General features: G+C 61.5%; 58 protein-coding genes and 1 other RNA gene (2 of these 59 running past the window's edge). 37 read left to right on the forward strand and 22 right to left on the reverse strand.

Annotated features, from left to right (window positions below):
• Positions 1–388, reverse strand: partial view of a histone deacetylase family protein gene (locus IGS55_RS05745; RefSeq protein ID WP_070303957.1) — the 5' portion only. It extends 539 nt beyond the left edge of the window; 388 of the gene's 927 nt are visible here — the first part of the coding sequence; its start codon is at positions 386–388; its stop codon lies off the left edge, out of view.
• A 211-nt stretch (positions 389–599) separates the two neighbouring features.
• On the opposite strand from IGS55_RS05745, the gene IGS55_RS05750 reads away from it, so the two are divergent.
• From IGS55_RS05750 to IGS55_RS05770, 5 genes are all read left to right on the forward strand, one after another.
• On the forward strand, positions 600–1508 hold the full coding sequence (locus IGS55_RS05750; protein WP_230515444.1) for an AAA family ATPase: 909 nt from the start codon (positions 600–602) through the stop codon (positions 1506–1508).
• A 5-nt stretch (positions 1509–1513) separates the two neighbouring features.
• On the forward strand, positions 1514–2533 hold the full coding sequence (locus tag IGS55_RS05755) for a DUF58 domain-containing protein (protein WP_230515445.1): 1020 nt from the start codon (positions 1514–1516) through the stop codon (positions 2531–2533).
• A complete protein-coding gene (locus tag IGS55_RS05760; RefSeq protein ID WP_230515446.1) occupies positions 2530–4551 on the forward strand; it encodes a transglutaminase TgpA family protein in 2022 nt (673 codons plus the stop codon). The genes IGS55_RS05755 and IGS55_RS05760 overlap by 4 nt, the downstream gene beginning before the upstream one ends.
• Positions 4542–5705 (forward strand): lytic murein transglycosylase B, encoded by a 1164-nt coding sequence (gene mltB / locus IGS55_RS05765; protein WP_442908145.1) that lies wholly within the window; start codon positions 4542–4544, stop codon positions 5703–5705. The genes IGS55_RS05760 and mltB overlap by 10 nt, the downstream gene beginning before the upstream one ends.
• Before the next feature lie 438 nt (positions 5706–6143).
• On the forward strand, positions 6144–6476 hold the full coding sequence (locus IGS55_RS05770; RefSeq protein ID WP_034751784.1) for a hypothetical protein: 333 nt from the start codon (positions 6144–6146) through the stop codon (positions 6474–6476).
• An 88-nt stretch (positions 6477–6564) separates the two neighbouring features.
• Here the strand turns inward: IGS55_RS05770 and cysM are convergent, their stop codons facing one another.
• On the reverse strand, positions 6565–7467 hold the full coding sequence (cysM, locus tag IGS55_RS05775) for a cysteine synthase CysM (RefSeq protein ID WP_128140242.1): 903 nt from the start codon (positions 7465–7467) through the stop codon (positions 6565–6567).
• A gap of 252 nt (positions 7468–7719) precedes the next feature.
• On the opposite strand from cysM, the gene IGS55_RS05780 reads away from it, so the two are divergent.
• Positions 7720–9474 (forward strand): FAD-dependent oxidoreductase, encoded by a 1755-nt coding sequence (locus IGS55_RS05780; protein ID WP_230515448.1) that lies wholly within the window; start codon positions 7720–7722, stop codon positions 9472–9474.
• Here IGS55_RS05780 and IGS55_RS05785 read toward each other — a convergent pair whose 3' ends face one another.
• On the reverse strand, positions 9475–10830 hold the full coding sequence (locus tag IGS55_RS05785; protein ID WP_230537164.1) for a M20/M25/M40 family metallo-hydrolase: 1356 nt from the start codon (positions 10828–10830) through the stop codon (positions 9475–9477).
• A 200-nt stretch (positions 10831–11030) separates the two neighbouring features.
• Here IGS55_RS05785 and IGS55_RS05790 point away from each other — a divergent pair, with 200 nt between their 5' ends.
• Entirely contained in the window at positions 11031–12596 is a 1566-nt protein-coding gene (locus IGS55_RS05790) for a phospholipase D family protein (RefSeq protein ID WP_230515450.1), read from the forward strand.
• A 94-nt stretch (positions 12597–12690) separates the two neighbouring features.
• On the opposite strand, the gene IGS55_RS05795 is transcribed toward IGS55_RS05790, so the two are convergent.
• The 15 genes from IGS55_RS05795 to gyrA form a co-directional block, all read right to left on the reverse strand.
• Positions 12691–13374, reverse strand: a complete 684-nt coding sequence (locus tag IGS55_RS05795) for a ComEA family DNA-binding protein (RefSeq protein WP_230515451.1) — start codon at positions 13372–13374, stop codon at positions 12691–12693.
• A 166-nt stretch (positions 13375–13540) separates the two neighbouring features.
• Entirely contained in the window at positions 13541–14494 is a 954-nt protein-coding gene (gene rfaE1, locus IGS55_RS05800) for a D-glycero-beta-D-manno-heptose-7-phosphate kinase (protein ID WP_230515452.1), read from the reverse strand.
• Positions 14491–15858 (reverse strand): UDP-glucose dehydrogenase family protein, encoded by a 1368-nt coding sequence (locus tag IGS55_RS05805; RefSeq protein ID WP_230515453.1) that lies wholly within the window; start codon positions 15856–15858, stop codon positions 14491–14493. Before IGS55_RS05805 ends, rfaE1 begins: the two co-directional genes overlap by 4 nt.
• A gap of 79 nt (positions 15859–15937) precedes the next feature.
• Positions 15938–17113 carry a lipopolysaccharide assembly protein LapB gene (lapB, locus tag IGS55_RS05810; RefSeq protein ID WP_034751794.1) on the reverse strand — a complete coding sequence of 392 codons (1176 nt, stop codon included), beginning with the start codon at positions 17111–17113 and terminating at the stop codon, positions 15938–15940.
• A 46-nt stretch (positions 17114–17159) separates the two neighbouring features.
• A complete protein-coding gene (locus tag IGS55_RS05815) occupies positions 17160–17462 on the reverse strand; it encodes a LapA family protein (protein ID WP_034751796.1) in 303 nt (100 codons plus the stop codon).
• Between the two features lie 234 nt (positions 17463–17696).
• Positions 17697–18002 carry an integration host factor subunit beta gene (locus tag IGS55_RS05820; RefSeq protein WP_008446215.1) on the reverse strand — a complete coding sequence of 102 codons (306 nt, stop codon included), beginning with the start codon at positions 18000–18002 and terminating at the stop codon, positions 17697–17699.
• Positions 18003–18019: 17 nt separating this feature from the next.
• Positions 18020–19732: a 30S ribosomal protein S1 gene (gene rpsA, locus IGS55_RS05825; RefSeq protein WP_071650172.1), complete on the reverse strand. Its 1713-nt coding sequence runs from the start codon at positions 19730–19732 to the stop codon at positions 18020–18022.
• Between the two features lie 142 nt (positions 19733–19874).
• Positions 19875–20543: a (d)CMP kinase gene (cmk, locus tag IGS55_RS05830; protein ID WP_230515454.1), complete on the reverse strand. Its 669-nt coding sequence runs from the start codon at positions 20541–20543 to the stop codon at positions 19875–19877.
• A gap of 84 nt (positions 20544–20627) precedes the next feature.
• Entirely contained in the window at positions 20628–21983 is a 1356-nt protein-coding gene (gene aroA, locus IGS55_RS05835; protein ID WP_230515455.1) for a 3-phosphoshikimate 1-carboxyvinyltransferase, read from the reverse strand.
• Between the two features lie 18 nt (positions 21984–22001).
• Positions 22002–22910: a prephenate dehydrogenase gene (locus IGS55_RS05840; RefSeq protein WP_230515456.1), complete on the reverse strand. Its 909-nt coding sequence runs from the start codon at positions 22908–22910 to the stop codon at positions 22002–22004.
• Positions 22911–22914: 4 nt separating this feature from the next.
• Entirely contained in the window at positions 22915–24021 is a 1107-nt protein-coding gene (gene hisC, locus IGS55_RS05845; RefSeq protein WP_230515457.1) for a histidinol-phosphate transaminase, read from the reverse strand.
• Between the two features lie 182 nt (positions 24022–24203).
• Positions 24204–25274 carry a prephenate dehydratase gene (gene pheA, locus IGS55_RS05850; protein WP_139090502.1) on the reverse strand — a complete coding sequence of 357 codons (1071 nt, stop codon included), beginning with the start codon at positions 25272–25274 and terminating at the stop codon, positions 24204–24206.
• An 82-nt stretch (positions 25275–25356) separates the two neighbouring features.
• Complete coding sequence (gene serC, locus IGS55_RS05855; protein ID WP_230515458.1) at positions 25357–26448, reverse strand: 3-phosphoserine/phosphohydroxythreonine transaminase; 1092 nt, start codon at positions 26446–26448, stop codon at positions 25357–25359.
• A 24-nt stretch (positions 26449–26472) separates the two neighbouring features.
• Positions 26473–27057, reverse strand: coding sequence for a DUF2059 domain-containing protein (locus IGS55_RS05860; protein ID WP_230515459.1), 585 nt, complete (start codon positions 27055–27057; stop codon positions 26473–26475).
• Positions 27058–27209: 152 nt separating this feature from the next.
• Positions 27210–29888: a DNA gyrase subunit A gene (gyrA, locus tag IGS55_RS05865; protein ID WP_128140252.1), complete on the reverse strand. Its 2679-nt coding sequence runs from the start codon at positions 29886–29888 to the stop codon at positions 27210–27212.
• A 138-nt stretch (positions 29889–30026) separates the two neighbouring features.
• Between gyrA and IGS55_RS05870 the strand changes: the two genes are divergently transcribed.
• The 8 genes from IGS55_RS05870 (at position 30027) to IGS55_RS05905 (ending at position 36781) form a co-directional block, all read left to right on the forward strand.
• On the forward strand, positions 30027–30380 hold the full coding sequence (locus tag IGS55_RS05870) for a hypothetical protein (protein ID WP_230515460.1): 354 nt from the start codon (positions 30027–30029) through the stop codon (positions 30378–30380).
• Positions 30381–30544: 164 nt separating this feature from the next.
• A complete protein-coding gene (gene ompA, locus IGS55_RS05875) occupies positions 30545–31255 on the forward strand; it encodes an outer membrane protein OmpA (RefSeq protein WP_035825645.1) in 711 nt (236 codons plus the stop codon).
• A gap of 127 nt (positions 31256–31382) precedes the next feature.
• Positions 31383–32078 carry a bifunctional 2-polyprenyl-6-hydroxyphenol methylase/3-demethylubiquinol 3-O-methyltransferase UbiG gene (ubiG, locus tag IGS55_RS05880; RefSeq protein WP_034751812.1) on the forward strand — a complete coding sequence of 232 codons (696 nt, stop codon included), beginning with the start codon at positions 31383–31385 and terminating at the stop codon, positions 32076–32078.
• A gap of 67 nt (positions 32079–32145) precedes the next feature.
• Positions 32146–32850, forward strand: a complete 705-nt coding sequence (locus tag IGS55_RS05885; protein WP_230515461.1) for an HAD family hydrolase — start codon at positions 32146–32148, stop codon at positions 32848–32850.
• A gap of 94 nt (positions 32851–32944) precedes the next feature.
• Positions 32945–33305, forward strand: a transfer-messenger RNA (tmRNA) gene (gene ssrA / locus IGS55_RS05890).
• A gap of 873 nt (positions 33306–34178) precedes the next feature.
• Positions 34179–34856, forward strand: a complete 678-nt coding sequence (locus tag IGS55_RS05895; protein WP_230515462.1) for a GNAT family N-acetyltransferase — start codon at positions 34179–34181, stop codon at positions 34854–34856.
• Positions 34857–34860: 4 nt separating this feature from the next.
• The gene (locus IGS55_RS05900) at positions 34861–35715 is read left to right on the forward strand and encodes an ImmA/IrrE family metallo-endopeptidase (RefSeq protein WP_230515463.1); all 855 of its coding nucleotides are present in this window, start codon (positions 34861–34863) and stop codon (positions 35713–35715) included.
• Complete coding sequence (locus IGS55_RS05905; RefSeq protein WP_230515464.1) at positions 35705–36781, forward strand: beta family protein; 1077 nt, start codon at positions 35705–35707, stop codon at positions 36779–36781. The genes IGS55_RS05900 and IGS55_RS05905 overlap by 11 nt, the downstream gene beginning before the upstream one ends.
• Here the strand turns inward: IGS55_RS05905 and IGS55_RS05910 are convergent.
• From IGS55_RS05910 to IGS55_RS05925, 4 genes are all read right to left on the reverse strand, one after another.
• Complete coding sequence (locus tag IGS55_RS05910; RefSeq protein ID WP_230515465.1) at positions 36708–37340, reverse strand: sce7726 family protein; 633 nt, start codon at positions 37338–37340, stop codon at positions 36708–36710. The genes IGS55_RS05905 and IGS55_RS05910 overlap by 74 nt on opposite strands.
• Before the next feature lie 637 nt (positions 37341–37977).
• Positions 37978–38193: a hypothetical protein gene (locus IGS55_RS05915; protein WP_230515466.1), complete on the reverse strand. Its 216-nt coding sequence runs from the start codon at positions 38191–38193 to the stop codon at positions 37978–37980.
• Complete coding sequence (locus IGS55_RS05920; protein ID WP_230515467.1) at positions 38190–39254, reverse strand: phage portal protein; 1065 nt, start codon at positions 39252–39254, stop codon at positions 38190–38192. The genes IGS55_RS05915 and IGS55_RS05920 overlap by 4 nt, the downstream gene beginning before the upstream one ends.
• Positions 39251–41050 (reverse strand): terminase ATPase subunit family protein, encoded by a 1800-nt coding sequence (locus IGS55_RS05925; protein ID WP_230515468.1) that lies wholly within the window; start codon positions 41048–41050, stop codon positions 39251–39253. Before IGS55_RS05925 ends, IGS55_RS05920 begins: the two co-directional genes overlap by 4 nt.
• A 136-nt stretch (positions 41051–41186) precedes the next feature.
• On the opposite strand from IGS55_RS05925, the gene IGS55_RS05930 reads away from it, so the two are divergent.
• The 22 genes from IGS55_RS05930 to IGS55_RS06035 all read left to right on the forward strand — a co-directional run.
• Positions 41187–41972, forward strand: coding sequence for a GPO family capsid scaffolding protein (locus tag IGS55_RS05930; RefSeq protein ID WP_230515469.1), 786 nt, complete (start codon positions 41187–41189; stop codon positions 41970–41972).
• Between the two features lie 47 nt (positions 41973–42019).
• A complete protein-coding gene (locus tag IGS55_RS05935) occupies positions 42020–43039 on the forward strand; it encodes a phage major capsid protein, P2 family (RefSeq protein WP_230515470.1) in 1020 nt (339 codons plus the stop codon).
• On the forward strand, positions 43039–43755 hold the full coding sequence (gene gpM, locus IGS55_RS05940; protein WP_230515471.1) for a phage terminase small subunit: 717 nt from the start codon (positions 43039–43041) through the stop codon (positions 43753–43755). The genes IGS55_RS05935 and gpM overlap by 1 nt, the downstream gene beginning before the upstream one ends.
• 107 nt (positions 43756–43862) lie before the next feature.
• Positions 43863–44366: a head completion/stabilization protein gene (locus IGS55_RS05945; protein ID WP_230515472.1), complete on the forward strand. Its 504-nt coding sequence runs from the start codon at positions 43863–43865 to the stop codon at positions 44364–44366.
• Positions 44366–44575: a tail protein X gene (locus tag IGS55_RS05950; RefSeq protein WP_230515473.1), complete on the forward strand. Its 210-nt coding sequence runs from the start codon at positions 44366–44368 to the stop codon at positions 44573–44575. Before IGS55_RS05945 ends, IGS55_RS05950 begins: the two co-directional genes overlap by 1 nt.
• Positions 44576–44639: 64 nt before the next feature.
• On the forward strand, positions 44640–45011 hold the full coding sequence (locus IGS55_RS05955) for a hypothetical protein (RefSeq protein ID WP_230515474.1): 372 nt from the start codon (positions 44640–44642) through the stop codon (positions 45009–45011).
• Complete coding sequence (locus IGS55_RS05960; RefSeq protein ID WP_230515475.1) at positions 45011–45568, forward strand: glycoside hydrolase family 108 protein; 558 nt, start codon at positions 45011–45013, stop codon at positions 45566–45568. Before IGS55_RS05955 ends, IGS55_RS05960 begins: the two co-directional genes overlap by 1 nt.
• The gene (locus tag IGS55_RS05965) at positions 45565–46077 is read left to right on the forward strand and encodes a lysis system i-spanin subunit Rz (protein ID WP_230515476.1); all 513 of its coding nucleotides are present in this window, start codon (positions 45565–45567) and stop codon (positions 46075–46077) included. Before IGS55_RS05960 ends, IGS55_RS05965 begins: the two co-directional genes overlap by 4 nt.
• Entirely contained in the window at positions 46061–46549 is a 489-nt protein-coding gene (locus tag IGS55_RS05970) for a phage tail protein (RefSeq protein ID WP_230515477.1), read from the forward strand. Before IGS55_RS05965 ends, IGS55_RS05970 begins: the two co-directional genes overlap by 17 nt.
• Complete coding sequence (locus IGS55_RS05975) at positions 46546–47019, forward strand: phage virion morphogenesis protein (RefSeq protein ID WP_230515478.1); 474 nt, start codon at positions 46546–46548, stop codon at positions 47017–47019. Before IGS55_RS05970 ends, IGS55_RS05975 begins: the two co-directional genes overlap by 4 nt.
• An 85-nt stretch (positions 47020–47104) precedes the next feature.
• Positions 47105–47773, forward strand: a complete 669-nt coding sequence (locus tag IGS55_RS05980) for a hypothetical protein (RefSeq protein WP_230515479.1) — start codon at positions 47105–47107, stop codon at positions 47771–47773.
• Positions 47774–47924: 151 nt separating this feature from the next.
• Positions 47925–48587 (forward strand): phage baseplate assembly protein V, encoded by a 663-nt coding sequence (locus tag IGS55_RS05985; protein WP_230515480.1) that lies wholly within the window; start codon positions 47925–47927, stop codon positions 48585–48587.
• Positions 48584–48928 carry a GPW/gp25 family protein gene (locus IGS55_RS05990; RefSeq protein WP_230515481.1) on the forward strand — a complete coding sequence of 115 codons (345 nt, stop codon included), beginning with the start codon at positions 48584–48586 and terminating at the stop codon, positions 48926–48928. The genes IGS55_RS05985 and IGS55_RS05990 overlap by 4 nt, the downstream gene beginning before the upstream one ends.
• Positions 48925–49836 carry a baseplate assembly protein gene (locus IGS55_RS05995; protein WP_230515482.1) on the forward strand — a complete coding sequence of 304 codons (912 nt, stop codon included), beginning with the start codon at positions 48925–48927 and terminating at the stop codon, positions 49834–49836. Before IGS55_RS05990 ends, IGS55_RS05995 begins: the two co-directional genes overlap by 4 nt.
• The gene (locus tag IGS55_RS06000) at positions 49829–50449 is read left to right on the forward strand and encodes a phage tail protein I (protein WP_230515483.1); all 621 of its coding nucleotides are present in this window, start codon (positions 49829–49831) and stop codon (positions 50447–50449) included. The genes IGS55_RS05995 and IGS55_RS06000 overlap by 8 nt, the downstream gene beginning before the upstream one ends.
• Entirely contained in the window at positions 50446–51342 is an 897-nt protein-coding gene (locus tag IGS55_RS06005; protein WP_230515484.1) for a phage tail protein, read from the forward strand. Before IGS55_RS06000 ends, IGS55_RS06005 begins: the two co-directional genes overlap by 4 nt.
• The gene (locus IGS55_RS06010; RefSeq protein ID WP_230515485.1) at positions 51342–51821 is read left to right on the forward strand and encodes a hypothetical protein; all 480 of its coding nucleotides are present in this window, start codon (positions 51342–51344) and stop codon (positions 51819–51821) included. The genes IGS55_RS06005 and IGS55_RS06010 overlap by 1 nt, the downstream gene beginning before the upstream one ends.
• 71 nt (positions 51822–51892) lie before the next feature.
• Entirely contained in the window at positions 51893–53068 is a 1176-nt protein-coding gene (locus IGS55_RS06015) for a phage tail sheath protein (protein WP_230515486.1), read from the forward strand.
• Positions 53069–53128: 60 nt separating this feature from the next.
• A complete protein-coding gene (locus tag IGS55_RS06020; RefSeq protein WP_230515487.1) occupies positions 53129–53638 on the forward strand; it encodes a phage major tail tube protein in 510 nt (169 codons plus the stop codon).
• A gap of 36 nt (positions 53639–53674) precedes the next feature.
• Positions 53675–53983: a phage tail assembly protein gene (locus tag IGS55_RS06025; protein ID WP_230515488.1), complete on the forward strand. Its 309-nt coding sequence runs from the start codon at positions 53675–53677 to the stop codon at positions 53981–53983.
• Positions 53984–53991: 8 nt separating this feature from the next.
• Positions 53992–54105: a GpE family phage tail protein gene (locus IGS55_RS06030; RefSeq protein ID WP_071650284.1), complete on the forward strand. Its 114-nt coding sequence runs from the start codon at positions 53992–53994 to the stop codon at positions 54103–54105.
• Positions 54106–56271, forward strand: partial view of a phage tail tape measure protein gene (locus tag IGS55_RS06035; protein ID WP_230515489.1) — the 5' portion only. Its footprint extends 705 nt past the window's final position; only the first 2166 of its 2871 coding nucleotides appear in the window; it begins with the start codon at positions 54106–54108; the stop codon falls past the right edge of the window.

Raw genomic sequence — 56271 nt, forward strand, 5'->3', positions numbered from 1 at the left:
GCCGCGCGTGGTGGCCGGGCGGGCGGATCGCGCAGAACGCGTTGCTGATCTCGCCATCGATGACGGCGTCCGTGGCCGCCACGGCCGAGCCGGCGGCGGCCAGCGCCGCCTCGTAGCTGTGCGCGTTGAGCAGGGTGTCGCCGTCAAGCGGATAATAGTCACCCTCCTGCGGCACATTGTCGCGCACAAGGCCGATGGCCGTGGCGCTGTGGTTGCGCTCGATATCGGACAATTGCGCACGCACGCCGTCGCGGTGCTCGACCAGGTCGCTGATGTGCGCGAGTATCAATTGGTCATTGATGGCCTGCAAGCGGGCCGGCGATTCTGGGTGCCAGTCGCCCATTTCATGGCGCTGGCAATCGGGATGGGTATAAATGGCTGTGCTCATGCGCTGTACTGGTTACCTCTGTCTCTGTCCATTCTCCGGGAACACTGCATGGCATTCCTGTTCGCCCTGCGCGTTCTCGCATAAAATCACTGGCCGGTCTGTGCCGCTACTGCACTAATCTACCACGTGCACGGCACGGGCGGGCGGCACGGCTTGACCTGGCCAAAGCGATTGTAAATTAAATAATCCGTCTTACTGTGATAGAAATAGCATGTTTTCGAAAATACACCAGGCCGCACAGCAGATCGGCGAAGTTCTCGTCGGCAAACACTTGCAGATCCGCCAGACCCTCGCCTGCGTGCTGGCCGGCGGCCATCTGCTGATCGAAGATGTGCCCGGCGTAGGCAAGACGACTTTGGCCCACGCGCTGGCCATCTCGCTGGGACTGCAATGGAAGCGCCAGCAATTCACGAGCGACCTGCTGCCCGCCGACGTGGCCGGCATGAGCGTGTATGACCGGGGCAGTGGCAGCTTCATCTTTCATCCTGGTCCCCTGTTCACGCAAGTGCTGCTGGCCGACGAGATCAACCGCGCCACGCCGAAGACGCAATCGGGCTTGCTCGAAGCGATGGAAGAGCGGCAAGTGACGCTCGATGGCGTCACGCACGCGCTGCCGCAGCCGTTTTTCGTCATCGCCACGCAGAACTGCGCGCACCAGCTGGGCACCTTCCCCTTGCCGGAATCGCAGCTCGACCGCTTTCTCATGTGCGTGACCCTGGGCTACCCCGATGCGGCCGCGGAACGGGCGCTGCTGATGGGCGCCGACCGCCGCGCCATGCTGCAAACCTTGCCGGCAGTCATGAACGCGGAAGAATTGCTGCAGGCGCAAGCGGGCCTGCGCGCCATCCACGCGTCACCTGCCGTCGTCGACTACGTGCTGGCCCTCGTGCATGCCACGCGCGCGCCGGGCGTGTTTGCAGATGGCCTGAGCCCGCGCGCCGCGCTGGCCCTGCTGCGGGCGGCGCGCGCCTGGGCAGCGTTGGCCGGACGCGACCACGTCACGCCCGACGATGTGCAAGCCGTGCTGTTGCCCGTCTGCGCCCACCGTCTGCATGCGGCGCAAGGGTCCGCCGATAGCCGCGCGCTGCTGCAGCACATGCTGTTGAGTATTCCCGTCTGACCGGCATGCGCTGGCGCACTATCCAATGGCTGCCGCCGCGCCCTTGGCTGGGCGCGCAGCGCGTGCACATCCGTCCCTCGGGCGCGGGCCTGGCGTTTGCCGCGCTGCTGCTGGCGCTGTGGATCGCCGCCGTCAATTACCGCCTGGGCCTGGGCTATGCGCTCACGTATTTCGCGGCCGCCTGCGCCATCGCCGATATGCTATTTGCCAGCCGCAACCTGGCGGGCCTGGCGCTGGCCGCCACGCCGGGCAAGCCCGCGTTCGCGGGCAGTCACGCCACGTTCACCTTGCGCCTGATCAACCGCAGCGCGCGCCCGCGCCATGCGATCCACGTGGCCATCAGCGGATCGGCGGCAGCGCCCGGCCTGGTCGACATCGCCGCCCACGGTGAAACGGCCGTCAACATCGTCGTGGCCGCGCCGCAGCGGGGATGGCTGATTGCCCCGGCCGTGCGCCTGTCCGGCAGTTTTCCGCTCGGCCTGTTCCTTGCCTGGTGCCACTGGCAACCCGAAGCGCGCGTGCTCGTGTATCCGCAGCCCGAACACAATGCGCCGCCGCTGCCCTTGCCTGCCGGCACGGTACGGCAAGCACAGAGGCCAAGCTCGCCAGATTCGCCAGACTTGCCCGATGGCGCGCTGGAACTGGCCGGCGTGCGCGCCTACCAGCCAGGCGATCCCTTGCACCGCCTGGCCTGGCGCCAGATCGCCCGCCACGACGGCGAGCATGTATTCAGCAAGCAGTTCCAGCCTGCCGCCGACACGCCAAAGGACGCAGCCCATGGCAGCGTCATGCTCGAGCATGCCGCCCTGCACGCGCTGGCGCCGGAAGCGCGTTTGTCGCGCCTGGCCGCCTGGGTGCTGCAGGCGGAACACTCAGGCTTGCCGTACGGCCTGCGCCTGGGCCCGCTGACTGTCGCGCCGGCCCTGGGCGCCAGCCACCGCGACACCTGCCTGCGCGCATTGGCCCTGCACGGTTCGCCACACGGTTCACCGCACGATTTGCCGCCAGCGCAGGCAACGCCATGAAGGCCTGGCTGAGCAGCTTGCCGCGTGACAAGGCCGACATCGTGCTGCTGTTGCTGGCCGCCGCCATGGTGCTCGCGCCGCACGCGCTGCACCTGCCCCCGTGGCTGTCGGCCGCCGCTGCCGCGCTCCTGCTGTGGCGCGCCGTCATCACCATGCGGGGCAACCGCCAGCCGCAGCTGATCCTGCTCGCGCCGCTGGCCTTGCTGGGCATCGCCGGCGTCTACGCCAGCTATGGCACCGTGCTGGGACGCGATCCCGGCGTGGCCATGCTGGCCCTGCTGCTGTCCTTGAAATCGCTGGAAATGCATGGCCGGCGCGACATTTTCGTCTTTGTCTTCCTCAGTTTTTTCCTCCTGCTGGCGAACTTCTTTCATGCGCAAGACATCCTCAGCGCCGCCTGGATGCTGGCCACCGTTATCGTCCTGCTGGCCGCCCTGCTGTCGGCCCAGTACGGCGCCGTGCAGCCGCGCCTGGCACAAAGGCTGGGCTTGCTGGGACGCATGCTGGCGCTGGCCATCCCCCTGTCGGCCCTGATGTTTCTTGCCCTGCCACGCGTGGACGGCCCCTTGTGGGGCGCCGCATCGGACGGCGCGCAGGCGCGCACGGGCTTGTCCGACAGCATGCAACCGGGCGCCATCGCCTCGCTGGCCCTGTCAAGCGAACCCGTCTTCACGGCGCGATTTTCCACACCGCTCCCGCCGCAAGACCAGCTGTATTGGCGCGGCGTCGTGCTGGGCGACTTCGACGGCACCACCTGGACGCGGCGGGGCGCGAAGGGGCGCGCGCCTGCCAGCGACAGCCGGATAGACATCGCGCTGGAAGGCCAGCCCAGCCGCTACGAAGTCAGTTTGCAAGCGAGCGGCCAGCGGCGCATCTTCGCGCTCGACGTGCCGCGCAGCATCGAACGCCTGCCCGGCAACCCGTACGTCGTGTCGTCCGCGCTGGAAGTGCTGACCATACAGCCTATTACTTCGACCGTGCGTTACCGCGTCAGTTCCCAGCTCCGCTACCGGCTGCAGGCAAACCTGTCGCCAGAACAGCAGCAGCCATGGCTGGCCTTGCCCGCTGGCAGCAACCCGCGCAGCGTGGCCTGGGTCCGTGCCCTGCGCGGCCATGGCGCGCAGGCGCTGGCGCCGGCCAACGCCATTGCCGTCGTGCTTGAGCACTTTCGCCGCGCACCGTTCCGCTACACCCTGCAGCCACCGCTGCTGGGCAAGCATGGCGTCGACGACTTCCTGTTTGGCACGCAGGCGGGGTTTTGCGAACATTACGCGGGCAGCTTTGTCGTGCTGATGCGCGCCATGGGGATACCCGCGCGCGTCGTCACCGGTTACCAGGGCGGTCTGCGCAACGGTACGGACAACAGCCTGGCCGTGCGCCAGTCCGACGCCCATGCCTGGAGCGAAGTGTGGCTGGCCGGCCGGGGCTGGGTGCGCATCGATCCCACCAGCGCCATCGCGCCCCTGCGCACGCAGCGCAACCTCGATGCCGCCTTGCCGCCAGCCCCGTCGCCGCTGACGGCGTGGCGCGCCCTGGCCGGTCTCGATGGCGGCGCGCCGGGGGCGGTTGCCGCGTGGCGCCAGCAATGGCAACAGGCCGAGCACGCCTGGAGCAGCTGGGTGCTCGACACCACGCCGCAGCGTCAGCGCGCCATGCTCGATGGCTTGAAAAACGTGCCGGCGAAAAAGCTGGCACTCGCGTGCGCCGTGCTGGCCCTGCTGTCCGCCGTGGCAGGCGCACTGGTCTGGTGGCGGCAGGCGCGGCAAGGCGATCCGCTTGACGCTCTGTATGCGCAGTTTTGCCATTTACAGGCGCGGCGCGGCTACAGCCGTGCGCCGCACGAAGGCCCGCACGGTTATGCTGCCCGGTTGGCATCGGGCAAGACTACGCCCGAGATGCATGCCGCCATCGCACAGTTTCTGGCAATCTATGCCGCGATGAAGTATGGTAATGCCAGCCCAGACGAACAACTCCGCGCGCGGCGCCACTTGCGCCGCCTGTTAACCCAATGCCGATGAGACGCTCCTTGTTACCGATCAAATACCCCGCCCTGTCCCTGCTCCTCTCCCTTCCCCTGTGCCTGGCCACCGCGCACGCCGGCGAAAACAGCAATATTTCCGCTGCCGACCGCGCCCGCGCCGTGCGCGCGGCCAAGGCGCCGCCCGCCAAGGCAGCAGCAAAAAAGGCACCGGCGAAATTCGACTTCGAAGGCGAATTTGTCGACTATGCCAACTGGAAAGAAGTCCGCGCCTTCCTCGACGACATGTCCGCCAAACACGGCTTTGACCGCGCCGAACTCAACACCCTGATCGGCAAGGTCCGCTATGTCGAGTCGACCGTGCAACTGATGAAGCCCGCGCCGCCAGGCAAGCCGAAGAACTGGCAAGCGTACAGCGCCCGCTTCATCGAACCGGTGCGCATCAATGCGGGCGTGAAATTCTGGGAAGAGAACGCGGAAGCGCTGGCACGCGCCGAACGCGAATATGGCGTGCCGGCCGAGATCATCGTCGGCATCATCGGCGTGGAAACCGTGTACGGACGCAACACGGGCCGTTTCCGCGTGCTCGACGCGCTGACGACCCTCGCGTTTTCCTATCCGGAAAGCCCGACCCGCGCCGCGCGCATGGAATTTTTCAAGGGAGAGCTGGAAAACGCGCTGCTGTACGCGCGCAAGGATGGCATCGATCCCTTGACCCTGCTCGGCTCGTATGCGGGCGCCATCGGCCTGCCACAGTTCATGCCGAGCAGCATCATGAAATATGCGGTGGATTTCGATGGCGATAGCCATATCGACCTGCGCAACTCCACATCCGACGCCATCGGCAGCGTCGCGCACTTCCTCGTCGAGCACGGCTGGCGCCGCGATGACCCGGCCGTCAGCACCTATCCCGTCACCGTCTCGGCCAGCCGCGCGTGGGAAAAATTCATCGGCCAGGGCTTGCAAGCCAAGTACCGGCTGGGAGAATTACAGGAAGCCGGCGTGACAGCCGCCCCGTTCACGCCTCAGAACATGTTGTTCGGCCTGATCGACTTGCAAAATGGTTCCGAAGCAACTGAGTATCACTTGGCAACCAATAACTTCTTTGCTATAACTCAGTACAACAGAAGTTATTTTTATGCCATGTCCGTGATTGATTTGGGCAAAGCCATCAGTCAAGTGCGCGCACGCTAACCGAAAGTCAGTGTAAAGTTATAATATTACTTGTAAGAAAGCGTAAGGGATATTGAATCGACCAGCAAACAGGTCTATGGTAGGGCCGATAACATGTGCCAGCCTCGCTCGCCAGCCTTTGTGCGGCACGGAATGCAGTAATGGTTTTATACTTAACTTTTGTCAAAGTACAATTTTTGTTCTATCATAGAGCATAATAAAGAATAAATAGGTGTTGCAGCTAGACAACACCCATTCTGTACCACGCAAGATTACCGGGCTTTCCAGCCTGAAACTGAATCCTGTTGTACAATTGTGTATATATCATGAAAAACTGTATCCCGGATCGTACCGTGTGTGAATTCGTTCCTTTTAGTAAAGAATGAACATGAACGCAGCAAGAGCGAGCTCCGAGTGTTTTTTACTTTGCAGTGCAACTACAGAAGGAACAATAACATCATGACAAACCAAGTCGGCATTGATATGAACAGCGATTCGGACTCCGACGATCTGCTTCAGTACAACCCAAACAGACTGCTCGATACCCTGATCGAAAACCTGCGCCTGAAAAACGACGCAGCCTTGTCCCGCGCGCTGGAAGTGGCGCCACCGGTCATCAGCAAAATCCGCCATCACCGCCTGCCGGTCGGCGCATCGCTGCTGATCCGCATGCACGAAGTCAGCGACCTGAGCATCCGCGACCTGCGTTACCTGATGGGTGACCGTCGTAACAAATTCCGTATCAGCGACAAGCAATTCAAGCCAAAAGAAGGCGAAACGCCACAAGGCTGATCCTGCCAGTTTTGCAGGTTTTCCCTCCCCGCCATGGGGAGGGGGTATTTCCAGCAGTTCTCAGGCCGTTCTGGCCGACATTAAACTATCAAGCAGGAAACACGCCGGTCGAGAGATAGCGGTCGCCGCGGTCGCACACGACGAACACGATCGTCGCGTTTTCCACCGTTTGCGAGATGCGCAGCGCGATTTCGCACGCGCCGGCTGCCGAGATGCCGCAGAACAAGCCCTCTTCCGCCGCCAGGCTGCGCGCCATGCGCTCGGCCACGCCCTGGCTCACGTATTCCACCTGGTCCACGCGCGACTTGTCGTAGATTTTCGGCAAGTACGCTTCCGGCCATTTGCGGATACCGGGAATCTGCGAACCTTCCTCGGGCTGGGCGCCGATGATCTGGATGGCGGGATTCTGTTCCTTCAAGTAGCGCGACACACCCATGATGGTGCCCGTCGTGCCCATGGCGCTGACGAAATGCGTGACCCGGCCTTCCGTGTCGCGCCAGATTTCCGGGCCCGTGCTTTCATAGTGGGCGCGCGAATTGTCTTCGTTGGCGAACTGGTCAAGGATCACGCCGCGGCCATCCTTCTGCATCTGTTCGGCCAGGTCGCGCGCATATTCCATGCCGCCCGTCCTCGGCGTCAATAAGATATCGGCGCCGTAGGCGGCCATGCTCTGGCGGCGCTCCACACTCAGGTTGTCGGGCATCAAGAGCAGCATCTTGTAGCCGCGCAAGGCAGCGGCCATGGCCAGCGCGATGCCCGTATTGCCGCTGGTCGCCTCGATCAGGGTATCGCCAGGCTTGATGACGCCGCGCTCTTCAGCGCGCTTGAGCATGGACATGGCCGCGCGGTCCTTCACGGAACCTGCCGGATTATTACCCTCCAGCTTGCCCAGGATGACGTTGTTGCGCGCAAGCGCATCGGCGCCCGGCAAGCGCGTCAGCTGCACCAGCGGGGTATTGCCTATCGTATCTTCAAGTGTCTTGTAAGCCATCGTGTCTGTTTGAGTGGAGTCAACAAAGACCCATTCTAATATGAGATGCTGGCCCGCGTATCGCTGATCGGTGGCCGTAGCCGGGCCCGTTTGCGCGTCCGGCTGCGCCGCCACCGGCCGCATGGCGCCCGCCGCGCTGCCATTTCCGGGCGTGCACAAGGGATATTGCGGCAGGCGCGCGCAGCATGCGCTAGACTCGTCACTGTTAGTTATTTTTGTTATTTGCTTATTCAGTCTCCGAACGGACTCGCCATGGCCAGCAGCACACCCGAATTCATTCCCGAAACGACGCAGGACGATCCCGTCCAGTTCCCCACGCTCGACTTGCACGGCCGCAGCCACCAGATTTCACCCGTCTTCAATGGGCTCGAACTGCAGCGCTTGCAGCGTTATGGCACGCGCCATCACTTTGCCGATGGCGAGACGCTGTTCGAGGCAGGCAGCAGCAGCTTCGGCATGCTGGTCATACTGTCCGGACGGGTCAGCATCAAGCGCCATGAAGTGCTGGGACAGGCGTCCGTGCTGCGCGAAGTGGGCGTTGGTCACTTCATTGCCGAGGTGGCGCAATTGTCGGGCCGCCCCACCCTCGTCAACGGCAGCGCCGTCGGTGACGTGGAATTGCTCGACATCAGTTCGGAATCTCTGCGCGCACTGATCGTCGCGGAAGCGGAAATGGGCGAACGCATCGTGCGCGCCCTGATCCTGCGCCGCGTGGCGCTGATCGAATCGAATTCAGGCGGCCCCGTACTGGTGGGACCGCGCGGCAATGGTAATCTGTTCCACCTGCAAAGTTTTCTGTCGAGCAATGGCCACCCGCACACGGTGCTCGATCCAGCCACGGATGCGGCCGCCGCCGCGCTGGCCGAGCGCTACCAGCCCACGCCGCAGGAATGGCCGCTGGTCATCTGCCCTGACGGCAAGATCATGAAAAATCCCGGCAATGCGGAACTGGGACGCTGTCTGGGCATGCTGCCCGATTTGTCCGGCGACAAGATCTTCGACGTGCTGGTGGTGGGCGCCGGACCGGCCGGCCTGGCCACGGCCGTGTATGCGGCCTCCGAAGGTTTATCGGTCCTGACGCTCGAGCAGCGCGCGTACGGCGGCCAGGCGGGCGCCAGCGCGCGCATCGAAAATTACCTGGGGTTTCCCACCGGCATCTCCGGCCGCGCGCTGGCGGGACGCGCCTATGTGCAGGCGCAAAAGTTCGGCGTCGAGATCGCCACGCCGGCCAGCGCCGCCAACTTGCTGTGCGACACCTGGCCCCTGCGCGTCAATCTGTGCGACGGCACGCAGGTGCGCGCCCGCACCGTGGTGCTGTCGTGCGGCGCGCGCTATCGCCGCCCCTCGCTGGCCAACCTGAAAACGTATGAAGGACGGGGCGTGTATTACTGGGCCTCGCCCATCGAAGCCAAGCTATGCCGGCAGGAAGAGATCATCCTCGTCGGCGGCGGCAATTCGGCCGGCCAGGCGGCCGTGTTTCTATCCGGCCACGCAGCAAAGGTCCATATGGTGATCCGCGGCGAAGGTCTGGCGGCCAGCATGTCGAGCTACCTGATCGAGCGCATCGCCGCCACGCCCAACATCATCTTGCACACGCACACGGAAATCATCGCCCTCGAAGGCGACGACGATGGTTTGACGGAAGTGCGCTGGCGCAACAACCAGACGGGCAAGGAGTGCGATTGCGCCGTGCGCCGCGTCTTCCTGTTTGTTGGCGCGGATCCGAACACGGACTGGCTGCACGACTGCGCCGTGGCTGTCGACGAACAGGGCTTTATCCGCACGGGCTTCGACGTCACGCGCGCAGAATGCCGCGCCCATGGCCATACTGTGTATCCACCTGACTTGCCCGACCGGGCCGCGCTGGAAACGAGCGTACCGGGCGTGTTTGCCATCGGCGACGTGCGGGCCGGTTCCACCAAGCGCGTGGCCGCCGCCGTCGGTGAAGGCGCGGCCGTCGTTTCCCAGATTCACGGCTTTCTTGCGCGCCAGCCCGTCGGTTCCTGATCAGCGCAAGGGCATGGGATACGTTGCCACGCTGACATTGCCGTCGCGGTCGATGGCCTGGACGCCAAAGAAATAGTTGTCTTTCGACAGCTTCACCTTGGACTCGGTGACATTGCCCACGTCCTGCGCGCCCTGCCACTGCTCGGCCGTCGTGGCGCGCCAGACGATGCGGTAGCCGGCCAGGTCCGGTTCCGTATTCGGCTGCCAGACCAGTGAGGTGGCGTTTTCCAGCTGGGCAGTGCGCACCTGCACGCCGGCGGGCGCGGCCGGCGCCAGGGCCAGTGACGCGAGCGCCGCCGCATTCACGCGCGCCACTTTCGCCACGTAGTCATAGTCGACGAATTGCGGCAAGTCGCCGTACTGCACGCCGTTCTCCACGCGCACATCCTGATGCTGATGGGCAAAATCCTCGTGCGGTTCCGTGAAACGCAGCGCCGCATAGCCTTGCGCGAGGAAGGGCATATGGTCGCCGCCGCGCAGGTAGCGGTCGGCGCGCTGGATGACGTTGACCGTAAAGCCGGGCACATAGCGCTCGCCCACCTGTTTCACATGGCGCGCCAGCTGGCGCGAAATCGAATCGTTTTCGCCGCCCGTCGCCACCAGGGCGCGCACGCCGTCGCTCATCTCCTTCACGGCCGGGATGCCCTCGGCAAACAGGCGCACCTGGCCGCCATCGACGGTGCCGTCTTCCGCGCGCGAACTGCCGATGATGTCGTTGTTGAGCATGCCGGCGATGTTGAGCTTGTTCAACTTCGCCTGCTGCGCCCAATGGCCGGAACCCAGCAACCCCTGTTCCTCGGCCGCCACGGCCATGAAGACGATGCTGGCGTCGAAGCGGTAGCGCGCCATCGCGCAAGCCATCTCGATCACGGCCGCCGTACCGGATGCGTCATCGTTGGCACCGGGCGCGTCGCTCTGCGCATCCATCACGTCGGTGGCGCGCGAGTCGTAATGACCGCTGACGACATAGATGCGTCCGGCCGACTGCGGCTGGCTGCCGGGCAAGGTCGCGACCACGTTGACAATTTCCGTCGGCCGCGCAATGCGTTTCGACACGGGCGCGATATGACTGTCGAACGCCACCTGCAGCCGTCCGCCCGCCTGCGCGCCACAGCGCTCGAGCTCGGCCTTGATCCAGCGCCTGGCCGCGCCGATGCCGCGCGTGTCGGACACGGTATCGGACATCGTGTGGCGCGTCTGGAAGCCCACGAGCTTGCGCACATGCGCCTCGATGCGCTGCGGCGAAATATCGGCCACCACCTGCCGTATCTGCTGCTGGGCCGGTTCGGCGCCCGGCGCCGCCGCCGCGCCCGCCGACAGCAGGGCTGCCGTCATTGCCGTCAAAATCCGTCCCATGCGTGCTTCCCCCGATGATTGATTGAGCTGGCCATTCTCGCATTTTTGACGGCAGGCAAGGATGTTCCTGGATGAAAATCGTGCGTTATAGAAACTGCTACAATCGGCTGTTGCCCCGCTCACGAAAGACACCGCATGCGCCTGACCACCCTTCACTCCGCACGCCGCAGCCTGCGCGCGGTCCGCTGACGGTGCGCCGCATGCTCGTCAAATTGCTGCTGCTGGCCACCTTGTTTGCCGTGCTCAGCATCGCCGCCCTGTACAGCTACGGGCGCTTCGCCGAACGTTCGCTGGGCGCGCCGGGCACAGCCTTGCCCGTGGCGATCGATGCCACCCTGCTCGACCGCGTGCTGGCGCCGCAGCTGGCGCAGCGCCCGGGCCACAGCGGCACGGCCCTGATCGACGACAATCTGGAAGCGTTCGCCCTGCGCGCCCTGAGCGCGCGCGAAGCGGGCCGCAGCCTCGATCTGCAATATTACATCTGGCATAACGACGTCACGGGACGCCTGCTGGTGCGCGAACTGCTGCGCGCGGCCGACCGCGGCGTGCGCGTGCGCGTATTGCTCGACGATATCAACGCACGGGGCCAGGACGCGGCCATCCTCGCGCTCGACAGCCATCCGCTGATCGACGTGCGCATCTTCAATCCAGGCCGCAACCGCGACGGCATCTGGATGCGTGCCGTGGAAATGGCCTTGCGCGCCGTCAGCCTGAACCGGCGCATGCACAACAAGGCCTGGATCGTCGACGGCAGGGTGGCCCTCGTCGGCGGGCGCAATATCGGCGATGAATACTTCGATGCCGCCGAACAAGTCAATTTCCAGGATGCCGACTTGCTGCTGGTGGGGCCCGCCGTGCGGCAGACGAGCGACATCTTCGACCGCTTCTGGAACAGCCGCACCGTCATCCCCATCGGCGCCTTGCACGAGAGCAAGGACGCGGGTGCGGCTGAACTGCAGGCTGTGCGCGCCCGCCTCGACGCGCTCACGGGCGAACTGGGCGCTTCTCCCTACCTGCGCCAGCTGACCGATGCGGGCCAGCTGCAGGCCCACCTCGATGGCCGCGTGCGCCTGCACTGGAGTACCCAAGTGCAAGTATTGTCGGACCCGCCGGAAAAAGCCGCTCCCGTGGCCAGTTTGCAGCGCAGCGAGCACTGGCTCATGCACAGCTTGCTGCCCCTGCTGACGGACGCGCGCGAGGAAGCACTGCTGACCTCACCCTATTTCGTGCCCGGCGCGGAGCTGAGCACGATGCTGGCCGGCAAGGTCGCGGCCGGCGTCAAGGTCCAGGTACTGACCAACTCGCTGGCCGCCACCGACGTGGCCCTCGTGCATGCGGGCTATGCGCGCTACCGCCAGATGCTGCTGGGCGGCGGCGTCGGCCTGTTTGAATTGAAGACCCAGCACCGCAAGCGCATCAGCCTGATGGGCTCAAGCCGCGCCAGCCTGCATACCAAGGCCGTGGTGGTCGACGGCCAGCGGGGCTTCGTCGGCTCCTTCAATCTCGACCCGCGCTCGGCCCAGCTCAACACGGAAATGGGCGTGCTGTTCGACGATGCCGCGCTGGCGGCCGACATGCGCACGCTGTTCCTGCATTCGACGGCGAGCGACACCAGCTATCGATTGTTCCTCGACAACGGCGCCCTGCGCTGGTCCGACGCCACCGAAGAGCCCGCCAAAGTGTGGACGCACGATCCGGAGTCAGGCTTCTGGCGCCGCCTGCTGGTGTCCGTGATGCGCTGGCTGCCGATCGAGTCGCAGCTGTAGGTGTATAAAAAAAACCCCGCGCGGCCGGTACCACGCGGGGTTTTCTTCTCGTGCTGCGCGGCACCACCACGCAACACGCTTTACGACAAAACGCTTATTTTTTCTCGGCTTCCGCTTTCTTCGCCTCGGCGGCAGCCAGCTTGGCTTCCTTCTTCGCGGCAGCGGCAGCAGCCTTGGCTTCTTTCTTGGCAGCAGCAGCTTCCTTCTTCGCTTCGGCAGCCGTTTTCACGGGAGCGGCATCGGCGGCGGCTGGCGCAGTGGCGGCGGCAGGGACGACCTTGGCGGCGGCGGCTTCTTTTTTCGCGGCGGCGGCGGCGGCCTTGGCTTCTTTCTTCGCAGCAGCAGCTTCTTTCTTCGTTTCAGCGGCTGTCTTGGCTGGCGCCGCAGCGGTGTCGGTCGCAGCAGCTGGCTTCGGTGCGGCTTCTTTCGCTGCAACTTCCTTCACAGCAGCGTCCTTTTTTGCCGGGGCAGCTTTCGCCGCCGGAGCGGGCGCCGCTGGCGCGCCGGACATGTACTGGCCATTCACCTGCAGGCCCGCTTCCGACAGCTTCACGGAACTTTTCGGGCCGATGCCCTTCACGCGGCTTTCGAAATCGGCCCAATCCTTGAAGGCGCCGCCCTTGGCACGTTCATCGATGATGGCTTTCGACGTGACGGGGCCGATGCCCTTGACGCTGTCGAGTGCCGCCTGGTCCGCCTTGTTGACATCAACCTGGGCAAAGGCAAAGCCCATCGTCGCAATCAAGGTGGCAATGGCCAGCAGTATTTTTTTGAACATGGGTATCTCTCCGTGGTGTGGTTTCAAGATGACTCGAACGCAAGGGAAGAGCAGCGCCTTAACGGCTTTAACGGCTGTGGCGTGATACGGTTGACAAGACTGGACAGCGGAAGGAGGGGAAAACCTGCGCCAGATCAAACGGCCTGGCGCAGGTGATACAACATAGTTACTGCGGGAACAGCTCGTCGCGGGTGACGGTGGCCGTGCCCAGCTTGCCGACGACGATGCCGCCGGCCCGGTTGGCCGTGCGCACGGCCTCGCCCAGGCCCATGCCGGCGCCCAGCATGGCCGCCATGGTGGCGATCACCGTGTCGCCGGCGCCCGAGACGTCGAACACTTCGCGCGCATCGGTCGGCATGTGCAGCACCTCATCGGCCGTGTACAAGCTCATGCCTTCTTCGGAGCGGGTCAGCAGCAAGGCATCGAGGCCCAGCTGCGCGCGCATCTGCTGCGCGCGTTCCGTGAGTTGCTCTTCCGTATTCCAGTTGCCGATCACGCGGCGCAGTTCGGACTTGTTCGGAGTGAGCACTGACGCTCCCGTATAGCGGCTGAAATCATCGCCCTTAGGGTCGACCATGACGATCTTGCCGGCGGCACGGGCCGCCTTGATCATCTCGGCCACGTTCACCAGGCTGCCCTTGGCGTAGTCCGACAGGATCACCACATCGTAGTGCGGCAAGAGCGCATTGAACTGCGCCAGCTTGTCGCGCAGCACCGTATCGCTGGGCGCATCCTCAAAATCGATGCGCAGCATCTGCTGCTGGCGGCCGATCACGCGCAGCTTGATGATGGTGGAAATGGCCGCATCGCGCTGCAGATAGCTGTGGATGCCGCCCCCCTCGAGCAGGCGCTCGACCTGGCTGCCCGCCTCGTCGTCGCCGACCACGCCCAGCAAGCTCGTCTTCGCTCCCAGCGCGGCCGCGTTGCGCGCCACGTTGGCCGCCCCGCCCAGGCGCTCTTCGCGCTTCTCGATGCGCACGATGGGCACGGGCGCTTCCGGCGATATACGGCTGACGTCGCCGAACCAGTAGCGGTCCAGCATCACATCGCCCACCACCAGCAGGCGTACCTGGGCCAATGCGGCCGGCGCCGTCAAGGCGACCACCTCTTGGGCGCTCATGCGCGCGTCAGGATCGAGCGACCGATCCCGTGGTATTCGATGCCGTTCTCGGCCATGACGGCCGGCTCGAACAGGTTGCGCCCGTCAAAGATCACGGCCTGCTTCAGGCGCGCCTTGACCTGCTCGAAGTCGGGGCTGCGGAAGGCTTTCCATTCGGTCACGATGACCAGCGCATCGGCGTCCTGCAGCGCATCTTTCGAACTGTCGGCAAAACGCACCTTCGCCAATTGCTCCGGCGTCAAGTCCAGCTGCAGCACGCGGCGCGCCTCGGCCATGGCCACGGGGTCGTACACGGCCACGGTGGCGCCGCGCGCCAGCAAGTCGGCCAGCAGCACGCGGGCCGACGCTTCGCGCATGTCGTCCGTATTCGGCTTGAAGGCCAGGCCCCACACGGCGAAATGCCGGCCCGTCAGATCTTCGCCGAAGCGAGTGACCACTTTGCGTCCCAGCACCTGCTTCTGCTGGTCGTTGACGGCTTCGACGGCGCGCAGGATCAGCAATTCCTGGCCTTGGCCGCGCGCCGTGCGCTCGAGCGCCTGCACGTCTTTCGGGAAGCACGAGCCGCCATAGCCGCAACCGGCGTACAGGAAGCTGTAGCCGATGCGCGGGTCGGAGCCGATGCCGTGGCGCACGGCTTCGATGTCGACGCCCACCTTGTCGGCCAGGTTCGCCAGTTCATTCATGAACGAGATGCGCGTGGCCAGCATGGCGTTCGCCGCATACTTCGTGAATTCGGCCGAGCGCACGTCCATCCAGTAAGTGCGTTCGTGGTTGCGGTTGAACGGCGCGTACAGGCTTTTCAGCAGTTCGCGCGCGCGTTCGCCGTCCGGCGTGGCGTCGACGCCGATGACGATGCGGTCGGGGCGCATGAAGTCTTCGACGGCCGCGCCTTCCTTGAGGAATTCCGGGTTCGACGCGACCGAGAACGTGGCGGTCACGCCGCGCGCATCGAGTTCGCCCTGGATGGCGGCGCGCACTTTTTCGGCCGTACCGACGGGCACGGTCGACTTGTCGACGATGACCTTGAAGTCCGTCATGTACTTGCCGATGCCGCGCGCGGCGGCCAGCACGTATTGCAGGTCGGCCGAGCCGTCTTCATCGGGCGGCGTGCCGACGGCGATGAATTGCATCACGCCGTGCGCGGCCGCCGCTTCAATGTCGGTGGAAAAGGTCATGCGCCCGGCGGCGCGGTTGCGTGCCACGACTTCTTCCAGGCCCGGTTCATGGATGGGAATGCCGCCGCTGTTGAGCAAGGCGACCTTCTGTGCGTCCAGGTCGAGGCAAAAGACGTCGTTGCCCAGCTCCGCCAGGCAGGCGCCGGTCACGAGGCCAACATAGCCGGTGCCGATAATAGTGATTTTCATGGATGTACCGTATGGATAAAAAGCAGGTCTTACATAGAAGTACACGCCACATTGCTCAGGGCAAGGTGACGTGTACGAATCAGTTCATGACATTGAGTTCTTCTGTGCGGCGTGGTGGGTAAGTCTCCCACTTGTTGCAGCCAGGGCAGTGCCAGTAGAACTGGCGCGCCTTGAAGCCGCAGTGGCTGCACTGGTAGCGGGCCAGCTTCTGCGTGTAGCCGTGCACGAGGTTTTTCACCATCGACAGCTCGGACCAGATCGCGGCCGGCGCGTCCATCATGCGCGCTTCCAGCAGTTTATCGAGGCCCAGCAGGGTCGGCGTGCGGCGCAGCTCGGCACTGACCAGCTGCTTCGCCGCTTCCACGCCGTCGAGCTCGATGACGGCCTTGAAGACGACTTCGATCAGGTCGATCGACGATGCCTCTTCCAGGTAGGAACGCAGCAGGTTGACGCCTTCCTGGGGACGGCCCAGCTTGGTGTAGCCATCCATCAGGCGCTGCGCCACCAGGGCCACGTGCGGCACGCTTTGCTGCTCCACGCGGCGCCAGGTGGTCAGCGCGCCTTCCACGTCGCCGCGCGCCAGCAGCACGTCGCCCGTCAGGATGGTGGCGCGCACGCTCTTGCGGTCCGTCTGCAGGGCTTTTTCCAGCAGCGGCATGGCGTCGTCCGGCTTCATGTGCACGAGCGCGTCGTGCGCCAGTTCGCAATAGAACTGGGCGATTTCTTTCTGGCGCGCACCGGCGCCCGATTCCTGCAAGCCCACGGCCGCTTCGATGGCGCGTGGCCATTCCTTTTCGCGCTGATAGATTTCCAGCAGCGCACGGCGCGCCTGGGCCGCATATTGCGTATCGATCAGGCTGTTGAAGGTTTCTTCGGCGCGGTCCAGCAAGCCTGCCTTCAGGTAATCCATGCCCAGCTCATAGGCGGCATGGCCCTGCTGTTCCAGCGGCAGGTCCGGGCGCGCCAGCAAGTTCTGGTGCACGCGAATCGCGCGCTCCGTTTCGCCGCGGCGCCGGAACAGGTTGCCCAGCGCAAAGTGCATATCGGCCGATTCCGGGTCCAGCTTGACGACTTCGATGAAGGCGTCGATGGCCTTGTCATGCTGCTCGTTGAGCAGGAAATTCAAGCCCTTGAAATAATTGCGCGGCAGGCTGCGCGATTCGGACACCAGTTGATGAATGTCCACACGCGCGGCAATCCAGCCCAGCGCGAAAAACATCGGGATACCCAAGAGCCACCAGAGTTCAAAATCCATGCGATTGTTTTTATTCGAGTAAGAGAGATAGGAGCGACGGCGGCGCTTACTGCGCGCTCACGCTGTCCGGTTGCGGCTGGACATTGCTGGCCACGCCAACGGTCTGCAGCGCGGCAATGGTGGTTTTTTGCTTGGTCGCTTCGCGGCGGTGACGGAACACGGTCGGCGTCAGGGCCAGTACGCCCAGGCTCGCGCCAGCGACAAAAAAGCCCAGCAGCATCAGGACCAGGGGGCCGCGAATTTCATAATTGAGGAAAACATGCAGGTCGACAACCTGCGCATTCTTCAGCGCAAAACTGAAGAACAGGACGAAAAGAACACAGCCAACGATGGTGGAGATGATTTTCATCGATACGCCCAGAAAGTACAAAAAATGCCGTATGGCACAACCTCGGAATGCCTGGCAGAAGCGTAGCGAGCGTCAGTGATTTGTGGCCGAGAAGCGCAACCGTACTGAAGTACGGTGAGCATCGCAGGCCGCAAAGCGCGACGCGCAGTAGCTTATGTCAGGTATTCTCAGCATATTAACAAAAAAAAGCGGCATCCAAGGACGCCGCTCTTTATGTCGCCTTCCAGCAGACGATTAATCCTCGATGATCGGTTGCCCGACCATCGCGTCCACGCGCTCGCGCAACTGTTTGCCCGGTTTGAAGTGCGGTACCCGTTTTTCGGGAACCATCACCTTGTCGCCGGATTTCGGGTTGCGGCCGATGCGCGGGGGCCTGCTGTTCAGGGCAAAACTGCCAAAACCGCGGATCTCGATACGCTGACCGGTCGCCAGGGCGTTGGTCATCGCATCGAGAATGGTCTTGACGGCATACTCCGCATCTTTCGCCACCAGCTGAGAATAACGCTCAGCGAGGCGGTTGATCAGCTCGGACTTTGTCATCTGCCGTATCCGCAGTCTTAGTTCTTGTTATCGAACTTAGCTTTCAACAAGGCGCCCAGGCTGGTGGTGCCCGAAGCTGCGTTGTTGTCGGTAGCTGCCATCTTCTGCATTGCTTCCTGGGTTTCAACGTTGTCTTTCGCTTTGATCGACAGTTGAATACCACGGGCTTTGCGGTCGATGTTCAACACCATAGCTTCGACGGTATCGCCGACTTTCAGGTGCGTGCCAGCATCTTCAACGCGGTCGCGCGAGATTTCGGAAGCGCGCAGGTAGCCTTCAACTTCTTCGGACAGTTGGATCACGGCGCCTTTAGGCTCAACCGATTTAACGGTACCGGTTACCAGCGAGCCTTTGTCGTTCATGGCTGCGAAGTTGTTGAATGGGTCACCTTCCAGTTGCTTGACGCCCAGGGAAACGCGCTCGCGCTCAACGTCGATGGCCAGAACGATGGCTTCCAGTTCGTCACCTTTCTTGAAGCGACGCACGGCTTCTTCGCCGGTTTCGGTCCAGGACAGGTCGGACAGGTGCACCAGACCGTCGATGTTGCCGGCCAGGCCGATGAACACGCCGAAGTCGGTGATCGATTTGATCGCGCCGCGGACTTTATCGCCCTTCTTGTGGGTCACGCCAAAGTCATCCCAAGGGTTGGCTTTGCACTGTTTCATACCCAGCGAGATACGACGACGCTCTTCGTCGATTTCCAGAACCATCACTTCTACTTCGTCGCCCAGTTGGACAACTTTGTTAGGAGCAACGTTTTTGTTCGTCCAGTCCATTTCGGAAACGTGTACCAGACCTTCGATACCCTGTTCCACTTCAACGAACGCGCCGTAGTCGGTCAGGTTCGTTACTTTACCGAACAGACGGGTGCTTTGTGGGTAACGACGGGACAGACCGGTCCAAGGATCGTCGCCCAGTTGTTTCACGCCCAGCGAAACACGGTTTTTCTCTTGATCGTATTTCAGGACTTTGGCGGTGATTTCCTGACCAACCGTCAATACTTCCGACGGATGACGTACACGGCGCCATGCCAGGTCGGTGATGTGCAGCAGGCCATCGATACCGCCCAGATCCACGAACGCGCCGTAGTCGGTGATATTTTTGACGACGCCGGTCACGACCGTGCCTTCTTTCAGCGTTTCCATCAGTTTCTGACGCTCTTCGCCCATCGAAGCTTCGATGACGGCGCGGCGGGACAGAACCACGTTGTTACGCTTGCGATCCAGCTTGATCACTTTGAATTCGAGGGTTTTGCCTTCGAATGGGGTGGTGTCTTTGACAGGACGGGTATCAACCAGCGAGCCCGGCAGGAATGCGCGGATGCCGTTGGTCAACACGGTCAGACCGCCTTTGACTTTACCATTGACGGTACCGACGACGATTTCGCCCGATTCCATCGCTTTTTCCAGAGCCAGCCACGAAGCCAGACGCTTGGCTTTATCGCGCGACAGGATGGTATCGCCGAAACCGTTTTCCAGCGATTCGATCGCCACGGAAACGAAGTCACCAACTTTGACTTCCAGTTCGCCGTGGTCGTTCTTGAATTCTTCGACAGGGATGAATGCTTCGGATTTGAGGCCAGCGTTCACGATCACGAAATTGTGGTCGAGGCGCACGACTTCAGCGGAAATAACTTCGCCGGAGCGCATATCTTGACGCGACAACGATTCCTCGAAGAGCGCAGCAAAACTTTCCATACCGGTAGATTCGTTAGTTGTAACAGTAGACATAGGGTTCACACAGGTTATCCAGCAGAGATCGCACGATGCGACTTAAACTGGGTTAGGTTTTTGACACACCCGGACAGGCCAGGAGCCGTCAACGGGCACCACATAGCACGCACTACAGACATAACACACGCTATTTTGCTGCTTATTTTGCAACTACCGCATACCATTTCAACACGGTTTCAACGGCAACATCTGCCGTCATTGCCGACGTATCGAGGACATGCGCCCCTTCCGCGGGGACCAGCGGCGCAATCGCACGGTGAGTATCACGTTCGTCCCGCGCCTGCAAATCCATCAGAAGGTCTTCCATATTAGCAGAAAAACCCTTGTCTATCAATTGCTTGTAGCGCCGTTGCGCGCGCGCCTCGACGCTGGCCGTCAGGAACACCTTCAATTGGGCGTGCGGGAAGATCACCGTGCCCATGTCGCGTCCGTCGGCCACCAGGCCCGGCGTCTTGCGAAAGCCCAGCTGCAAGCTGACCAGGGCCTGGCGCACCGTTGGCAACACGGCAATCTTCGACGCCGTATTGCCCACTTCTTCGGCACGGATCTGCTCGGTGACGTTTTCCTGCGCCAGCAGGATCTCGCCATTGGCAAAGTGGCAAGGCAAGTGCTCGGCCAGCTTGGCCAGCGCGTGCTCGTCGCGCAAGTCCGTGCCGCGGCGCAGCGCGCTCAAGGCAGTCAGGCGGTACAGCGCACCCGAGTCCAGGTAATGAAAGCCCAGCTTGTCGGCCACGCGGTGCGCCACCGTGCCCTTGCCGGAAGCGGTGGGGCCGTCGATGGCGATAACTGGGATGGTGGATGTCGGCATTATTTTGTCACTTTAAAAAGAACTGAACCCCAAGACAAGAGCTGGGGTCAGACCCGGCGGGTCTGACCCCAAATTTGCCTTCGTTTAAATAAGAGTATCTTTGGCAATCCCCGCGAAGGCGGTGAAATACTCGGGGAAGGTCTTGGCCACGCATTTCGGGTCGTTGATGCGCATTTCGTTGCCGCGGCGCGCGGCGCCGTCCAGCGAGGCCAGCGAGAAGCACATGGCCATGCGGTGGTCGTCATACGTGTCGATGGCGGCGGCGGCGATCTCCGCCGGCGGCGTCACGCGCAGGTAGTCCGCGCCCTCTTCCACTTCGGCGCCGAGTTTGCGCAATTCCGTGGCCATGGCGGCCAGGCGGTCCGTTTCCTTCACCCGCCAGCTGGCGATATTGCGCAAGGTCGAGGTGCCGTCCGCGTACAGGGCCGCCACGGCGATCGTCATGGCCGCGTCGGGAATGTGATTGAAGTCCATGTCGACGGCTTTCAGCACGCCGTTCGAGCAGGCTTCGATCCAGTTCTCGCCCATGGTAATGGTCGCGCCCATCTGCTGCAGGGCTTCGACGAAGCGCACGTCGCCCTGGATGCTGTCGCGTCCCACGCCTTCCACGCGCACGGGACCGCCGCCGATGGCGCCGGCCGCCAGGAAATACGAGGCCGACGAGGCGTCGCCTTCCACGTGGATCGTGCCCGGGCTTTGATACTGCTGGCCCGGCTGCACGGTGAACGACTGCCAGCCGTCATGCTCGACGGTCACGCCGAAGCGGCGCATCAGGTTCAGGGTGATCTCGATGTACGGCTTCGAAATCAGCTCGCCCGTGACATCGATGGTGACCGCATGGTCGCGCGCCATCAGCGGCGCCACCATCAGCAGGGCCGTCAGGAACTGGCTCGACACGTTGCCGCGCACGGCGATGCGTTGCGCGTGGATGTGGCCGCGGCGGATGCGCAGCGGCGGGAAGCCCTGCTCGCCCGTGTATTCGATCTGCGTGCCGACGGCGTTCAACGCGTCGACCAGGTCGCCGATGGGGCGCTCGTGCATGCGCGACACGCCATGCAGGGTGTAGTCGCCGCCGATCACGGCCAGCGCCGCCGTCAGCGGGCGGATCGCCGTGCCGGCGTTCCCCATGAACAGGTCCGCCTCGTGGTGCGGGAACACGCCGCCGCAGCCTTCCACGTGGTGCACCTGGTGGGCGGTGGCCGGGTCGCCCGTCAATTCATCCTGCGTCCATTTGACGCCCAGCGACGTCAATGCCGTCAGCATGACGAAGGTGTCGTCTGAGGCGAGCAGGTCGATGATCTTGGTCGTTCCCTTGGCCAGCGCGGCCAGCAGCAGCACGCGGTTGGAAATGCTTTTCGAGCCGGGCAGGCGCACCGTGCCTTCGGCATGCATCACCGGCTTCAGATCGATATGGTGGGGGTAGTGCTTGGTCTGGGTCATGCTGGAATCCTTGTGTATTTATCGTGTGGGCGCGGCCGGCACTTCCGCCGTTTCAATCGCCTCGATCCATTGCTGCCGCGCGTGCTGAGCGTTCGCATACACGCCCTCGATGGCGGCGCCGTCGTGCGCGGCCAGGTGGGCGCGCAAAGTCGTCAACTGCGCCAGGTAGGCGTCCAGTTCGTGCAGCAGCGCCGGCTGGTTGGCCAGGCTGATGTCGCGCCACATTTCCGGCGATGAGCCGGCGATGCGCGTAAAGTCGCGAAAGCCGCTGGCCGCGTATTGGAACAGCAGGCCCGCGTGCGGTTTGTTGGCGATGTCGTCGACCAGCGCAAAAGCCAGCAAATGCGGCAGATGGCTGACGGCGGCAAACACCTTGTCATGTTCTTCGGGGCTCAAGGTGTGCAGGATGGCGCCGCAGGCGCGCCACGCGGCCGCCACCCGTTCCACGTCGTCCGCGGCGTTTTCCGCCAGCGGCGTGAGCACCACTTTCTTGCCTTGATACAGGTCGATGATGGCGGCATCGGGACCATTCGTCTCGCGCCCCGCGATCGGGTGGCCGGGCACGAATTGCCCCACCTTGCCACCGAGGGCCGCGTGCGCGGCCGCCACCACGTCGCTCTTCGTGCTGCCCGCATCGGTGACGATGGTGCCCGGCTGCAGGTGCGGCGCGATGGATGCCAGGATGGCGCCCGTCTGCGCCACGGGCGCGGCCAGCAGCACCAGGTCGGCGCCATGCAAGGCTTGCGCCATGTCGCCGCCGATGGCGTCGATGATGCCAAGTTCGAGCGCGCGCGCCATCGACGCCGGCGAGCGGCCCATGCCAACCACGGTGGTCACCGCGCCCGCGTGTTTCAGGGCGCGCGCGAACGAGCCCCCGATCAGGCCTACGCCAAAGATCACTACCTTGCTCAGTGCGGGCGTCGTCATATCGTCAGGCCAGCGCTTTCGTCAGCGCGGCGATGAGGATGGCGTTTTCCTGCGGCAGGCCGATGGAAATGCGCAGCCATTGCGGCAAGCCGTAGCTGCCGACGGGACGCACGATCACGCCCTGCTTGAGCAATGCCAGGTTCACGCGCGCGCCAGCTTCGTCATCGTCGCCCACCTTCACCAGCACGAAATTGCCGTGCGACGGCACGTATTCCAGGCCCAGGGCATCAAACGCTTCCGTGAACTGCTGGTAGCCGGCCGCGTTGTTGCGCGCGCTTTGCTCGAGGAAGGCCTTGTCGTTCAGGGCGGCGATCGCTGCCGCCTGCGCCAGCGAGTTGACGTTGAACGGCTGGCGAATGCGGTTCATCAGGTCCGTCAGCACGGGCTGGGCGATGGCAAAGCCGATGCGCAGGCCGGCCAGGCCATACGCCTTCGACAGGGTGCGCGACACCACCAGGTTCGGATACTGACGCACCCACGCCGTCGACTCGTACTGGTCGTCGGCGGACAGGAATTCGTTGTAGGCCTCGTCCAGCACGACGACGACGTGCGCCGGCACTTTTTGCAGGAAGGCTTCCAGCTGCGCGGCCGTCAGGAAGGTGCCGGTCGGGTTGTTCGGGTTGGCGATGAAGACCAGTCGCGTGTCGTCGGCGATCGCCGCCGCCATGGCGTCCAGGTCATGGCCGTAGGCTTGCGCCGGCACGACGATGTGGCGCGCGCCCAGGCCTTGCGTGGCCAGCGCGTACACGGCGAACGAGTACTGCGAATAGACGACGGATTGGCCATGCTGCACGAACGCGTGCGCGGCGATTTCCAGGATGTCGTTGCTGCCATTGCCCAGGGTGATCCAGTCGGCCGGCACGTCGTAGCGCTTGGACAGCACGGCTTTCAAGTCGAAGCCGTTGGCGTCCGGATAGCGGCCCAGGTCGTCGATGGCGGCGATCATCGCCTGCTTCGCCGATTCCGGCATGCCGTACGGGTTTTCATTCGACGCCAGCTTGACGATGGCTGCCTCGTCGAGGCCGAATTCGCGCGCAACTTCCGCGATCGGCTTGCCGCTCTGGTAAGGGGCGATGGCGCGGACGTATTCTGGACCGATATTTTTAGACATGGTGTTCTTTAAAAGTTGGTGAATGATTAGGCTGGTGGCTGTTGTTGGGTTACGCTGCGCTAACCCAAGCTACGGCTTACCGTGGTTGTTTGTTGGGTTACGCTGCGCTAACCCAACCTACAGCTTACCGTAGGTCGGATTAGCGCAGCGTAATCCGACACCGCCACAGGCATCAATCGAAGTCACAGACTGACCGGATACGACCCCAGCACCTTGAAAAACGCCGCATTGCTCTGCAGCTCGGCCAGCGCCTGGGCGACGGCGGCATCGTGCACGTGGCCCTCCACGTCGACATAGAAATAATACTCCCAGCTGCCCATGCGCGCCGGGCGCGATTCAAAGCGCGTCATCGACACGCCGTGCTTGGCCAGGGGCGCCAGCAACTGGTACACGGCGCCCGCCTTGTTCGGCACGGCCAATACCAGCGAAGTCTGGTCCTTGCCCGACGGCGCCGTCTGCAAGGTGCCCACGATGGCAAAGCGCGTGCGGTTGTGCGGGTCGTCCTGGATATGGCCCTTGACCACACCCAGCTTGTACTGCGCGCCCGCCAGTTCGCTGGCAATCGCCGCCACCGTGCCATCTTCGCCAGCCATGCGGGCAGCCTCGGCGTTCGAGGCCACGGCGCGGCGCTCGATGTGCGGATAATTCTGGTTCAGCCACACCTGGCACTGCGCCAGCGCCTGCGAATGGGCGCAGATGGCGGTGACGCCATCCATGTTGCCGCTCTTCGTCATCAGGCTGTGGTGCACGGCGATCGCCACTTCTCCGCTGATGATGAGGCTAGTCTGCAACATCATGTCCAGCGTGCGGTTGACGGCGCCTTCCGAGGAATTCTCGATCGGCACGACGCCGAAGTCCGCCGTCCCCGCCTCGGCGGAACGGAATACTTCATCGATGGACGCGCACGGCAAGCCTTCGACGGCGCTGCCGAACTGCTGATACACGGCCTGTTCGCTGAAGGTGCCGGCCGGGCCCAGATACGCCACGGTGACGCGCTTTTCCAGCGAGCGGCAGGACGACATGATTTCACGGAAGATGGTCTGCACTTCGCGGTCGCCCATGGGACCGGGATTGCGCTCGGCCACGCCGCGCAGCACCTGCGCTTCGCGCTCGGGACGGAACACGGGCGCCTGCGTCTCGGCCTTCACGTGCCCCACTTCCTGGGCGATTTGCGCGCGGCGGTTCAGCAGTTCGAGGATTTGCGCGTCGATCGCATCGATCTGTTCGCGCAGCGGTTTCAATTTATCGGTCATGGTGGTTTGTTTCGTCAGCTGTACTTCAATCATGGCCGCGCGGCCTGCGCCGGCGGCGGGCCGGCGCGGTCGGTTAAGCGACTCAGCGTCCGGCAAACTCGTTCAAATAGTTGACCAAGGCTTGCACACCTTCGATCGGCATCGCGTTATAGATCGATGCACGCATGCCGCCGACGGACTTGTGGCCCTTCAGTTGCAGCAGGCCGCGCTGCTTGGCGCCGGCCAGGAATGCGTCGTTCAGACTTTCATCGCGCAGATAGAACGGGATGGTCATGCGCGAGCGGTATGCGGGCTCGACCCGGTTCTGGTAGAAGTCGTCCGCATCGAGCGCTGCGTACAGCAGAGCCGCTTTCTCAATATTACGCTGTTCCATGGCCGCAACGCCACCCTGGCGTTTGAGCCACTGGAAAACCAGGCCGGCGATATAGATGCCATAGGTGGGCGGCGTGTTGTACATCGACTCATGTTCGGCCACGATGGTCCAGTCGAAAGCCGACGGGCAGATCGGCAGCGCCTTGCCCAGCAAGTCTTCGCGCACGATGACCAGGGTCAGGCCGGCCGGGCCGATATTTTTCTGCGCGCCGCCGAAGATGACGCCATATTGCGACACGTCGATCACGCGCGACAGAATGTGCGAGGACATGTCGGCCACGATGGTGGTCCCTGCCGGCACGTTCGGCGCCTGCTGGAATTCCACGCCGTCGATGGTTTCATTGGTGCAGATGTGCAGGTAGGCGGCCCCCGGCGTCAGTTTCCATTCGGAGACGGGCGGCACGCCCGTGAAATGGGCAGCCTTCGACGACGCGGCCACGTTGACATTGGCGTACTTGGCCGCTTCCTGGATCGACTTGCCCGACCACGAACCCGTGTGCACGAAGTCGACGGTGGCCGGCTGCTGCGCGGCCAGGCCCGCCAGGTTCATCGGGATGATGGCGTTCTCGCCCAGGCCGCCGCCCTGCAGGAACAGGATTTTATAGTTCTCGGGCACGGCCAGCAGTTCGCGCAGATCGGCCACGGCCTGCTTGTAAATGGAGATGAATTCGGGACCACGGTGGCTCATTTCCATCACCGACATGCCACTGCCATGCCAGTCCTGCATTTCAAAGGCCGCTTGCTGCAGCACTTCCTTGGGCAGGACGGCGGGGCCGGCAGAGAAGTTGTAGATATGCGTCACGATACGATCCTTAGTAAGATGAAGTTATTGGGGCGACTGCGTGGCCGCCCGCATGACCTGGTCAAGCACGGCGTTCACGCGCGGGATCAGCACGCGCTGGCTGATGGCCATCGATTCGGCCGACAGCTGCGGCATGGTGGCCAGCATCTTGCGGCCCAGCGGCGTCTTGTAGAACGCCGTCAGCTGCTCGACTTCCTGCACCGTGTAAAAGCGCGCATACAGGGGCACCATTTCGTCGCCCAGCTCGTCGATCAGGGTCGGGTCGGCCAGTACCTGCGTCAGGGTGGCGATGGCCAGGGGGATTTCCTCCTCGGCGCTGGCCAGCGCGCGCGCCTTGCGCTGTTCGTCCAGTTTCGGGTTGCTGTTGATTTGCTGCTGCGCCGACTGGCGGATCATGGCGGGCACCGATTGCAGCATCTGGTCGAAGATGCTGCGCGTCAGTTGCGGGAACTGCATCGCGTCGAGCATGCGCCGCACGGCCACTTTCATGGCGGGGCTGGGTGCGGCCTGGCGCGCGGGCGTGGCTTGCGCGCTCTGGGCCAAGGCCGGCAGGGTCGCAAGGAAGGCCAGCGAAAACGCGGCGAAGAAGGTGGCGACGATTTTTCTCATGGCATGCGGAATGTTGAGTGACTTGTAAATAGACATTGCCGGCGATGCATGTCGGCTTACGCCCGACGGGCTAAGCCGACCTACGAAACGCCGCAGGCGGCGCACATGGCGCGCCAATAGCAATTGGGGCTCCCGAAAGAGCCCCAATCATCTTACTCCGGCTGGGCCGGATCGACAGGATCGGCCGGTTCAGCCGCCGCCGGCGCAGGCGCGGCGTCCGCCTCCGTCGTCAGCTCGACTTCGTCGATATCCGTTTCCACCACGCGCTGCAGGCCGGACAGCTTGGTGCCGTCTTCCACGGCGATCAGGGTCACGCCCTGCGTCGCGCGGCCCATCTCGCGGATTTCCGACACGCGGGTGCGGATCAAGACGCCACCGGTGGTGATCAGCATGATTTCATCGCTGGTATCGACCAGGGTCGCGGCAACCACTTTACCGTTGCGCTCGCTGGTCTGGATGGCGATCATGCCTTTCGTGCCACGGCCATGGCGCGTGTACTCGGTGATCGGCGTACGCTTGCCGTAGCCGTTTTCCGTGGCCGTCAGCACCGACTGCTGCTCGTTCTCGGCCACCAGCAGGGCGATCACGTGCTGGCCTTCTTCCAGGTTCATGCCGCGCACGCCGCGCGCCGTACGGCCCATCGGACGCACGTCGTTTTCGTCGAAGCGCACTGCCTTGCCCGAATCGGAGAACAGCATCACGTCGTGCTGGCCGTCGGTCAGCGCCGCGCCGATCAGGAAGTCGCCGTCGTCCAGGTCGACCGCGATGATGCCGGCCTTGCGTGGATTGCTGAAGTCCTTCAGCGGCGTCTTTTTCACGGTACCGAGGCTGGTCGACATGAAGACATAATGGTCTTCCGGGAACGTGCGGTTCTCGCCCGACAGCGGCAGGATCACGGTGATCTTTTCGTTGTCCTGCAGCGGGAACATGTTGACGATCGGCTTGCCGCGCGAATTGCGCGAGCCTTGCGGCACTTCCCATACCTTCAGCCAGTACATGCGGCCACGATCCGAGAAGCACAGGATGTAGTCGTGCGTATTGGCGATGAACAGCTGGTCGATCCAGTCTTCCTCTTTCGTCGCCATCGCCTGCTTGCCGCGGCCGCCGCGCTTCTGCGCGCGGTATTCGGTGATCGGCTGGGCCTTCATGTAACCGGTGTGCGACAGGGTCACGACCATGTCCTGCGGCGTGATCAGGTCTTCCGTTTCCAGGTCGGTCGCGTTCAGCTCGATCTGCGAGCGGCGCACGTCCTTGTTGCCAGCGCCGTATTCGTTCTTCGCCGCCGTCATTTCATCGGTGATGATGACGGTGACGCGTTCCGGCTTGGCCAGGATGTCGAGCAAGTCGGCGATATGTTCCATCACGTCCTTGTACTCGTTGACGATCTTGTCCTGTTCCAGGCCCGTCAGGCGTTGCAAGCGCATCTGCAAAATTTCCTGCGCCTGGTCGTCCGACAGCTTGTACAGACCGTCCGTCTGCATGCCGTAATGCTTCGGCAGGTTTTCCGGACGGTAGGCGTCCACGCCGCCCGGCGTCGTGCCGTCGCCCGTGCGGGCCAGCATTTCGCGCACGACGGACGAATCCCAGGCCTTGGCCATCAGCTCGACCTTGGCGATCGGCGGCGTCGGCGCGGCCTTGATGATGGCGATGAAGTCATCGATGTTGGCCAGCGCGACCGCCAGGCCTTCGAGCACGTGGCCGCGTTCGCGCGCCTTGCGCAGTTCGAACACGGTGCGGCGCGTGACCACTTCGCGGCGGTGCGACAGGAAGCATTGCAGCATCTGCTTGAGGTTCAGCAGCTTGGGCTGGCCATCGACCAGGGCCACCATGTTCATGCCGAAGGTGTCTTGCAACTGGGTCTGCTTGTACAGATTGTTCAGCACCACTTCCGGCACTTCGCCCCGTTTCAGCTCGATCACCACGCGCATGCCCGACTTGTCGGATTCGTCGCGGATGTCGGAAATGCCGTCGAGCTTCTTGTCGCGCACGTTTTCAGCGATACGTTCCAGCAAGGATTTCTTGTTGACCTGGAATGGCAGCTCGTCGACGATGATGGCGATGCGGCCGCCATCCTTGCCGTATTCCTCAAAGTGGGTCTTGGCGCGCATGACGACGCGGCCGCGGCCCGTGCGGTAGCCGTCGCGCACGCCGGACACGCCATAGATGATGCCGGCCGTCGGGAAGTCCGGCGCCGGGATCAGCTCGATCAATTCATCGATCGTGCACTCGGGATTGCGCAGCACGTGCAGCGCGCCGTCGATGACTTCGGTGATGTTATGTGGCGGAATGTTCGTCGCCATGCCGACGGCGATACCGGACGAGCCATTGATCAGCAGGTTCGGGATACGCGTCGGCAAGACCGTCGGCTCCTTTTCCTTGCCATCGTAGTTGGGCTGGAAGTCGACGGTATCCTTGTCGATATCGGCCAGCAGCTCGCTGGCGATCTTGTCCAGGCGGCACTCGGTGTAACGCATTGCCGCGGCGCCGTCGCCGTCGACGGAACCGAAGTTGCCCTGGCCATCGACGAGCATGTAGCGCAGCGAAAAATCTTGCGCCATGCGCACCAGTGTGTCGTAGATCGAGGCATCGCCGTGGGGATGGTATTTACCCATGGTTTCGCCGACCACGCGGGCGCACTTGACGTAAGGGCGGTTCCACACGTTATTCATTTCATGCATCGCGAACAAGACGCGGCGGTGCACTGGCTTCAAGCCATCGCGCGCATCGGGCAAGGCGCGACCGACGATCACGCTCATGGCGTAATCGAGGTAGCTCTTGCGCATCTCTTCTTCGAGGGAAATAGGAATTGTTTCTTTTGCGAATTGATCCATTGGCGGTTCGACTGATCTCAGGCTGTGGTTAACTTATCTGTTACGCAATGTATGACGCAATACTGCATATCCTGGGTGGCTGTCGTCGTGGACGCCGCGCCGCGCGCTGCTGGCGTGGCCCGGCTTCCATGTCGCAGAGTGCCTGAACAAATCGGCGGGCTGGCGGCGCGGCCAGTACGGGTACCGCAAGGGTACGTGCTGGCCATGCAGTGCCGCCGTGGGCATTTGCTCGACACTCTTAACAGTCAAGCGCACGATTTTAGCATGCGCGCCCAGCTACCTGTACAAATTGGCCATACCGGCAAGATTGGCAGTTTGCACCAGGGCCGTGCATGTTGCCCTGTCGATAATGCACAATGGCAATGTCAGTTCAAGATACCTGCCCTTAAAAGTGGCAAGAAAAACGATCAATTGTTACAGATGCGTTACAAATGGGCATTTTCGTTGCGCAAAAACAACGCACGGTCTAAAATCGGGCAAGCTTTGATTTAACCACGGTCGTGTGCCCCTGATGCGTGTGGCAAAATGACTGGGAAGTTAATTGCTAGTTTCGCAATCTGAAACGAGCGCATATGGTCTACATGATAAAATCTTGGCACGTAGCACCAGTAGCGCAGTGTTGTTCTGCGGATATCACCCCCCGAAAGGAAAAAAGAATGAATAAATTTGTAACGCTGTTTTTCGCTGCATCCGCAGTGATTGCTGGCTCGGCTTCGGCCCAAACCCCAACCTCCCCACCATTCGCGCCAGTTACCACTGACATCAAAGCACCAAGCCCAAAAAGCGCTTACGTGCAAGATGCCCGCGGCGTAATCGTGCGTGACCCATTCGGCCTGTGCTGGCGTACCGGCTACTGGACACCTGCTGACGCAGTGCCAGGTTGCGACGTACCACTGTGCGTAGAGCCAGAAACCCTGCAAGACGGCAAATGCGTGGCTCCTCCAGCACCAGTCGTACCTGCTCCAGCACCAGCACCAGTCGTGCCAGTGCCAGTCGTAGTTGCTCCTACCTCGGAAAAAGTCAGCTTCGCCGCTGATGCATTCTTCGATTTCGACAAAGCTACGCTGAAGCCAGAAGGCAAAGCCAAGCTGGACGAGCTGTCCGCACAACTGGGTGGCATCAACCTGGAAGTCATCATCGCTGTGGGTCACACCGACTCCGTCGGCACCGATGCTTACAACCAAAAACTGTCGGTACGTCGTGCTGATGCTGTCAAAGCCTACCTGGTCACCAAAGGCGTTGAAAGCAACCGCGTGTACACCGAAGGCAAAGGCGAAAAACAACCTGTTGCTGATAACAAAACTGCCGAAGGCCGTGCGAAAAACCGTCGCGTGGAAATCGAAGTTGTTGGTACCCGCAACAAGTAATAGCTGAACTCCTGGACTTGCCGCAAGTCATCGCGCAAGTCAAGAACAGCATGAAAAACCCCGCTACGGCGGGGTTTTTTTTCGTCCGTGGCTGCCCAATTGTAAAATTGCCGCTATTATTCGACCTATGAACGCCGACCCTCTCGAAATCCAAAAATTCAGTGAGCTGGCCCACCGCTGGTGGGACCCCACTTCCGAATTTCGTCCCCTGCACGAAATTAACCCCCTGCGCCTGGAATGGATCAACGCGAAAGTGCCGCTGGCCGGCAAGCGCGTGATCGACATCGGCTGCGGCGGCGGCATCCTGGCCGAATCGATGGCCCGCAAGGGCGCCGACGTGACAGGCATCGACCTCTCCGACAAGGCCTTGAAAGTTGCCGACCTACACAGCCTGGAATCGGGCGCCAAGGTACGTTACAAGCTGATCGCCGCCGAAGCCATGGCCGAGGAAGAGCCGGGCCAGTACGACGTCGTGACGTGCATGGAAATGCTCGAGCACGTGCCGGACCCCGCCGCCATCGTCAAGGCTTGCGCCGCGCTGGTGAAACCGGGCGGCCACGTCTTCCTGTCGACCCTGAACCGCAACCCGAAAGCGTATCTGTTCGCCATCCTGGGTGCCGAATACCTGCTGCGTCTGCTGCCGAAAGGCACGCACGACTATGACAAATTCATCACCCCGGCCGAACTGTCGCAATACCTGCGCAGCGCCGGCCTGGACGTCAACAGCATGCGCGGCATGGGCTACAATCCGCTGACCAAGATTTACTCACTTAATAGCGATACCAGCGTCAATTACCTGGTGGCCTGCACCCGGCCGCTGTAACCATCACGCATAATACAAGGCGGCTGCGGCCGCCATTTTTCATTCCCACTTGACACACTTTGCCGCCATGATCACTGACCATCTGCCAGCCCCGCGCGCCATCCTGTTCGACCTCGACGGCACCCTGGCCGACACCGCGCCCGACCTGGCGGCGGCCATCAACCTGCTGCGCGCGCGCGCCGGCCTGGCGCCGACCCCGTATGACATCCTGCGCCCGACCGCCTCGGCCGGCGCGCGCGGCATGATAGGCGCGTCGTATGGCATAGCTCCCGGCGAAAGCGGCTACGAAGCCCTGAAAGACGGCTTCCTGAACAATTACGAAGCAGCCCTGGCCGTGGAAAGCCGCTTGTTCGACGGCATTCCCGCCATGCTGGAAGGCCTGCAAGCTCTGGGCCTGGCCTGGGGCGTGGTCACCAACAAGGCCGCCCGCTTCACCGACCCGCTGGTCGGCCAGATCGGCCTGGGCGCCGCCGGCTGCGTGATCTCGGGCGACACCATGCCCCACCCGAAACCGCACCCCGCCCCCCTGCTGGAAGCGGCCCGCCGCCTGGACCTGGCGCCGGAAGACTGCTGGTACGTGGGCGACGACCTGCGTGACATCCAGGCCGGCCGCGCCGCCGGCATGCGCACGGTCGCCTGCGCCTGGGGCTACTGCGGCGCCGTCGAACCGCAGCACTGGAACGCCGACCATTTGCTCGATACGCCGCTTGCCCTACTGGAACTGGTGACTGGCGTCGTGAAGGCGGCGCAGGAGCGGCAGTTGGCGGCTTGAGGCAATCTGGCTCAAGCGATCCGAGGATGCCTCGTTCCTTACCGCGAATGCAGCATGCAAGAATGGGCAGATTGCGCTACAATGAAGGTTCTGTGGGGACGACCTGGTTTCGACGTGGGTTGCAAAGCAGCGCAGGGCATACCGAGGGCTGGTTACCTCGTAAATACACCCAGAAAAAACTTAACTGCAAACGATAACTCGTACGCACTGGCAGCTTAATCGCTGTTAGCTCTAGAACACCTCGTCCCTGGGGTGGGCCGTCAAAAGCTCTAGAGTCATTTACAGGGACTCGTCGTATGCTGGGTTACTTAGCGTCCGACTAAATAATAGGTAACTCGCTTGCCCATAACGTGCACATCCGTGCTGGCTGAGTTAAATTAAATGATAGTGCTAAGTATGTAGAACTGTCTGTAGAGTGCTTGCGGACGCGGGTTCGATTCCCGCCGTCTCCACCACTGAATTCTTTAGAATCAAGTAGTTAGCAAGAAGAAGGCTGTCATTATTTGGGTTGTTTTTGGGCTGTTTTAGCCTGGGAATGACAACAAAATGACAGCCTTTTTTTCTTTGTGCGCACCTTTACGCCATAGACCGAAGAACCGCACTTGATCATGGCTCCGCGCCGATGCACTGATGATGCAACAGCGTATTACTTCTATGAAGAAGTACATGAAAACTTGGAAGCTCGACAAGGAACTCAACAGCCATGCGGGCTTGCGGCCCGTTTCTGCTCCGTATAGGTGACATCGTAGCAGTCGTACAAGCAGCCATCTACGCAGTGTATTTTGCGTTTGTGGAGCGTGCTGTTCATGAAAACGGTGTCTATCAACAGATGTGCAACGCTGATTGAACTGATAGAGGGTACTCTACCTCCTTGTATCTCGAAGATGCTGCACAGCGAAAGTAGCGGTGTAACGCACGGTCATTAGCGAACATTCGCACCTAATGTGACAATTTGTGAGTTTTCCGTATGGAAATTTTCGTGCTGTTCCCCGTATCGGCCTGAAGCGGTCACTCGATAAGAAATAGTCGAAGGGGGCTAATCCCGGGCTCCCTGGTCATGAACGGAGGAGTAAGCATTGCACTTTTCCTGAGCAAAGGGTTGGCCATCAGTATAGGCTGTTGTATCTCCGCAATTTTTTGCCCTCGTCAAGTTCATCGAAGCTTGCCAAATGATGTGGTTGTTGAGGTGTGACAATTGGTGTACTTTCCAGATTAGCAAGATGCTATGCTCCTAGGCATCAAATTCCCTCGACCAGAAATCGTCATGTGGAATCAATCATTTCACTCGGCGTGGCGGTTGTGATCGATACGAAATCTAAGGAGAAGGTTTGAAGTTCACAATAGAAGACATTAGGCAGGCGCTAGATGCAGCCTCACCGGTCATCAGTGCTGCTGGGATCATCGCTACGGGAAAATTAGTTGGAAAATCTGGCGCGGTCGATTACACCCTTCACACGGGTTGGGACCTGCAGATCGCTCATTTGTGCGATCGTTCGTGGGGCGCGTTTAACATTACTCTCCTCCGCCACATTCGATCCCTTGAGGCCGACGGGGTCGACATCCAACCGATTCTGGAGTCTGCTCAGCTGGAAGACTACCATTGGCGCTGGCTCGACAAGAGCGTTGCCTATCGAGGTGATAGCTATAAGTGGTTCTTTCTCGTTGCGGAAGACTACCCGCAGGCAGCATGCCTTATTTATCACCCCAAAACCAGTGTCGTCGGTGCGGGAGATATTTTTTATGTTGAATACATTGCGACTGCCCCATGGAACCGTGAAAATGTGCTGGCCGAACGTATCTTCAAAGGCGTAGGACCTAAACTACTGGATCGAGTGATTAGTTACGCGAAGGATGATCTGAAGCTCCGGCAGGGATTTTCGCTGCACTCACTTCCCAAAGCCGAGCAATTCTACGAAAAACTGGGAATGAAGGCTTTTCAAGAATACGATAAAGAGGGAATGAAATTCTTTGAGTGGATTGCACCCGATTCGTTAGCAAAAGGATAACCATATGAAAATCCTAAATACACTCGAAGAGGATTTTCCTTGCCCGGCTAGCTCCGCAGTAGATCCTCGAAGATATTACGACGCATTTCTTAAAGCTGAAGCAATCTTGGCTGAGGCACCAAGGCGCTATAGAGATACCGCTGATGCTCGCCTGCCAGAATTGACCAGCTTTATTTATCGTGGTGGAGATGCTGCGGCCGCACTGTACCGAAAAAGCGATGATGCTTCGGATGTCTTGATCAATCTTTGGCTTTCCTCCGTTCGGCGAACTGCCGGGTGGTATATTGCCGCGAATTTAGTTCCGACCTTTAAAGGTTTGGAGGAGACGGTCTATGTCGGTTTACCTCGGAAATTTAAAAATCCAGAAGATCTTCGGGGAATTAGCCAATATTTAGCGCTTCACGGCATTGTCTTTCTTTGGGAAGAAGCACTGCCCTCGATGAAACTAGATGGCGCTGTATTTTCGTTGCCGTCGGGACATATTGTCATTGCACTGAGTTTGCGGTACGCCCGTCTCGATAATTTTTGGTTCACGCTAATGCATGAACTCGCCCATGTAGTCCTGCACGCAAATCAGTTGGATAAACCGATTCTAGAGGATTTGGACGTCGAATCAGATAGTCTTATAGAGAGGCAAGCCGATCGGCTTGCGTCTGATGGATTAATCCCAAGAAACGAATGGCGTAGTTGCCCTGCTCGCTATACTAACTCGGTTGCCGATATCGTAAGCTTCGCAGAAAGGTTAGGTATCCCGGCCCAATGTGTTGCGGGACGACTACAAAGAGAACAGAAGCGTTATGACCTGTTTACTGAAATCATCAACAAATATAATGTCAGAGAGATTCTTAATGGAAGTTAAACATAATTACACTCCGTTTCTGAAGTTTAAAGTAAATGAGGTGGCAGGTCTATCGGCCCTTAGCACAGAACTAAAAAATAAACTAACCCCATTCTTTGATTTTGCCCGTAAAGATGGCATGACCAGAGCAGAATTCGAAAAAAATGCTCAAGCATGTTGCAAAAAGACCGAGAAATATCTAAAGGCTTTTCCCTACATATTTTTAGACTCCTTTGATATACCAGATTCAATCGCAGTGCCTAAATCGCCAAATTGCAGAGTAATAATTGATGCTTTTTCTGAGATTGAGTATGTTCCGGTCTTGGGTTTAGATCGCGCCATAAACCATAACCGCACAATTTTTGATGCCAAAGCTGCTAATGAAATAATCTCTGATAAAGTTGCCATTCGATTCCAGGCTGAGGAATTCTCTTCATTTGATCTAATTGAAGCAGAACTACTAGATCTGGTTGCAGAAGGATCGAAAGTTTTTTCCGATTGGGTGCTCATTTTTGATTGCCGAGTTTGTATAGAGGGCAACCGAACGAAGCTCGCTACGGAGATCGCAAATTTCGTCTCCGCCGCCCATAAAGCGATGGAGATCCAGCAGTACATCATTGTCGGTTCATCAATTCCTTCATCTATAACAGATATCGCAAAGCCGAGCGATGAATCTATTGTGACCAGGACCGAGCTCGATATCTTTCACGCCACGCAATCGAAGGTAAAAGGCATTCCCTTATCTTTGGGTGACTATACCATCGTGAGTCCGCTGTATTCGGACCTCACTCTACCACCAGAGCTTCTGCTCAGTGTGACAGCACCTAAAGTATTTTATGCTTTTGAGAACTATCACTACATTGCGAGGGGCGGCCGTATTAAGACCGGGGGGTACGGTCAATATGACGTAATTTGCGAGCAAATCGTTACGAAGAAATTCTATCGACAGGCCCCATACTCTTGGGGCGACAACTTTATTCAGGAGCGGGCAAACGGAATCGGGGTAAAGAACGTTACCCCTTCAACGATTCTAAAACCGACAATTTGTGCGCATATTGAATATATGGCAAAGAATTATCCGAATTAGAGGCATTGGAGTTGCGTGCTGATAGCGCTTGTCCAACAATCTCATTGATTGCGTTGGTTGGGACGCTAGAAGCGATAAGCTCTGCAATCCTTTGCCGATTCATCTTCTCTAACGATTGGCTGCTGAAATTGGGGAAGTTAATCAATTCTGAGCGCCATAAACTTAGTAGCGCAACTGCTGGAAGGTAGGACGGATTTCGTGTGGCTCCGCGCACATGCCTAAATTTGATAAAGTCATCGCGAGTCGAATTCGCGATGACGATCCCCCAGTGCCTTGGCGCAATCATTTCAGCACGTTTCAGGTGGTTTGCCGTAGTGACTAATGTGATCAATGGAAAAGCTTGATCATAAAACTGGGACTGGCGAACAATCCGATTTATCGAATCGGTTTCACCTTTAATCTCATAGCAGTGCATTGTTTTGTAGACCGCAACCACGTCTGCGATGGCGTTTCCATTGCAGACGTGAACTTCCTCCAGCGTTGCACGCGGTGGATTTGCCCTGCGCCTTAAGTGGACAAGGAGTGCCTGTCTAATTTCTTTGTCCGTTAATTTTTGCATGATGGAAAGGGGTTTTGTGGGTATGCTAGGGAGCGCAAGCTCATACCGTTACTGAACAATCGACCTACCATTTTCCCAGATATAGCCCGACCTTGCCAGACAGCACATCAGTAATTTTAGGCAAGAGTAGCAGTTAGTGCGGCTTGTCTCCGTGAAAGAGTCAAAACTAGGGCGAGATCCACCTGCACATCGCTCGTTAAAGTTTGCGTGCTGTGTTTATGTACAGTATATCAGTGCGCGGCGATTTTTGTGTGACCGTTTTCACAACGCCACACAGGCCTGCCACGGGAGTGAGATCAACATTCCTATGGTTAGCAAGCTCCGCGAAAGAAAATGACTATAAAGTGCGTCAAAATGCGTCAAATCGCATGCCCCCTTTTCACCCCGCCGCGCCAGTCCTCATGCGCCTTCGGCCATGGCGCAAATTTGAGTCAAAAGACCCCTATATAGCGGGCAGGTGTGGAGCGGGGACAACTGCGCGCGCCGGGCCGAAATGGGACTTTTTCTTGCTTCCATGGCAATACCAATCGTCGGGACGTGAAAAAGCCGCCTCGTCGGCGGCTTGTGCGGTGGCTGGGGCGCTCCGGCGCGGCTGGACTGTCGCGGCCCGGCCATGCCGGTTAGCGTGGCAGGGCGCTCATCCTGGACGGCCGGCGCGCACCTTCGCCGCCTGCTCCTTCTCGTAGTCGTCGCGGCAATCGACGTTGCAGAACGGCAGGCCGGGCGCCAGCGGCTCGTCGCAGTAGTGGCAGCAGCCATGCGCCACCAGGGCGGTGCGCCGCCGCACAGCGGCCAGGCCGCGCGCCACCTCGGCAAAGATGATCTTGTCCGTGTTGTCGATGTGATCGCTCATGCCGCCCCCTCCCCGCCCGTGGCCAGGTCATACGGCGCGAACTTCACCACTTCCACGCCGGCCCACTCGTTGATCGCTTCGAACTGCGCCTGCAGCGGCACCAGCTCATTGCGCGCGAAGACGCGCGCGGCCGGCTCGACGGCGCCGAAACCGCCGGCATTGTTCGGCAAGATGCCCATCAGCTGCGGCGGCACGCGGTGGGCGGCCAGTTGGTCGTCGCGCGTCACGCTCTTGATGTTGAAAAACTCGTCCTTGGCGGCTACGTCCGACACGGGCAGGATCTGGATGCCGTCCTTCTTGCCGTTCGGCGCGTACATGAACAGGTTGCGGAAGTTGCCCGGCCCCTTGCTGTCGCGCATGGCCTGGCGCAGGTTGTCCACGTCCTGCGTGTTGGCGGCGGCGTCTGTCATGTAGAACACGAAACCGGCGTGTGAGCCGTTCTTGTAATACTTGCGGCGGAACAGGGTGGCCGCCTCGTTGAGCCAGGCCGATTGCAGCGCGCTCAGGTACTGCGGCACGCCATACAGCTCCTGGTTCACGTCCGGTTCCATCAGGTGAAACACGCGGCCCTTGTCGAACTGGTGCACGGCCTGGTAGCCGTTCACGAAATAATAGGTATCCAGATCGACGCCGCGCCGCATGTACTTGGCCAGCGCATGCTGATAGCTTAGCGCCTTGCCGCTGCGGCTGGGCCGGTCTTCCAGGTAGGCATTGCCGAAAGTCAGGAAGTCCAAGGCCATGCGCTTGAAGGCGTCGCGCGACAAATACTTGCTGGGGATCAGGGTGGACGCCAGCACGTTGGCCTTGAAGTGGATGGCGCTGCTGTGGTGCACGCCGGCATTGAAGGACTTGGCCAGGCCGGCCAGGTTGACGGGCGGCTCATACCAGTGGCCATTCTTCCAGCATTCGAAACAGTCGAGAATGTCGGCGTGCTCGAGCACGGGCGTCGGGTCGCCGAAGGAAAACGCCTCGATGCCGGCGGCGACCGGCGCCGTGGCCGTGGCCGCTGTGGATGGGGCGCCCTGGGCCTGCCGGCCGCGCAAGTGTCGTGCTGTGCTCAAGAATAAATCTCCATGAAAGAGTGGTGGTTGTCGGTGGTGCCTTCGAATGGCTCGTGATCGAGGGCGTGCATGCAGGCCCACGCCAGATCGGCGTGGCCGGTTTCATCGCTGCGGCCGGCGACATAGGTCACGTGCCGCCCGCTGGGGGTCAGCGTCTTGTGGATGGCCATGAACGATTGCGCGATGTCCGTCCAGCCGGCGTCAAATTCCAGCCGTGCTTTGCTGATGATGTTTTTGGCTTTCAGCACCATGCGGGTTTTGACTTCGGGCGAATAATTCAGCGCCGTGACGGCCGGGAAGAAGCCGCGCACGATCGGCAGCACGCCGATGCCCATGCCCGTGGTATCGATGCCGATGTATTCGACGTTGTAACGCTGCGTCATCTGGCGGATGGCGTCGGCGTGATCCTCGAAACTCTGGCCGCGCCACTGGTGGCGCTCCAGGATGCGGAACTTGCCGCCGGCCGTCATGGGCGGCGCCAGCAACACGCAACCGGCGCTGTCGCCGTTCAAGGCCGGGTCGTAGCCGATCCACACGGGCCGGTTGCCGAACGGGCGCAGACCCAGCAAGGGTTTGTAGTCGTCCCACTCGACCCAGGAATCGACCATGCAGCGCTGCAGCTCGGCCAGCGGGAAGACCGAGGCCGAATCGTCGATAAAGTTGCACATCAGCAGGTTGTCGAACTGGTCGGGGCTGTATTCGAAGTTGCGCAGCTCGTCGATGTCGAACAGGTTGCAGCCGCCGCGCTCGGCGTCCAGGATGGTGACGATCTGGCGCCAGATCTTGTCCTCGCCCGTAAAGCCCGACGACAAGCGGCCATGGCTCACGTCGATGTTCACCTGGTCCGCCTTGGCGCGGCGCTTGTTGAACAGCTCGCCCGTCCAGAACGGATAGGCCTGGTGCGTGGTCGAGGATGGCGTCGAAAAATACGTCTTGCGCCATTTCTTGTGAATGGCCATGCCCGAGGCCACCTTGTTCAACTCCTGGAAATTCTGCGTCCAGAAGAATTCATCGAAGTAAAAATTGCCGTGGTAGCCCTGCGCCGTGCGCGCATTGGTGCCCAGGAAATACAGGTGCGCGCCGTTCGGCAGCACGATGGGGTCGCCCGTCAGCTCGATGCCGGCCGCTTCGCGCGCGAATTGCACGATGTATTGCTTGAAGACGTGCGCCTGGCTCTTGGACGCGGACAGGAAAATCTGATTGCGACCCGTCGCCATGGCGTCGGCCAGCGCCTCGCGCGCAAAGTACCAGGTAGCGCCGATCTGGCGGGACTTGAGGATGGCGCGCGTGCGCTGGTCACCGTTGCGATACCAGACCTTTTGATAGTCGAACAGCGAATCCTGGAAGGCGTCAAGCAATTGAATACGCTGTTCGTCGCTGAAGTCGTTGCGCGTCGGCTTCTTCTTCGGCCCCGCGTTGCGGTTCGCCAGCCTGGGGTTGAGATCGACCTCGTTGCCGCCCGGCTGCTCATAGCGGCGCACCCGCGCCGCCTGCACGATAGCGCGCATCAGCAGATCGATTTCCTTGTAGTCGCTGCCGCTCTTGACCTCTTTTTCGATCAGTTTTACGAGGCGCAGCTCGGCCGCTGCCTCGACGTGCTCGATGGCCTGGGCCTGCTCCCATTCGTCGCGCGCCTTCCAGCTATTGATGGTACTGCGCTTAATCCCTAAGTGTCGGGCGATGGACGAAATACGCCAGCCCTTCCAGTACAGGGCGCGCGCGGCACGGCGCGGCTCGGATTCGGGCACGGCCAGTTCGGCGATTATTTCTTCGGGTTTTTGTTCAATTGTTAGCATGCCGCCAGCGTAGGCCGCGCGCGCGCAGAGCGGGGAAAGGCAAAAGTCGCTATGGCCCATAGCAACCCGCAGCGCATTGAATCGCAGCGCCAAGACGTTGACCATGGCGTTATCCGATCAACCGAGAACGCCTACCATGTCCAAATCGAAATTTTTCCGCGTCGCCACCGAAGGCGCCACCACGGACGGCCGCAACATCGACCGTGCCACCATAGAGCAGATCGCCGCCACCTACAACCCGAAAACCTACGCCGCGCGCATCTGGCTGGAGCACATTCGCGGCATCCTGCCCGACAGCCAGTTCAAGGCCTACGGCGACGTGATCACCGTGAAAGCCGAAGAGGTGGACACGGACAACGGCAAGAAACTGGCCCTGTTCGCGCAGATTGAACCCACGCCGGAACTGGTGGCCATCAACAAGGCGAAACAGAAGCTCTATACAAGCCTGGAAATTCAACCCGACTTTGCCGACTCGTCGCAGCCCTACCTGGTGGGCCTGGGCGTCACCGACAGCCCCGCCAGCCTGGGCACCGAAGCGCTGCAATTCTCCGCCAGCCGCAAGCAGCAAAGCACCAACCTGTTTACTTCCGCCGTCGAGGTCGAGCTGGAATTCGAAGAGCAGGGCATCAGGCTGGCCGACGCCGTGAAAAACCTGCTGTCGCGCTTTTCCCATAAATCCGGCGCCGACGCGGCGCAGTTCGCCGACATCAGCGAAGCCGTGGAAGCGCTGGCCGGCCACGTCGTCACCGCCAACGACAACTACGCGGACGCCGTGACGCGCCTGGAAAAAGCCGAAACGGCATTGCAGGCCACGCAGGACGAGCTGGCCGCCTTCAAGGCGCAGATGGACGAGGCGCCCGGCAACGGCCCGCGCCGCCCGGCCGCCACCGGCAACGACGGCGCCGTGCAGACCGAGTTTTAAGCGCCCCTGCCCTTTCCTACCCCCATTCAACAACGGAGCACTGATTTATGAAAAAGCAAACGCGCCAGGTCTTTGGCCAATATGAAACCCGCCTGGGCCAGCTGAACGACACGGACAACGTAGCCAAGACCTTCAGCGTCACGCCCAGCGTGCAGCAGAAGCTGGAAAACAAGATGCAGGAATCGAGCGAATTCCTGTCGAAGGTGAACATCATCGGCGTGGGCGAGCAGGAAGGCGAAAAGCTGGGCCTGGGCGTGTCCGGCCCGATTGCCAGCCGCACCAACACCAAGGACAAGGAACGCGAAACGCGCGACCTGTCCACCATGGACAGCACCAAGTACCGCTGCGAACAAACCAACTTCGACACGCATCTGAGCTATGCCAAACTGGACGCCTGGGCCAAGTTCCCCGATTTTCAATCGCGCGTGGCCAATGCCATCCTGACGCGCCAGGCGTTAGATCGCATCGTCATCGGTTTCAATGGCGTGAAGGTCATGGCCACCACCGACCTGGCCGCCAACCCGCTGCTGCAAGACGTGAACAAGGGTTGGCTGCAGCACCTGCGCGAGCAGGCGCCCGAGCGCGTGCTGGGCCTGGTGGCCGCCGGCATGCCGGGCAAGGTCATCATCGGCGACGTGGACGGCGCCGACTATGCCAACCTGGACGCGGCCGTTACCGATGCGGTCAACCTGCTGGACCCGTGGTATCAGGAAGACACCAACCTGGTGGCCATCGTCGGGCGCAAGCTGCTGAACGATAAATACTTCCCGCTGGTGAACACCAAGCAGGCGCCCACGGAAACCCTGGCGGCGGACATCATCATCAGCCAGAAACGCATCGGCGGCTTGCCGGCCGCGCGCGTGCCCTACTTCCCGGACAACGCGATCCTGATTACCCGCTTCGACAATCTGTCGATTTATTTTCAGGACGGTGCGCGCCGCCGCCGCGTGGTGGATGAACCCAAGCGCGACCGCATCGAGAATTACGAATCGTCCAACGACGCCTACGTGATCGAAGACCTGGGCCTGGCCGCGCTGGTGGAAAACATCGAGCTGAAAGACAAGTGATGGCGAACCAGTCCCCCGCCCTGCGCCACCGCGCGCGCATGCTGGCCGAGCGCACGGCCGGCGCCGCCGCGCCGCAGGGTGTCACCACCGGCACGGCCTACGAGCTGATGCTCTACAAGCTGGCCGATGACCGGCGCCGCCTGAAATCCATCCAGTCCGTCGAGCGCAAGATCGAGGTCAAGGCCACCTTGCTGCCGGATTACGCGCAATGGATCGACGGCGTGCTGGCCGGCGGCAAGGGCGCCCAGGATGATGTGTTTGCCACGCTGCTGGTGTGGCACATCGACACGGGCGAGTACGACCGCGCGCTGGTCATGGCCGCCTATGCGCTGGAACACAAGTTCACCCTGCCAGATGGCTACAGCCGCGACATCGCCACCCTGATGCTGGACGAATTTGCCGAAGGCTTCCTGCACGGCAAGCTGGCCGCCGATCCCCAGCACGCGGCCCAGGTGCTGGGCCAGGTGGAACAGCTGACGGCCGCCAGCGATGCCCCCGACCAGGCGCGCGCCAAGCTGCACAAGGCCATCGGCCTGGCCATGATCGCCATGCTCGATCAGGCCGACGATACCGACATCGCCCCGGCGCTGGTGGCGCAGGCGGAAACGGCCATGAACCACCTGAAGCGCGCGCGCTCCCTGTCGGAGTCGTGCGGCGTCAAGAAAGATATGGAACGGCTGGAGCGGCGCATCAAGCGCGCGGCCGGTTCCACGTAAAGAGCATCCCCCGCAGCACGGCGGCACGGGGGGATTCTGGCTAACGCATAGTCAACGATGCTGACCTGATGAACCCCGTCCACCGCCCCATTTTGAAAGCGCCCCGTATGTCCTTCATGGCCCTGGCCCCATCCATCCCGCCCGGCACCTCCCCGGCGCCGCCGGCGCCCGCCCCCGGCATCATCGAGAACGACGGCTGGTTTCCCGACATCCTGCTCACCGACATGCGCGACGCCATGCGCCTGGATGGCACCGTCACCGACGCGCGCCTGGTGCAAGCCGTGGTCGATGCCATCCTGCAGGTCAACCGCGAATTGGCCGACTGGCAGGGCAAGCAGGCTGCTGCCGGTATCGCCGCCCTGGTGGACGTGCCGGCCGCGCGCATCAACCGCGAATCGCGCTTGCTGGCGCAGTACCGGCGCGCCGTCTACAGCACGGCGAAAGCCGACCTGATCGAGCGTTACCGCGATTACGACAGCACGGCCACGTCCGTCAGCGACAAGAAAACCATGGAATGGCTCGACGAAGCACCCGGCGCGCAGCGGCGCAATGCGCAATGGGCCATCGCCGATATGGTCGGGCGCACGCACCTGACCGTGGAACTGATCTGATGCAGGTGCGCACACAGCAGCACGACACGGTAGACGCCCTGGTGTGGCGCTACCTGGGCGACGGCGCGGGATACGTCGAGCACACCCTGGAAATCAATCCCGCGCTGGCGCGCCACGGCGCCGTGCTGCCGGCCGGCCTGATCGTCATCCTGCCCGAGCCGGCGCCCAGCACGGGACAGGTGGCAGACATCGTGCAGCTTTGGGACTGATCCTGGCGTTCACCCTTTATCCATCATGAAAAATCTATCTAACTTCACCCCGGAGTATCAAGCAATGTCCGCAGAATCGTTTGGTGGTTTCGCCACCCTGGTCAAACTGTACGGCTTCAAGGCGGCGCTGGGCATGGTCGGCGCCGCCATGCTGTACATCGTGCTGCCGCCGCTGAATGCCGACGGCACCTTCAACAAGGGCGAGTTCGTCGCCCGCCTGGCCTGTGCCGGCGTCTTCTCGTGCCTGCTGGGCGGCACCGTGTACCAGCTGCTGTGCGCCCAGCTCCCCACCATCGGCGCCATGGTCAACGCCTCCGCCATCGATCTGATCGTCGGCGCGCCCGGCTGGTGGGTATCGCGCGCCGTGGCCCTGTGGTTCCAGCGCCGCAGCGACAAGGACATCGCCGAGCTGGTTAAAGACGCAAAGGAACACTGATGGCCGCCACCGACACACTGATCGCACGCGTCATCGACGTCATCTTGCGCGCCGAAGGCGGCTATGTGAACGACCCTCTTGATGCGGGCGGCGAAACCAACTTCGGCATCACCGTGGCCGTGGCGCGCGCCAACGGCTATGCGGGGCCGATGCGCGAGCTGCCCGTGGCGGTGGCGCGCGCCATCTACACGGCGCGCTACATCACGGAACCGAAGTTCGACCAGGTGCTGGCCATCCATGCCGGCATCGGCGCCGAACTGATCGACACGGGCGTGAACATGGGCCCGCACCGCGCGGCCGAGTTCCTGCAGCGCTGGTTGAACGGTTTTAATGACACGGGCACGCGCTACCCCGCCCTGTTCGTCGACGGCCGCCTGGGCGCGCAGTCGCTGGGTGCGCTGGCTGCCTTTTTGAAATGGCGCGGCCAGGATGGCGTCACCGTGCTGCTGCGCGCCTTGAATGGCCTGCAAGCGGCGCGCTACCTGGAAATCACGGAAGCCAACAAGAGCCAGCGCCGTTTCCTGTTCGGCTGGATCAAGGAACGGGTGGCCATGTGACGACCAGCACCTGGCGCCCGCTGGCCGCTGTTCTCCTGTGCGGCGCCATCGCGGGCTGGACGGCCCAGGGCTGGCGCAAGGATGTAGCCATCGCCGCGCTGCAGCGGGCGGCGGCAACCCAGGCGGCCACCGCCGCCACCGAGCTGGCCCAGGCCACCGCCCGCGTGCTCACCCTGGAACGCGCCGCCGGCGCCGCCCTGGCGCAGCGCGCCGACCACCTCAACCAGGAGCAAACCCATGCGAAAACTGAGCGTGACCGTTTTAATCTTGATGTGCGCAGCGGCGCTGTGCGCCTGTCAATCCCCGTCGCCAGCGGCCACTGCGCCGCAAGCGCAGATTCCGCCGCTGCCGCAGGCGATCGGCACCAAACGCGCGCCGAACTTGACCCGGCGACTGCGGCAGCTCTTGACGCCATTGCCGGCGACGGCGACGACGCCACCCGCCAGCTGAACGCCTGCATCGATGCCTACAACCAGATCCGCGACACCTACAATGTACAAACCGAATAGCCTGCGCCAGCACCTGGCCGCTGCCATCCCCGATCTGCAGCGCGATCCCGACCGCCTGCTGGTCTTCGCCGACGAGGGCAACGTGGTGGCGTCTGCCACCGCCTCGCTGTCCTTCGAATACCGCTTCAAGCTCAACCTGATCGTCACCGACTACGCGGGCGACGCCGACGCCATCATGGTGGCCCTGATCGCCTGGCTCAAAGTCCACCAGCTCGACCTGATGGCCAACGAGGAAACGCGCAAGCACGGCATCGCCTTCGAGGTGGATTTCAACAACCATAAAACAGTCGACATTTCAATCAAGCTCGACCTGACCGAGCGCGTCGCCGTCAAGGCCGGCGAAGCGGGCCGCCTCGACATCAAGCACCTGGCCGAGATACAGCACATGCCCGCCTACGCGGACGAGTTCTGGAAGCTGTATGACGGCGACACCCTGCTGGCCGAATGGCGTACGCCTGAGGCAACGCCATGAGCGACGACCTGCACGCGCTGGAAGCCTGGGCCGGCGCCCTGCTGGCCAAGCTGCAGCCAGCCCAGCGCCGCGCAATCAACCACAAGGTGGCCATCGACCTGCGCCGCAGCCAGGCGCAACGCATCAAGGCCCAGCAGGGGCCGGATGGTACGGCCTATCCGGCGCGCAAGCGGCGCAAGGAATTCAAAGGCAAGAATGGACGGATCAAGCGGCAGAAGGCGGCCATGTTCGCCAGGATTCGCACCGCCAAACACCTGAAAGTGAAAGCAACCGGCGACCAGATCGAGGTCGGGTTCTTTGGCTGGGTGGCGCGGGTGGCGCGGGTGCATCAAGATGGCCTGACGGATAAAGTCACGAAGAGGGGTACGAGTTATACATATCCTGCACGACACTTGTTAGGCATGAATATACTTGATAAAACATTAATAATAGAATCATTGTTGCTCCACATGTCAGAATTAAGAAAATAGAAATCACTTATTTTTAAAGTACATCATTGACTATTATTTAACATAAAACGATACTACCTATTTCAGGATTTCCAAGGGAAAAGTAGTGAAAAATACCATTCAAGTACGAGAAGTTGTAGAGCCAGAATCTGGAAAAGTACACCGTTTTTATACATATAATCGAAAACCTTGCAAACGTGTTCCTATTGATACAAGGCTGAGTCGACAACTCGCAGGATATGCATTGATTGAGAAAGACCTTCGCAGCGTTGGAGTTTGGTTAGCCGAGATCGATTCTTTGCGTGCGAGCGAAATAGAGATTAAGGGCCATATCTTAGCAAAAGATAGAAAAATGTATAATGTTGTTAAAGGACTATTTGTTGCGGCATTAACATTTTATGGTAAATGTTTCACCAGGTGCGAAGGTAGACCAGTCAAATTAGAAAGGAAGCAAGTTGAAGAAAGATACCGATTAAAACACGATGACTTATTAAATTATCGAAATAATTTTGCTGCTCATAGTGGGGCAAAAAATCTTGAAAGTGTAGGAATTGCGGTCGTCTTACCTAGGATAAAAAAAGGGGAAACTTATCCTCAACTATATAGAGAATTATATCAACCAGATTTATTTATTACAAAAGAAGGAGGCATAGACTTCAAGGAAGTTGTTGAAAGCATGAGGGAAGTTGTTTTAAAGAAAATACAATTACTTAGCGATAAAATAATGAAGGAAGAAGTAATGCCTCTTGGCCTTGACCATTGGATGAAAAAATAATTTTATCATTTTCTGAAAACTTAAAATTAAATAAAAACACAATGGATTTCTATCTTTCCGAAACCCGCATACTCAGCCCCCATAGTTAATAAGCGGAATATCAACCCGCCCCCGCGTGCATCCGCACGCGGACTTCGGCAACATGCACTGCATGAACGCCGACCTGTCCGACCTCCTCCGCTTGCTGCAAAACCTGATCCGCCTGGGCACCATCGCCGAGGTCAAAGGAGCCAAGGCGCGCGTGCGGCTCGGGCCGACACTCACCACCGAATGGCTGAAATGGGCCACCCGGCGCGCCGGCAGCACGCGCACCTGGTCAGCGCCCACCATCGGCGAACAGGTGATCGTCTTTTCCCCCGGCGGCGACCTGACGCGCGGCATCATCGTGCCGGCGCTGTACTCACAGGAATTTGACGCGCCCGAATCCAATCCCACCATCCACACCACCCACTACTCCGACGGCGCCGTGGTGCAGTACGACCATGCGGCCCATGCCCTGACGGCCACCCTTCCCGGCGGCACGGCCACCGTCACGGCCGACAAGGTGACATCGAACGCGCCCAGCACCATTTGCACGGGCGACCTGACCGTCATGAAAAACCTGATCGTCAAGCAATCCACTACCGTGGAAGGCGTCACCACCCTGAACGGCGGCGTAAACGCCAAGGCGGGCGCCGCCGGCGGCGTGGCCATGGTCGTGCAAGGCACCGTCAAAGCCAGCGACGACGTGCTGGCCGGCGCCATCAGCCTGGCCAAGCATGCGCACGGCGGCGTCAAGGCCGGCGGCGACCAGTCGGGCGGGCCGCAAGCATGATGGGCATGCACGCCGCCACCGGGCGCAGCCTGACGGGCCTGGACCACCTGCGCCAGTCCGTGGCCGATATCCTCACCACGCCCATGGGTTCGCGCATCCGGCGCCGCCGCTATGGTTCCGAAGTGCCGGAGCTGATCGACCAGCCCTTGAACAGCGCGACGCAATTGCGCATCTACGCCGCCACCGCCTTTGCCCTGCGCCGCTGGGAGCCGCGTTTGCAGCTCGCCAGCGTGCAGCTCACGCGCGACACGGACGGCGCCATCACCCTGCTGCTCGATGGTACGGCGAATGGCCAGGGTATCACCCTATCCGTGCCCATCAAGCAAGGGGGCGTCGTATGAGCACGCCCATCGACCTGACCCAGCTGCCGGCACCCAGCGTCGTCGAGGTGCTGGACTTCGAAGCCATCCTCGCCAGCCGCAAGACGCACCTGGTCAGCCTGCTGCCGGAAGCCGAACGCGCGGCCGTCACGGCCCTACTGGAGCTGGAGTCGGAGCCGGCCACCAAGCTGCTGGAAGAGAACGCGTATCAGGAAACCATCCTGCGCAACCGCGTCAACGATGCCGGCAAGGCCGTCATGCTGGCCTTTGCCCTCGACGGCGACCTGGACCAGCTGGGCGCCAACGTCAACGTGGCGCGCCTGGTCATCACGCCGGCCAATCCCAACGCCATGCCACCCGTGGCGGCCGTCATGGAAGACAACGACGCCTACCGCCTGCGCATCCAGGAAGCGCCGGATGGCCTGTCCGTGGCCGGCCCGAAAGCCTCCTACGAATTCCACGCCCGCAGCAGCGATGGCCGCGTCAAGGACGCGAGCGCCACCAGCCCCGCGCCGGCCAGCGTCACCGTCACGGTGCTGGCCAACAACGACACCGGCATCGCCGATGCCGCGCTCTTGGGCACCGTGACGCGCGCGCTCAACGCCGAGGAAGTGCGCCCCCTGGGCGACCGCCTCACCGTGCAGGCGGCCCAGGTCGTCGACTACCAGATCGAGGCCACCTTGTTTATCGGTGTCGGGCCGGAAGTGCCGATTCTGCTGGCCGCGGCGCGCGCCAACGCCGTGCGCGTGTCGCAGCCGCGCCGCCCGCTGGGCCACAGCATTTATCGCTCCGCCTGCAGCGCCGCCGTGCACGTCGAAGGCGTGCGCAAGGTCGTCTTGACCAGCCCCATGGCAGATATCGAGCTGGACGCCACCCAGGCCGCGCGCTGCACCGCCATCCATTTGAATGTGGTGGTGCTCGATGAATAAGCTCGTGCCGACCCTGCCGCCTAACACCACGGCGCTGGAGCGCGCCATTGCCGTGGCCTGCGCCGAGCTGGTCAACGTGCCCGTGCCGCTGCGCGACCTGTGGAACGCCGACCGCTGCCCGGTCGCCCTGCTGCCGTTTCTGGCCTGGGCCTGTTCCGTCGACCGCTGGGATGACGCCTGGTCCGAGTCGATCAAGCGCGGCACCATCAAGGCGTCCTATTTCATCCACAAGCACAAAGGCACGATTGCCGCCGTGCGCCGCGTGGTCGAGGCGCTGGGCTATTTGATCCGCATCACCGAATGGTGGCAAACCACGCCGCCGGGCACGCCGGGCACGTTTCGCCTTGACGTCGGCGTGCTGGACACAGGCATCACGGACGCCATGTTTCAGGAAATGGAACGCCTGATTGCCGACGCCAAACCCGTCAGCAGACACCTGACGGGCCTGGCGCTGTATCTGGAAACCCGTGGCCAGGTGCGGATCGGCTTGAGTACCTATCACGGCGATGCGATGACGGTCTATCCGTGGATCGCCGAAGAAATCGAAGTGCGCGGCACGCTATTGCAGGCCGGCGCATCCCATACCATTGACACGATGACCATCTATCCATGAGCACATATTTTGCCATTCTGACGCAGGTGGGCGAGGCCAAGCTGGCCAACGCCATCGCCCTGGGCCAAACCCTGAAACTGAAAAAAATGGGCGTGGGCGACGGTAACGGCGCCTTGCCGATCCCCGACCGCATGCAAAAGGCGCTGGTGCGCGAAGTGCGCCGCGCCGACCTGAATCAGCTGGCCATCGATCCGGCCAACCCCAGCCAGATCATCGCCGAACAGGTGCTGCCCGAAGAGGTGGGCGGCTGGTGGATACGCGAGATTGGCCTCTACGACGAGGCGGGCGACCTGTGCGCCGTGGCCAACTGCCCGCCCAGCTACAAGCCCGTCATGGCCGAAGGCAGCGCGCGCACGCAAGTGGTGCGCGTGGTGCTGATCGTCGCCAGTACGGCCGCCATCGAGCTGAAGATTGACCCCAGCATCGTGCTGGCGACGCGGGGCTATGTCGAACAATACGCAGCGAAAATTGGCCACCAGCACGACGCGGCGGATGTCGTCAGCGGCGTGTTCTCCATCGCACGCATCCCCCAGTTGGCCATGAGCCGCGTCACCGGCCTGCAGGAAGCCCTCGCCGGCAAGGCGCCGATAGATCTGCGGCGCCACACCATCGTGCCGGCCAGCCGCCTGCCCAATGTGGTCTATACCAATAGCACCGGCCGCGTGATGCATATCAATGCCGGCTTCATTCAGCTTGCCAACAGCCAGTTTCACGCAATGGTGCTCGTCAAGGACGGCGGCGCGGAGGTCCATGCCGACGGCGACATCTCCAATTCAAACGGCGGCTACGGCACCAGGGCAAGCGTCATCGTTTTGCCAGGTGAAACCTATCAATGGAACTACAACGTGCAATTAACCGTTCCGACACTTCAATTCTGGCGGGAGACGTACTGATGAACACAATGCGCTATCTAATTGACCCCGCCACTTCCGCCGTCTGTGCTTTTGAGCGTGAGGCCCTGGCATTCATTGACAAGGCGCTGGCGGCCGGCATGGTCGATTGCAGTCGCCCACCCAAGGAAAACGAATCCTGGGATCGTGAGACAGCCATGTGGGCCGTTCGTCCAGATCAGGATGACGCCCTGTTTCAGGCCAAAGTCCTGGCGCATTTGAATGCCACGCGGATCTTGCGAGAGCAATTGCTGAATCGACTGTGCGGACTCGGCTATGACGCCTTGAACGAAGGTGACAACGACATGGTGATGGCCATCCACGCGGCCCGCCGGGCGCTGCGGGACATTACCGAAGCCCCTGCAGTCGTTGCGGCAGCGGACATCGACCAGCTGCGCGCTGCGGTCAGCGCAGCCTATCAGGCGATTGTCGCTGCGGCGCCGGAGCAAATGCAGGTGGCCTTTTCCGGCATCCAGTTATAGCGGCGCCAGGCAGCGAATGCCCTGGCACCGAAGCGCCAACCGACATTTTCACATTTACCAAGGAGAACCACATGGCCACCGACTACCACCATGGCGTGCGCGTCATTGAAATCAACGAGGGTTCGCGCCCCATCCGCACTGTCTCCACGGCCGTGCTGGGCCTGATCGCCACAGCCGACGACGCCGACCCGGCGGCTTTCCCGCTCGACACGCCCGTGCTCGTCACCAACGTGCTGGCCGCCATGGGCAAGGCCGGCAAGACCGGCACCCTGTACCGCGCGCTGGAAGCCATCGCCGCGCAAACCAAGCCCTTGACCGTCGTGGTGCGCGTGGCCACAGGCGAGACGGAAGCGGAAACCACCACCAACGTGGTGGGCGGCGTGTCGCCGGACGGCAAGTACCTGGGCGTGAAAGCCTTGCTGGCCGCGCAAAGCAAACTCGGCGTCAAACCGCGCATCCTGGGCGCGCCGGGCCTGGACACCAAGGCCGTCACCAACGCCCTGGCCAGCGTGGCGCAGCAACTGCGCGCCTTCGTGTACGCCTCCGCGTATGGCTGCAGCAACGTGGTGGCCGCCACCACCTATCGCGGCCAGTTCGGCCAGCGCGAGGTCATGATTATCTGGCCCGATTTTGTGAACTGGGATACCGCCATCGATGAGGAGGCGAGCATTTCCGCCGTGGCGTACGCCATGGGCCTGCGCGCCAAGATCGACGAGGAAACGGGCTGGCACAAGACGCTGTCGAACGTCGTCATCAACGGCCCGACCGGCTTAACCCAGGACGTATTTTTCGACCTGCAAGACCCGGCCACCGACGCCGGCGTGCTCAACGCCAAGGAAGTGACCACCCTGATTAACATGGGCGGCTACCGATTCTGGGGTTCGCGCACCTGCGAGGCGCCGGGCGGCTTCTTCTATTTCGAGAACTACACGCGCACGGCCCAGGTGCTGGCCGACACCATCGCCGAGGCACATTTCACCTTTGTCGACCTGCCCTTGCACCCGTCGCTGGTGCGCGACATGTTGGAAAGCATCAACGCCAAGTTCCGCGACCTGAAATTGCAGGGCTACATCATCGACGGCCACGCCTGGTATGACGAGCAGTACAACGACAAGGACACCTTGAAGGCGGGCAAGCTGGCCATCGACTACGACTACACGCCCGTGCCGCCGCTGGAAAACCTGCGCTTCCAGCAGCGCATCACCGACCGCTACCTGGCCGACTTCGCCTCGCGCATCGCCGCCTAACCATCATCAGCACCACCCTGCCCGCGCCCACGCGGGCGCAACTGAACAACGGAGAACGCTATGGGCCTGCCCCGCAAACTGAAAAATTTCAACCTGTTTCAAAACGGCGTGTCCTTCCTGGGCATGGTGCCCGAAGTCACCCTGCCAAAACTCAGCCGCAAGATGGAGGAGTACCGCGCCGGCGGCATGAGCGGCCCCGTGTCCGTCGACTTCGGCAATGAAGCACTGTCGCTGGAATGGAGCGCTGGCGGCCTGATCGCCGACGCCTTGAAGCAATACGGCGCCCACTCGCACGGCGCCGTGCAACTGCGCTTTGCCGGCGCCTACCAGGAAGACGATGACGGCACAGTCGCCGCTGTCGAGGTCGTCGTGCGCGGCCGTTACAAGGAAATCGACATGGGCACGGCCAAGATGGGCGACGACACCACCCATAAATACACGATGGCCTGCAGCTATTACAAGCTGCTGATCGACGGCGCCACCGTCATCGAACTGGACTTCATGAGCGGCACCGAGAACTTCGGCGGCGGCGACACCAATGCGGCCATCCGCAAGGCCATCGGCCTGTAATCCCCTTTTTAATCACATCACCACAAGGACCACACCATGCACAACGATACCCAAAACCAATCCGTCATCGAACTGGACGAGCCGATCAAGCGCGGCGACACCTTCATCACCTCGCTGACCGTGCGCAAGCCCAAGGCGGGCGCCCTGCGCGGCATTTCCCTGATCGAGCTGGCCAACCTGAACGTGTCGGCCCTGCAGATCGTGCTGCCGCGCATTACCGAACCGACCCTGACCGCACACGACATCGCCAACATGGACCCGGCCGACCTCTTGGCCGTGGGTGCCGAGGTTGCCGGTTTTTTGGCGAGCAAAGCAGATCGCCTTTCGGTATCCCCGGCGAAGTAGAAGACGCCATGGCCGACATCGCCGGCGTCTTCCACTGGACGCCGGCCGCGATGGACGGCTTTACGATTGATGAACTGATGGCCTGGCGCGAACGCGCCCGGCAACGAAGCGGAGCGGAATAGATGGCTGGTCGGGATCTGAAACTACAGGTGGTATTTGCGGCACTGGACAAGATTACCGGCCCGCTGAAAAAAATCATGGGCGGCTCTAGCGACACGGCCAAAGCCTTGAAGGCGACCAGCGACCGCTTGCGCGAGCTGAACGCCCAGCAAAAGAACATCGGCAAATTCCGCGAGCTGCACGGCGGCCTGGACGCCACTCGCACCAAGCTGGAAGCGGCGCAGCAGAAGGTGGCCAGCCTGGCCACGAAGATGAAACAGACGGAAGCACCCACGCGCGCCATGACGCGCGAGTTGAACGCCGCCGTCAAAGCGGCCGGCGCCTTGAAGACGGCCGGCCAGCAGCAGGCGCAGCAACTGCAGGTCATGCGCGAGCGCCTGGCGGGCGCCGGCATCGGCACCAAAGACTTGGCCAACCACGAGCGCACCTTGCGCCGCGAAATCGAGGCCACCAACAAAACCATGACGCTGCAGCAGCAGAAGCTGGCCAATGCGGCCGCCAAGCAGCAGCGCGTGGCCAATGCCACCCAGCATGCCGACAAGCTGCGCAACAAGGCGGGCAACCTGGCCATGGCCGGTGCTGGCGCGACCGCCACGGGCGCCGTCATCGGTGCGCCCGTCGTCAAGGGGCTGAACGAGGCCAAGCACTATCAAACGGAAGTGGGCAGGGTCAACGCGCTGGGCCTGGGCGACAAGGTATCAGCCGAGGCCGTCGCCTTTGCGCGCAACATGAAGACCTACGGCACCAGCCAGCTCGACAACCTGCAATTGATGCGCGACGGCATGAGCGCCTTTGCCGACGTGCACCATGCGGAAATGGTCGCCCCTACCCTGGCCAAGATGAAGTTTGCCAACCACGCCTTCTTCGGCGAGGCCGAGGGGGCCGACAACGAACGCAAGTTCATGGACATGCTCAAGGTCATCGAGCTGCGCGGCGGCCTGGAGAGCAAGGAAAAGTTCGAAGCCCAGGCCAACATCGTGCAGCAGGTCATCACCGCCACGGGCGGGCGCGTCGGCCCGAATGAATGGCTGAACATGATCAAAACGGGTGGCATCGCGGCCAAGGGTCTGAAAGATGACGCCTTCTACTACCAGATGGAACCGCTGGTGCAGGAAATGAGCGGCAATCGCGTCGGCACGTCCCTGATGAGCGCCTACCAGAACTTGTACCAGGGCCGCACTACCAAACGCTCGGCCAAGAAACTGGAAGAATTTGGCTTGATCGGCGACAAGAGCAAGGTCACGCACGATAAAGCGGGACAACTTTCCTTCCTCAATCCTGGCGCGCTGCTGGGTTCCGAGCTGTTCCGCGAAAATCAGTTCGAATGGATGGAAAAGGTGCTGTTGCCGCAACTGGCCAAGAAGGGCATCACGGAAAAGAAACAGGTGCTCGATGCCATCGGCAGCATCTTTTCGAACCGCACCGCGTCGAACCTGTATTCGCAGATGTACCTGCAGCGCGTGCAGATCCACAAGAATGAAAAGCTCAACCGGGGAGCCGCCGATATCGGCCGACTGGAAAAGCTGGGCCGCGACACGGCCGCCGGCAAGGAACTGGAAGCGCAAGCCAAGCTGGCCAACTTGAAACTCACCATGGGCGAGAAAATCCTGCCGCTGTACGCGCAGGGGCTGGAAATGGCGATTTCCGCCGTCACGCGCCTGAACGGTTTCATGGAGCGCAACCCGACCGTGGCCAAGGTCATGATTACCGCCTTTGCCGTGCTGGCCGGCCTGCTGCTGGTGCTCGGCCCGCTGATGCTGGGCATCGCCGCCCTGATCGGCCCGTACGCGATGCTGCACGTCATGTTCGCCAAAATGGGCGTGACGGGCGGCGTGCTCACACCCATCCTGCGCGGCCTGGGCGGCGCCTTCATGTGGGCGGGCCGAGCAGTGCTTTGGCTAGGCCGCGCCTTCATGCTCAACCCGATTGGCCTGGCCGTGACGGCCATCGCCGGCGCCGCTTACCTGATCTACAAATACTGGGAGCCGATCAAGGCGTTTTTCAGCGGCATCTGGTCGCACGTCAAGACCGCCTTTGCCGGCGGCATAGGCGGCGTCAGCAGCCTGATCGTCAACTGGTCGCCGCTGGGTCTGTTTTATCGCGCCTTCGCGGGCGTGCTGGGCTGGTTCGGCATCGCGTTGCCGGCCAAATTCAGCGAGTTTGGCGCC

This window comes from Janthinobacterium sp. EB271-G4-3-2 (assembly GCF_020858035.1).
Taxonomy (GTDB): domain Bacteria; phylum Pseudomonadota; class Gammaproteobacteria; order Burkholderiales; family Burkholderiaceae_D; genus Janthinobacterium; species Janthinobacterium aestuarii.

Bases quoted from the DNA above. Each gene is read 5' to 3' on its own strand.
- IGS55_RS05760 (WP_230515446.1), top strand. From the start codon at position 2,530: ATGAAGGCCTGGCTGAGCAGCTTGCCGCGTGACAAGGCCGACATCGTG.
- pheA (WP_139090502.1), bottom strand. From the start codon at position 25,274: ATGACCGATAAATTGAAACCGCTGCGCGAACAGATCGATGCGATCGAC.
- IGS55_RS05945 (WP_230515472.1), top strand. From the start codon at position 43,863: ATGTCCTTCATGGCCCTGGCCCCATCCATCCCGCCCGGCACCTCCCCG.
- IGS55_RS05785 (WP_230537164.1), bottom strand. From the start codon at position 10,830: ATGGGACGGATTTTGACGGCAATGACGGCAGCCCTGCTGTCGGCGGGC.
- IGS55_RS06025 (WP_230515488.1), top strand. From the start codon at position 53,675: ATGCACAACGATACCCAAAACCAATCCGTCATCGAACTGGACGAGCCG.
- rfaE1 (WP_230515452.1), bottom strand. From the start codon at position 14,494: ATGAGCGCCCAAGAGGTGGTCGCCTTGACGGCGCCGGCCGCATTGGCC.
- cmk (WP_230515454.1), bottom strand. From the start codon at position 20,543: ATGCCGACATCCACCATCCCAGTTATCGCCATCGACGGCCCCACCGCT.
- IGS55_RS05930 (WP_230515469.1), top strand. From the start codon at position 41,187: ATGTCCAAATCGAAATTTTTCCGCGTCGCCACCGAAGGCGCCACCACG.
- IGS55_RS05755 (WP_230515445.1), top strand. From the start codon at position 1,514: ATGCGCTGGCGCACTATCCAATGGCTGCCGCCGCGCCCTTGGCTGGGC.
- IGS55_RS05925 (WP_230515468.1), bottom strand. From the start codon at position 41,050: ATGCTAACAATTGAACAAAAACCCGAAGAAATAATCGCCGAACTGGCC.
- IGS55_RS06020 (WP_230515487.1), top strand. From the start codon at position 53,129: ATGGGCCTGCCCCGCAAACTGAAAAATTTCAACCTGTTTCAAAACGGC.
- mltB (WP_442908145.1), top strand. From the start codon at position 4,542: ATGCCGATGAGACGCTCCTTGTTACCGATCAAATACCCCGCCCTGTCC.
- IGS55_RS06000 (WP_230515483.1), top strand. From the start codon at position 49,829: ATGAATAAGCTCGTGCCGACCCTGCCGCCTAACACCACGGCGCTGGAG.
- IGS55_RS05795 (WP_230515451.1), bottom strand. From the start codon at position 13,374: ATGTTCAAAAAAATACTGCTGGCCATTGCCACCTTGATTGCGACGATG.
- IGS55_RS06030 (WP_071650284.1), top strand. From the start codon at position 53,992: ATGGCCGACATCGCCGGCGTCTTCCACTGGACGCCGGCCGCGATGGAC.
- IGS55_RS05820 (WP_008446215.1), bottom strand. From the start codon at position 18,002: ATGACAAAGTCCGAGCTGATCAACCGCCTCGCTGAGCGTTATTCTCAG.
- IGS55_RS05915 (WP_230515466.1), bottom strand. From the start codon at position 38,193: ATGAGCGATCACATCGACAACACGGACAAGATCATCTTTGCCGAGGTG.
- IGS55_RS05935 (WP_230515470.1), top strand. From the start codon at position 42,020: ATGAAAAAGCAAACGCGCCAGGTCTTTGGCCAATATGAAACCCGCCTG.
- cysM (WP_128140242.1), bottom strand. From the start codon at position 7,467: ATGGCTTACAAGACACTTGAAGATACGATAGGCAATACCCCGCTGGTG.
- IGS55_RS05790 (WP_230515450.1), top strand. From the start codon at position 11,031: ATGCTCGTCAAATTGCTGCTGCTGGCCACCTTGTTTGCCGTGCTCAGC.
- lapB (WP_034751794.1), bottom strand. From the start codon at position 17,113: ATGGATTTTGAACTCTGGTGGCTCTTGGGTATCCCGATGTTTTTCGCG.
- IGS55_RS05905 (WP_230515464.1), top strand. From the start codon at position 35,705: ATGGAAGTTAAACATAATTACACTCCGTTTCTGAAGTTTAAAGTAAAT.
- IGS55_RS05840 (WP_230515456.1), bottom strand. From the start codon at position 22,910: ATGACGACGCCCGCACTGAGCAAGGTAGTGATCTTTGGCGTAGGCCTG.
- IGS55_RS05970 (WP_230515477.1), top strand. From the start codon at position 46,061: ATGTACAAACCGAATAGCCTGCGCCAGCACCTGGCCGCTGCCATCCCC.
- IGS55_RS05990 (WP_230515481.1), top strand. From the start codon at position 48,584: ATGATGGGCATGCACGCCGCCACCGGGCGCAGCCTGACGGGCCTGGAC.
- IGS55_RS05860 (WP_230515459.1), bottom strand. From the start codon at position 27,057: ATGAGAAAAATCGTCGCCACCTTCTTCGCCGCGTTTTCGCTGGCCTTC.
- IGS55_RS05985 (WP_230515480.1), top strand. From the start codon at position 47,925: ATGAACGCCGACCTGTCCGACCTCCTCCGCTTGCTGCAAAACCTGATC.
- IGS55_RS05900 (WP_230515463.1), top strand. From the start codon at position 34,861: ATGAAAATCCTAAATACACTCGAAGAGGATTTTCCTTGCCCGGCTAGC.
- IGS55_RS05815 (WP_034751796.1), bottom strand. From the start codon at position 17,462: ATGAAAATCATCTCCACCATCGTTGGCTGTGTTCTTTTCGTCCTGTTC.
- hisC (WP_230515457.1), bottom strand. From the start codon at position 24,021: ATGTCTAAAAATATCGGTCCAGAATACGTCCGCGCCATCGCCCCTTAC.
- IGS55_RS05975 (WP_230515478.1), top strand. From the start codon at position 46,546: ATGAGCGACGACCTGCACGCGCTGGAAGCCTGGGCCGGCGCCCTGCTG.
- gpM (WP_230515471.1), top strand. From the start codon at position 43,039: ATGGCGAACCAGTCCCCCGCCCTGCGCCACCGCGCGCGCATGCTGGCC.
- IGS55_RS05770 (WP_034751784.1), top strand. From the start codon at position 6,144: ATGACAAACCAAGTCGGCATTGATATGAACAGCGATTCGGACTCCGAC.
- ubiG (WP_034751812.1), top strand. From the start codon at position 31,383: ATGAACGCCGACCCTCTCGAAATCCAAAAATTCAGTGAGCTGGCCCAC.
- IGS55_RS05910 (WP_230515465.1), bottom strand. From the start codon at position 37,340: ATGCAAAAATTAACGGACAAAGAAATTAGACAGGCACTCCTTGTCCAC.
- ompA (WP_035825645.1), top strand. From the start codon at position 30,545: ATGAATAAATTTGTAACGCTGTTTTTCGCTGCATCCGCAGTGATTGCT.
- gyrA (WP_128140252.1), bottom strand. From the start codon at position 29,888: ATGGATCAATTCGCAAAAGAAACAATTCCTATTTCCCTCGAAGAAGAG.
- IGS55_RS05885 (WP_230515461.1), top strand. From the start codon at position 32,146: ATGATCACTGACCATCTGCCAGCCCCGCGCGCCATCCTGTTCGACCTC.
- IGS55_RS06005 (WP_230515484.1), top strand. From the start codon at position 50,446: ATGAGCACATATTTTGCCATTCTGACGCAGGTGGGCGAGGCCAAGCTG.
- aroA (WP_230515455.1), bottom strand. From the start codon at position 21,983: ATGACCCAGACCAAGCACTACCCCCACCATATCGATCTGAAGCCGGTG.
- IGS55_RS05995 (WP_230515482.1), top strand. From the start codon at position 48,925: ATGAGCACGCCCATCGACCTGACCCAGCTGCCGGCACCCAGCGTCGTC.
- IGS55_RS05805 (WP_230515453.1), bottom strand. From the start codon at position 15,858: ATGAAAATCACTATTATCGGCACCGGCTATGTTGGCCTCGTGACCGGC.
- IGS55_RS06010 (WP_230515485.1), top strand. From the start codon at position 51,342: ATGAACACAATGCGCTATCTAATTGACCCCGCCACTTCCGCCGTCTGT.
- IGS55_RS05960 (WP_230515475.1), top strand. From the start codon at position 45,011: ATGGCCGCCACCGACACACTGATCGCACGCGTCATCGACGTCATCTTG.
- IGS55_RS05950 (WP_230515473.1), top strand. From the start codon at position 44,366: ATGCAGGTGCGCACACAGCAGCACGACACGGTAGACGCCCTGGTGTGG.
- rpsA (WP_071650172.1), bottom strand. From the start codon at position 19,732: ATGTCTACTGTTACAACTAACGAATCTACCGGTATGGAAAGTTTTGCT.
- IGS55_RS06015 (WP_230515486.1), top strand. From the start codon at position 51,893: ATGGCCACCGACTACCACCATGGCGTGCGCGTCATTGAAATCAACGAG.
- IGS55_RS05750 (WP_230515444.1), top strand. From the start codon at position 600: ATGTTTTCGAAAATACACCAGGCCGCACAGCAGATCGGCGAAGTTCTC.
- IGS55_RS05780 (WP_230515448.1), top strand. From the start codon at position 7,720: ATGGCCAGCAGCACACCCGAATTCATTCCCGAAACGACGCAGGACGAT.
- IGS55_RS05955 (WP_230515474.1), top strand. From the start codon at position 44,640: ATGTCCGCAGAATCGTTTGGTGGTTTCGCCACCCTGGTCAAACTGTAC.